Genomic DNA, 57671 nt, shown 5'->3' with positions numbered 1-57671 from the left:
GCGGATATCAGAATATATTCAGATCCATACAGAATGGATATCATGAATGAATTCCTGAAGTTGGGAAGACCCGCCACCGTCAAGGAAATTGCAGATATCATGGGTGAAGTTCCTGCCAAAGTATATTATCACGCCAAAAAGTTAATAAGTATTGGCCTACTTACTTTAGACCATACCCAACAAATCAACGGCATTACGGCGAAGTATTATCAAGCCTTTCAGGGAATGATCGCTGTCAAACGTAGTGAAATTGATGCTCCTATCGAGAATATTGTATCTGAAACGCAGAAATTACTTGTTGATATCTATGACAAAAGCAAACAGAAATTTATCAGCTTAGTGGATATCAATATCCCTTTCGGCAATATAACTAATCGTTCTATCTATTTAACTAAAGAGGAAGCTGAACAATTCCATATCTTGCTTAACGAATATTGTGATAAACATCAGAAACCGCAACCTCATCTCCAACAAGAGAAATATGAAATCTTCGGTTCAATCATCAAAGAATCTTCTGATGAGATGAACTCACCGTCCTAGTTCCCTACATAACCAATTTCCACATAAAAAAACACCGAGAACAGGATGTTATTATAACATCGGATTTCGGTGTTTTTTTTATTATGCTAGTTCGATTAACGATTCTCTTCTTAAACCTGTTTCAAAAATTCCACAATGGTAAGAAGTCCTTTATCAAAGTTATCCAAATTGAAATGTTCATTCGGTGCGTGTAGATTCTCATCAGGTAGCCCGAAGCCCATCAATACGACTGGAACGTTTAACAATCGTCCAAATGTTTCGACAATCGGAATCGAACCTCCGTCTTTGGTGAATACAGGACGAACCCCATACACTTGATTAAATGCATCCGCCGCTTTCTGAAGCATCGGTGAAGTTGTATCCATCGTAAATGGATTTCCCTTTTCACGTTGAACAACGGACACTTTAGCGCCAACAGGAACATTCGCATGAATATGACGTTCAATTTTATTCAATATATCTTGTGGATTCTGATGGCCTACAAGGCGGCAAGTAATCTTCGCATGTGCTTCTTTTGGAATCACAGTCTTCGACCCTTCTCCTTGAAATCCACCGTACACCCCGTTCAATTCAAGTGTTGGACGAGCTCCCGTTCTTTCAACAAAGGAATACCCTTCCTCTCCGTAAAGCGCATCCAGACCTAAATCATGCTGTAATTTGTTCTCATCGATCGCTTGCTTCACGAACTCCGCTCTCATTTCAGGAGAAAGTTCAGGTACATCCGCATAGAACCCTTCCACACTAACCTGACCTTTATCATCGTGAAGTGTAGATAGTAGAGAAACAATCGCATGAAGTGCGTTAGGAACTCCCCCACCAAAAGTACCCGAATGAAGATCAGTATTGGCTGTCGTGATCTGAACATCTAATGAACAAAGTCCACGCAATCCTACACAAATCGCTGGTTTACCTTTTTCAAGTAAAGACGTATCTGAGATTAACACCACATCTGCTGACAATGCCTCACGGTGTTCTTCTAAGAATGAAGGTAGGTTCGGGCTCGTTACTTCCTCTTCACCTTCGATACAGAATTTAATATTTACAGGAAGCTCCTTCTCTTGTTTGAGGAGCGCTTCAACCGCTTTAATATGTAGAAATACTTGTCCTTTATCATCCGTTGCTCCCCGAGCGTAGATCTTATCTTCACGAATTGTCGGTTCAAACGGAGGTGTCTCCCACAAATGAAGCGGGTCAACGGGCTGTACATCATAATGTCCATATACGAGTACAGTAGGCTTACCCGGTGCATGTAAATGATCTGCGCACACAATAGGATGGCCTTCGGTTTGATGAATGGTTACATTCTCTAGACCTGCTTTAGATAATGAATCCGCTAGCCAATCCGCTGCACGTATGACATCTGCCTTGTGTTCAGATAGGGCAGAGATACTCGGAATGGATAACCATTCTTTTAACTCGTTCAAATGTTGCTCTCTTAAGTTTTCAAAATAGACTTTGTAATCCATCTTGTTCCTCCTCTTCCATTCTCGTGTTCTATTGCTTATTGTTACGAAGTTCACGGAGATATTTCTTGTCTTGATCCGTAAGCTGTAACTTATCCAGTAGATCAGGGCGCCGTGTAAACGTACGTTTCAATGCTTGTTGTCTTCGCCATACTTCAATATTAGCATGATGACCACTCAATAACATATCTGGTACCTTCCAACCACGGAATTCAGCAGGTCGTGTATAATGCGGATACTCGAGTAGCCCCGTACTAAATGAATCTGTCACTGCTGACATCTGATTACCTAATACACCCGGCAATAACCTTACGACAGCATCAATGACTGTCATAGCCGGTATTTCGCCACCAGTAAGAACATAGTCCCCGACTGATAGTTCATCTGTGACAAGATGCTCACGAATTCGTTCATCATACCCTTCATAGTGTCCACATATAAAGATGATATGTTCCTCTTTAGATAATTCTTCTGCTTTTTTCTGTGTGAATGTTTCTCCCTGTGGACACATTAGAATTACACGTGGAGGATTAACACTAGAAGTCATGACATGTTCTACAGCAGCAAAAATAGGCTCCGGCTTCAACACCATACCACCGCCTCCACCGTAAGGCGTATCGTCGACAGTATGATGTTTACTAAGAGAGAAGTCTCTGAAATTGATCGCATTCAAAGACACAATTCCCTTCTCATTCGCCTTGCCTAAAATACTACTCTCGAACACCCCTGTGAACATCTCAGGAAATAAGGTAAGCACATCTACCTTCATATTTATAACAATCCTTCCATGAGGTAAACCTTAACCTTCTTGTTACTAACATCTACATCTAATACCACTTCATCGATCACCGGAATTAGAATATCCGAACCAGATGAAGGTTTAACGACCCATACGTCATTCGCCCCTGGGGAAATAATTTCAGTAATAATGCCCAACGGTTTATCTTCATTATCATCTGTAAACACCGTACATCCAATAATATCGTGATAATAATATTCGTTGTCTGGTAGGTCTATAAGATCATCCTGAGATACTTTGAGCATACTTCCTTTATATTTCTCCACTTGGTTGATATTCGTGAAGCCTTCGAGCTTAACAATGTAGGTATTCTTATGGAATCGTGCGGATTCTACAGTGATCCAAAATGACGGTGTTCCGTCGCCAGGAATCAAGAATAAACGTTTCCCTTTAGCGAAACGTTGTTCTGGAAAATCCGTTATCGCTAACACTTTAATTTCACCCTTAATACCGTGTGTATTTACCAATTTACCAACCGTTAATAATTGCTCAGGCATATTTCTCCTCCTACAAAAAAAAGCGCTCTTCCGCGCAGAATACTTACATTCATGCTCATCACTATGTCTTCAGCATGTACGAAAAAGGGTTAGGACATGCATCCTAACCCACTTTCGTAAATCTTTAAGATATAATATCCACGGTTACGCGTTTGTCCATTTTGACTGCTGCAGATGTGACAACCGTGCGTAATGCTTTTGCGATCCTGCCTTGCTTACCGATAACCTTGCCCACATCATCAGGATGAATGGACAATTCATAGACAACAAGATGATCCTTCTCCACCGTCTTCACGGTCACATCTTCAGGATGATCCACCAAAGCCTTAGCAATAACACTAACTAATTCTTCCATAGATACCCCTCACCATCAGTCATTATTTCTGTAACTTAAGTTCATGGAATTTCTTCATTACGCCTGCTTTACTAAGCAAGTTACGAACTGTATCGGATGCTTGTGCACCGTTTTGAAGCCATGCCAAAGCTTTATCTTCATCAATTTTAACTACTGCCGGTGATTCAATCGGATTGTAGTAACCAATTTCTTCGATAAAACGACCATCACGCGGGGAACGGGAATCCGAAACCACGATACGGTAGAACGGCGCTTTATGGGCACCAATGCGTTTAAGACGAATACGTACTGCCACAAAATTCACCTCCTTCAATAAATAATCTTAGTATTAGTATTTTAACGGAAAGGAAACTTCATGCCGCCTTTTCCTGCTAATCCTTTTAACTGTTTCATTGCTTTTCCTTTAGGACCTTTAGGTCCCATCATATCGGAGAATTGCTTCATCATCCGACGCATTTCATCAAACTGTTTGATGAGACGGTTCACTTCGGCAATATTTGTTCCACTGCCTGTTGCAATTCGTTTACGTCGTTTGTGATCAATCATCTCAGGGTGTTGCTTTTCTTGCTTCGTCATGGAGAACACGATCGCTTCAATCCGACCCATTTGCTTGTCGTCCACTTTAAGATCTTTCGCTTGCTTCATCTTACCCATACCAGGAATCATATCCATAATCTGATCAAGTGGTCCAAGCTTCTTCACTTGATCCATTTGTTCGAGGAAATCATCGAACGTAAACTCTGCATTACGCATCTTACGTTCCATTTCTTTCGCTTTCTCGACATCGATATTAGACTGAGCTTTCTCGATTAGAGAGAGCATATCGCCCATTCCTAGAATTCGTGAAGCCATCCGTTCTGGATGGAAAGGCTCCAAAGCATCGATCTTCTCACCAAGCGCAGCAAATTTAATCGGGCAACCCGTTACCGCTTTGACTGAAAGCGCGGCCCCACCTCGTGTGTCACCATCTAATTTCGTGAGCACTACACCAGTGAGTGTAAGCTGTGTATTGAAGTTGTCAGCAACATTGACTGCATCCTGCCCTGTCATAGCATCAACTACAAGCAATACTTCGTCTGGGCTAACTTCCGTATGAATCTGACGCAATTCCTCCATCAGCTCTTCATCAATATGAAGACGACCGGCGGTATCTACGATCAGATAATCATGTCCGTTATCCTTGGCATGTTGCAAACCTTGTTTAGCGATTTCAACCGGACTAACCTTATCCCCGAGTGAAAACACCGGAACTTTAATCTGTTCTCCCAACACTTCCAGCTGCTTAATCGCAGCAGGGCGATAAATATCTGCAGCTACAAGTAACGGACGGCTATTCTGCTTCTGAAGTAGCTTAGCTAATTTAGCAGAGGTTGTTGTCTTACCTGCACCTTGAAGACCGACCATCATAATCACGGTTGGACCTTTATTTGCCTTAGCAAGCTTAGCTTGACTTCCGCCCATAAGCTCAGTCAATTCCTTATTGACAATGTCAATAATAATCATACCTGGAGTGAAGCTGTCCATTACTTCTTTCCCAATAGACTTCTCTTTAACTTTGGCAACGAATTCCTTGACTACTTTGAAATTAACGTCCGCTTCCAATAGGGCAAGACGCACTTCACGCATCGCTTCGTTCACATCATCCTCAGATACTTTACCTTTGCCACGAAGCTTACTAAATACGTTCTGCAGCCTGCCTGTTAATCCTTCAAATGCCATTCGCTGCCACCCCCCCGCTACTATTCATATACCTGCAAACGATCTAATATTGAGATCAGCTTTTCCTTATCTTCTGTTGAAACATCTACAGTAGTAAGTACATGTCTTAATTGTTCTAATTCGTGGTTACGTTGTTCATACTTTTGTAGAAGACTTAATTTCTCTTCGTACATATCAAGAACTTGTTCCGCACGTTTAATGTGCTCATAGACAGCTTGCCGACTGATTTGAAATTCTGCAGCAATTTCCCCAAGGGAAAAATCATCATGAAAATAATATTTAAGGAATGTCTGCTGCTTCTCAGTTAGCAGGTGTTCATAGAAATCGAACAACCGATTAATCCGGTTTGTTTTCTCTAACCTATCATCCTGACTCATTAAGGGCACTCCCTTCGTCAAGGAAAAACACTTTACACTCAACACAACTTATATTACATAAAATAAAGAGAGATGTCAAGCAAATATCCTTGTCATCTCTCTCTTAGCTAATTTTCCTTGCTTCAAATTATCAATCGACGGTCATGAATTGGGTAGTAAATATAGAAATACAGAGAAGAAATGAAGTATACTTCCGGCTAATACGAATAGATGCCATATGGCGTGGTGGTATGGAAACCCTCTCCAGACATAGAATACCGTTCCAAGTGTGTACATGATTCCACCCAGAGCTAGAAGTATCATCCCTCCGGAAGGTACAGCAGCCGTTAATGGAACCCACGCAATCACAATCAACCAACCCATCACGATATAGAAGATCGTAGACATGAATAAGAATCTCTTAACAAAAAAAGCTTTGAAGAGGCAGCCTAGAATAGCAAAGCCCCAAACAATACCGAATAAAGTCCAACCAAGCGGTCCACGTATAGCAACAAGCATAAAGGGAGTATAAGACCCTGCTATATAAAGATAAATAGACGAATGGTCAAAGAATTCGAACAAGTCCTTTGTCTTGCCTTCCTTGAAGCTGTGAACCAATGTCGAATTCAAATATAAAATGAGCATTGTCGATCCATAAATCGTGAAGCTCACAATATGCCACGGAGTTCCTTTGATACTAGCAAACACAATGAGTAATACAAGTGCCGCTACACTGAGAACTGCTCCAATCCCATGAGTAATCGCATTAGCTACTTCCTCACGGCGGGTGTAGATGTGCGTATTCGCCATAGATATTAGTCCTTTCACTATAAAATCATATTCCAAATTATACACGTCTTAAACGTTATATTCCATTATGCCGATATCGACTCACAAAGAAACGGCTACACCTTCCCTTAAGAAGGGGTATTTCCTCACTTCGGAAATATAAGAAGTAGCGTATCCACCTTGCTTATATGATAAAAAGACATCTACAGAACTGAAACTCTGCAGATGCCACACCATAATATAAGGCTACTCCTCTGAAACTGTGGCCTCATCCTTATTCTCTTCTTCTTCTTGAATCAATCCTGCGAATAATGCATGAACGAACTGCTCTGAATCAAAAGGCTGTAAGTCTTCCACTTTCTCACCAAGACCTACCAATTTCACCGGAATGTTCATTTCTTGACGAATAGCTACAACGATTCCGCCTTTAGCTGTTCCATCCAGTTTAGTAAGAACAAGACCTGTCACACCACTCTTTTCTCCAAAGAGCTTAGCTTGACTTAAGGCATTCTGACCTGTTGTAGCATCAAGTACCATTAAGACCTCATGGGGTGCACCTGGAATTTCACGCTGAATGACACGGAATATCTTGTTCAGCTCTTCCATCAGATTGGATTTGTTCTGTAAACGTCCCGCTGTATCACAGATAAGCACATCCACTTGACGTTGTTTCGCGGCTTGAACAGCATCAAACATAACGGCTGCCGGATCTGAACCTGCCTGCTGTTTGATGACTTCAACTCCAGCACGTTGTCCCCACACTTCAAGTTGCTCGATTGCTCCAGCACGGAATGTATCTCCAGCTGCTAATAGCACCTTTTTACCTTCTTGTTTAAAGCGGTATGCCATTTTACCAATCGTAGTTGTTTTCCCTACGCCGTTCACGCCTACAAATAGAATGACGGTTATGCCATCTTTATTCATTTTCAGGGAATTATCATCATCCCCGCGTAGAAGTTCCATTAACTTTTGGGATAAAATCGGTTGTAGTTCCAAAGCATTCTCAATCTTCTGCTTCTTCACTTCAACGCGCAACTCTTCAATTAATGTCATGACCGTGTTAACCCCAACGTCAGCACCGATTAGGATTTCTTCAAGTTCTTCATAGAACTCTTCATCTATTTTCTTACGACGGGTCATAAGATCAGATACCTTCTCTACAAATCCCTTACGTGTTTTCTCTAGCCCATCACGAAATTGCTTCGTTACAGCTTCTGTTTTACTCGAAATACTTTCTTTCAACTTTTTAAAGAAACTCATATGTTTCCTCCATCTCTTTATCTATATAGATTGAACTTGTGAGAGCAAACTTTAGTTCAATCTATCTATCACTATGTTAGGCAATTTCAGCTTCCTCATTCTCTAACTTAACAGAGACGAGCTTGGATACGCCGCCCTCTTCCATCGTAACACCATAGAGCACATCTGCTTCTTCCATCGTCCCTTTACGGTGTGTAACAACAATGAATTGGGTCTGTTCAGAGAATTCGCGCAAATATTGAGCAAAACGAACGACATTAGCTTCATCAAGTGCAGCTTCCACTTCATCCAACACACAGAAGGGAACTGGCTTAACTTGAAGAATAGCAAACAAGAGCGCCATGGCGGTCAATGCACGTTCTCCTCCAGAAAGAAGTTGTAGGTTCTGTAGCTTTTTGCCTGGTGGCTGAGCAACGATATCAATTCCTGTATCCAACATATTATCAGGGTCAATGAGAACAAGATCTGCTCTGCCTCCCCCGAATAACTTCATAAATACAGTTCCAAACTCTCGGCGAATCGCATCAAATGTAGCTTTGAAACGCTTTGACATTTCATCATCCATTTCGCGGATCACTTCATAAAGTGTCGTCTTGGCACCAATTAAATCTTCCTTCTGCTCACTCAGGAATTGGTAGCGTTCATTGACACGTTGGTATTCTTCAATCGCTCCAAGGTTCACTTCACCCAGTGATGATATGCTACGTTTCAGTTCTCGAACCTCGTTCTGAACCGCTAGCACATCCTCTGGAATAGGATACCGCTGTTTAGCCAATTCGTAACTCAGCTCATAATCTTCACTTAGTTTCTTGAGGATATTGTCCAGTTCCACGTCCAGTCGATTCACACCAATCTCCGTCTGGCGAAGCTGTTCCTCAACTGTACGAAGCTGCGTACGTTGCTCCTTGGTTTCGTTCTCCTGTAGCTCCAGTTTTTTAGACAGTTGCATACGTGATGCTCTCTTGAAATCTAGTTGTTGAGAAGATTCTTCCTTCTTAAGCTTGTACTGGTTCAAATTCTCAATTTGCTTAAGCGCTTCATTAGCATTCGTAAGGAGATCTGCTTCAATAGAGGCTAACAAGTTCTTAGTCTGGCGTAAATCTCGATCCTGGGAATTGAAATCAGTCTGCAATCGACGGATTTGTTCTTCCAGAGAGAAACATTCCTGATCGAGCTTGCCTTCCCTTACTTTAAGCTGTGTCAACTGGTTTAAGAGTTCATCTTTCGCTGATTCACTCGCTTTACGAGTGAACTCCGCTGCTTGAAGAGCCTCATGAGAAGATTTCTCTTGTTCTTCTAGTTCAGCCAGTTTCTTCACAGCCTGCTCACGACTGTGCTCAAGACCTTTGTTCTCTTCTGTAAATCCACTCTTCTCTTGCCCAGTCACTTCGACCTGTTCCATAACATGTCGTAACTCGTGTTGAAGTTGCTTCAGATCGCCTGCTGCTTGTTGCTCTTCAATTCGTTTATCGTCACCCGCTTGTCGAAGCTCATCGAGCTTACTCTGAGTCTGAGTTAGTTGTGTCTTGAGCTGTTGAATACTCTCTTGAAGTTTTATTAATTGTTTCTCCGTATCCACAATCTCTTGATCCAAGGCATCCAACTGACGTTTACGGCTAAGTAAGCTGTTATTCTTCTTATGTTGACTACCACCGGTCATTGAACCGCCTGCATTAACGATGTCCCCTTCAAGTGTGACTACGCGATATCTGTATTGACACTTGGCAGCGATTTTATTAGCATCTTCTAACGATTCCGCAATGATGACATTACCCAATAGACTACCAATTACAGGAGCATATGTTGCATCATACTGAACCAAATCTGCTCCAATCCCTACAAATCCACCAGCGCCTTCGATGACCGAGCGATCACTTGCAGAAACATTTCTTGCCCGCATAACATCCAGAGGCAAAAAAGTTGCTCGTCCAAGTTGACGCTGCTTCAGGAAAGAAATCGCTTGACGGGACACGGATTCATTATCCATAACAATATGTTGTAGTGACGCACCCATTGCAGTCTCCATAGCTAGTTCTAACTTCTCTGGTACGGCTATAAGTTCTGCTACAGCACCGTGCACACCACTAAGTATAGATTTACGGGAAGCTTTGAGTACTTCTTTAACACCCAACATAAATCCATCAAAATCATCTTGCATTTCCTTCATCGTATCACGCCGAGAAGTTTGCGCTTCACGTTTCTGTTCCCACTTACGAAGTGCGCCTTGGCTTTCTTCTAACAGTTTCTGTACGGATTGATAACGTTCACTCTCCGTAATATATCCTCCACGCAATTCTCTGATTTCATTTGCAAAATTTTCTATGGAAGCATCCAAAGCGTGTTTACGTTTCAACAGATCTTCTTTTTGACTCTCCCATTTACCGGTCTCTTCTTCTGCACGGTTCATTCGACGAGACAGTGTTTCCTTCTGCTGGTCTGCATAACGGATTTCATTACGTGCCTGCGCCATTTCATTCATGAGTTCAAGCAATGAGCTCTTCAGGGTTTCTTCTTGTTGCTGGCTAATGCCACCCGTGACTCCAACCAACTTCGCTTCTTCCCCTGATAAATGAGACCTTAGTTCCTTAAGTTCTTCCTGTAATGCTTCAAGCTTATTCTTCGTAAGGGACAATTCGGTCTTTCGATCTTCGACCCTCTCATCCCCCGTATTCAACGTCTCAGCTAGTTGCTCTCGGTGACCTTCAAGATTTCGCTTCCGTTCCTTAAGCACTTCACCGTAACCTTCACTCTTCTCATAAGCTTCGCTATATTGTAGCAATTCATCCTGAAACAACTCGACTTCTTGCTCAAGCTTACGCAGAATGGATCGATCGCTTTCCAACATCGCATCATGAGCAGACACAACGGTAGATAGTTCAAGTTGTTGCTCCTGCAAGCCGGCAAGCTTGCGTGTAGATTCGGTCCAGTTCGTATGAATTTGTTCTATTTGATGAACATACATCGAAATTTCTTTGCTTTTCAACTGTTCACGAAGTTGCTTAAAGTGTACCGCTTTCTCAGATTGATCTTTTAATGGACCAATCTGATCCTCCAATTCGCTCACTAAATCATGAATACGCAACAAATTTTGTTCCGTATCATCTAGTTTACGCATGGCATCTTTTTTACGAGATTTATACTTTACGATCCCCGAAGCTTCTTCAAATATGCCCCTTCGATCTTCTGAACGTGTACTTAGAATTTCTTCAATTCGTCCTTGTCCGATAATCGAGTACGCTTCTTTACCTATCCCCGTATCCATAAATAATTCGGTAATGTCTTTCAGTCGACAAGATTGTTTGTTAATCAAATACTCACTATCCCCATTACGATGTACCCGGCGTGTAACCGTTACTTCGTTGAAGTCCAGTGGAAGTACGTGATCCTCATTATCCAAAGTCAGTGAGACCTCACCAAAATTAACAGCTTTACGCGCATCACTGCCGGCAAATATAATATCTTCCATCTTGCCTCCACGCAGTGATTTAGCACTTTGCTCTCCTAACACCCAACGTATACCGTCGGAAATATTACTCTTACCGCTGCCGTTAGGGCCGACTACAGCCGTTATCCCTTTAACGAATTCCATCTCCGTTTTGTCAGCAAAAGATTTGAAACCTGCTAATTCAATCCGTTTCAAAAACATATTCCCTAAATCACCTCTAAGCCCTATAATACCACATCTTCTTCAAGTAAAAATACTAATTAAAAGAGCAAAAAGCAGTCAATGGCTAATAACTCTGTCCATCTTGCGTGACTGCTCTTTGCTCTTAGGTTATGAATTGCGCTAGCTTACGAATCCTTAGGATTTGGCTAGCTTCAAATGACCGAGTGCAACTGATGCAGCTTGCTGCTCGGCTTCTTTCTTAGATCGACCAGTACCTCTTCCGATATTTTCATTTCCCATGTAAACCTCAGAAACAAATTCACGTTCGTGTGCTGGCCCTCGCTCTTCAACGATCCGATACTCTAACAGCCCCATATTATGGTGTTGTGTTAATTCTTGTAATTCAGTCTTATAGTCGCTCATTTGGAGCTTTCCATTCTCTGAAACCTGCGGAAATACATATCGTTCTAAGAATGAGCGAGCTGCCTCAATTCCCTGATCCAAATATAGAGCACCAATAAATGCTTCAAATACATCCGCAAGTAAAGCAGGACGAGTACGCCCCCCTGTTAATTCCTCGCCTTTACCTAACAATACATATTGTCCAAAGTTTAAGGCTTCCGCAAACTTAACAAGGGAAGGTTCACATACAATAGCTGCACGCAGTTTTGTAAGCTCCCCTTCAGGTTTAGTTGGAAAAAGATTGTACAAGAATTCAGATACCGTAAGTTCCAGCACAGCATCTCCTAAAAATTCAAGGCGTTCATTATCTTGATACTGGCTGAAACGATGTTCGTTGACATAAGAAGCGTGAGTAAAGGCCTGCTTCAAGAGAAGCTTATTGTGGAATTGGACATGAAGTTGCTGCTGTAAATGCTTCAGATCACCGCTCAACAAACTGTCCCCTTAAACATCAAATTTTTTCAAAATAATCGAAGCGTTGTGTCCACCAAAGCCAAAGGAATTGGTCATCACAACATTTAAATCTGCTTTACGAGCAATATTCGGAACATAATCAAGATCGCATTCTGCATCAGGCTCATCTAAATTAATCGTAGGAGGAATGGTCTGATTACGCAAAGAAAGTGCACATATAACCGCTTCCACGCCACCAGCAGCACCAAGTAAATGACCTGTCATGGATTTAGTAGAGCTAACCGCCACTTTATAGGCATGATCTCCTAAAGCCATCTTAATGGCTTTAGTCTCTGATTTGTCTCCTACACCTGTTGATGTCCCATGAGCATTAATGTAATCAATGTCTTCAGGGCTAATCCCTGCTGTTCTCATAGCCATCCTCATACAACGAGCAGGACCATCAGGATCCGGATCCGTCATATGGTAAGCATCTGCGCTCAGACCATATCCAATGACTTCAGCGATAATATTCGCACCGCGCTTCTGTGCATGTTCCAACGATTCCAAGACTAGCACGCCAGCCCCTTCTCCCATGACGAATCCATCACGATTTGTATCAAAAGGACGACTTGCCTTCTCAGGCTCATCATTACGTGTAGACATCGCACGCATAGCACAGAATCCCGCTACGCCTGTAGGGCGAATAGTTGCTTCCGCACCACCACAGATCATTACATCGGCTTCACCACTCTGGATCCATCTGAAAGAGTCACCAATAGCATGCGAACCAGAAGCACAGGCAGAGACAGAAGCCGAATTAGGGCCTTTAGCTCCTAAAAGAATAGATACGTGTCCTGAGGCCATGTTAGCGATCATCATCGGAATGAAGAATGGGCTTACCCGTTTGGGACCCTTCGCCAGTAGAATATTATGCTGATCTTCCCATGTTCCCAAACCACCAATACCAGAACCAATAATGACACCTACACGCTCCGGATCGGATTCTTTGGCAATATCGAGACCACTATTCTGCACAGCCATCATGCCAGCAGCTGCTGCAAATTGAACGAATCGATCCATCTTGCGCATTTCTTTGCGATCAATGTACTCTTCAGCATCGAAGTCTTTCACCGAAGCTGCAATTCTGGTGTTAAAGTCACTAACATCAAATGACTCGATCTGTGAAACACCAGACTTCCCAGCTACCAGGTTACTCCAGAGACTTTCTAAATCTTTGCCTAGGGAAGTCACAACGCCCATCCCGGTTATCACTACTCTATGATTCAACGCATTCACCTCTATAATAGACTGCATATGCATAAATTTTCGTAATTAACATTTAATCGACTCTCAACGAAGAGTTTGTCCCCAAATATATGGAGAAGTCCCGCCTATAAGCAGGATCGGGACTTACCAATTAAATATTTAGGTGTGAGATTGTATGTACTTAACAACTTCTCCCACGCTTGTAATTTTTTCTGCATCTTCATCAGAAATTTCAATATCAAACTCATCTTCCAATTCCATTACCAATTCAACAACGTCAAGAGAATCAGCACCAAGATCATCTTTAAAAGATGATTCTAATGTAACTTCCGCTTCGTCAGCACCTAAGCGATCAACGACGATGCGTTTTACACGTTCCAATACATCGGACATCCGGTTCACCTCCTCCTCATTGGTATTATACGAGAATTTTTTTCAAAATGCTACATCACCATTCCGCCATCCACATGTAATGTCTGGCCTGTCATATAGGACGCGCTATCAGAAGCCAAGAAAGCGACCACTTTAGCGATCTCTTCTGGCTGTCCAAGGCGTCCTAGTGGGATATCAGCTATAAGCTTGCTCCGCAAGTCTTCTGATAACTCCTTGGTCATATCCGTATCAATAAAACCAGGAGCTACACAGTTAACGGTAATCCCTCGCGAAGCAAGCTCACGAGCAGATGATTTGGTAAGACCAATCACACCTGCCTTTGCTGCAACATAATTGGCTTGACCTGCATTGCCAAGAACACCCACAACGGATGAAATATTAATGATCCGTCCATAACGTTGCTTCATCATGGGACGAGTTACTGCTTTTAAACAGTTAAACACACCTTTGAGGTTCGTTTCAATAACAGAATCGAATTCTTCCTCTTTCATACGCATAATTAGATTATCTCTAGTAATGCCAGCATTATTCACCAGAATGTCAATACGTCCCCAGGCGTTAATAGCTTCTTTAACCAAATTCTCAGCTTGTTCGCTACTTCCGACATTCGCTTTTAGAGCGATTGATTCTACTCCCAAAGCTTGAATCTCGGCAACAACTTCCTGTGCGGCTGTCTCATTTCCTGAATAATTGACAACCACATTTGCACCTAACCCGGCTAAGTTTAGAGCGATACTACGACCTATCCCACGTGAAGCCCCTGTTACAAGTGCAACTTGTCCGCTTAAAGGTTTGGACATTTCAAGTTCCTCCTTTCCTCGAATATCATATATATTCGTGTCAGCTTCTATAATGCCTTCTCAAGACTTTCTAGACTATTGATGTTGATTAGTTTCACTGTCTTATCAATCTTCTTAATTAGGCCTGTCAATACACTGCCTGGACCAATCTCCACAAATGTATCTACCCCTTGTCCAATAAGATAGTTAATACTATCTTCCCAAAGAACAGGTGAATATACTTGTTGAACAAGAAGTTTAGAAAGGGCTTCCCCAGAGGTAACCGACTGCGCAGTTACGTTAGCTACAACAGAAATCTTAGGCTCCTGAAAGGATACAGAATTCAATTCGACTTCAAGCTGTTCAGCTGCCACTTTCATCATAGAAGAATGAAAAGGACCACTAACCTCAAGCGAAATCGCTCTTTTGCCACCTGCTTCCTTCACACGCTCACTTACCGCAGCAACACCCAAGTAAGAGCCCGAAATGACAATTTGCCCAGGACAATTTATGTTCGCTAACTCAACGATATGTCCACTCTCGCTAACCTCAACACATAATTGTGACAAGGCTTCACGGTCAGCCCCTAATACCGCTGCCATGGCCCCTTGCCCACCAGGAACCGCCTTCTCCATAAAGTTACCCCGTGCTCTAACAATAGATACGGCGTCTGCGAATGAAAGAGCTCCAGCAGCTACTAGTGCACTATATTCACCCAAACTGTGCCCGGCAACGTAGTCTGCTTGTATCCCTTTAACACGCAATGCTTCTAAATAAGCAATACTTGTAGTTAATAAAGCTGGTTGTGTATTAAAAGTCTGTTTCAACTCTGCATCCGGACCTTCAAAAATCATAGTAGATAAGTCAAAACCTAATACTTTATCGGCTGTTTCAAAGATCTCTCGAGAAGAAGGAACGGCATCATAGATATCCTTCCCCATGCCTACCGCCTGAGCTCCTTGTCCCGGAAACACAAATGCAACTTTCCCCATGGTCCATCTCCTTAAACGACAAACTTCTTAGAATATTTATTTATAATATCAATGCTAATCCATTATCAGAACATTTTTTTACCAAACAAGTACACAAGCTCCCCATGTCAATCCGCCACCGAATCCAACCATCAAGACGGTATCGCCTTCTTTCATTCGGTTCTGCTCAGCCGCTTCTACAAGAGCTAGCGGAATTGAAGCTGCTGATGTATTCGCGTATTTATCTACATTAATAACACATTTCTCTGGAGGTAAATCCAAACGATTCATCGCTGATTGAATAATCCGTATGTTCGCTTGATGAGGAACGAAAAGGTCGATCTCTTCCTTCGTCTTTCCAGCCTTGGTCAATACGGCTTCCGTAGCCGAACCCATGACACGTACTGCGAATTTGAACACTTCACGACCATTCATATAAATGAAATGCTTCTTATCTTCAATCGTTTGCGGTGATGAAGGTAAGCGTGAACCCCCACCAGCGAGGTTTAACAAAGGACCGCCTGATCCTTCTGCTCCAAGATCAAAGGACAGAAATCCGCGTCCTTCTGGCACTTCACCAATAACCACAGCACCAGCTCCATCGCCAAACAATACGCAGGTATTACGATCCGTATAATCGGTAATTCTAGATAAGCAATCCGCACCAATGATAAGTGCGTTATTATACATACCCGTCTTAATAAAGTTCGTAGCTGTTGCTAAGCTATATACAAATCCAGAGCATGCAGCTGACAAATCAAATGCAGCCGCTCTCTTAGCACCTAACTTCTCCTGAATAATACAAGCTGTGGATGGAAAGAACGTATCCGGCGTAACCGTAGCTACGATAATCAAATCAAGTTCTTCCGCTGTCATCCCAGCGGATTCCAAGGCCTTTATAGCTGCTTCATAGGCAAGATCTGATGTAGCTTGCTCTGGTGCTGCAATATGCCGTTCTTTAATTCCTGTCCGACTCACAATCCATTCATCATTAGTATCTACTATTTTCTCCAAATCGCTATTTGTCAAAATCTTCTCAGGAACATATTTACCAGTCCCTATTATACCTACTGCCCGTAACCCATTCATGACGTCACTCACTTCCCACTGATTTCCTTTGATATACTCGGTACCAATTCATTCTCAAGGGCAATTCTAGTCTGTTTCACTGCGTTCTTAATGGCATGACCATCAGAAGAACCATGGCTTTTCATAACTAGACTACTTAATCCTAACAGAGGCGCAGCTCCAGATTCAGAATAATCTAACTTCTTCTTCAATCCTTTTAACTGAGGCATTAATAAAGCTGCGCCCATCTTACTCTTAAATGTTTGACTGAACTGCTCTTTCAGCAAGCTGAACATCGCTCCAGCAGTACCTTCAATGCTCTTCAACAATATATTACCGGCAAAACCATCACATACAAGCACATCACAGTTGCCCGCCATGACATCACGCGCTTCCACATTACCCACAAAGTGAATTGGCATCTCCTGCAAAAGAGGAAAAGCATCCTTCGTCAGTTCATTACCCTTACCTGGCTCAACGCCCACATTCAAAAGACCTACGCGAGGGTTCGCAATTCCCTGTACCTTCTGACGATACAAGCTACCCATCAAACCAAATTGAGCTAAGTGTTGTGGTTTAGAATCCATATTAGCTCCAAGATCTAGGGCAACCACTCCAACATCATCTAACGTAGGAATCATAGCGGCAAGCGCGGGTCTTTCTATTCCTTCTATTCGACCGACAACGAGTAATCCTGTAGTCATAAGAGCGCCAGTGTTTCCTGCGGAAATCATGGCATCGGCTCTACCTTCCTTCAGCATCCGTCCCGCAACTACCATCGAAGCATCTTTTTTACGACGGACAGCTTTAACCGGTTCATCCTCAGAATGGATCACTTCACTCGCATGCTGGATACTAAAGTTAGAAGGCACATCCCTGCCGCTTAACAGGGATTCTAATCGAGCTTGATCCCCCACGAGTATAATTTCTACATCTTTCCACTCTGCTGCAGCTGCCAGCGCCCCATCTATATTAGATTGAGGAGCATGGTCCCCACCCATAGCATCAATGGCGATCCTCATGCTGTATGCCTCCCTCGTTGTTCTCTTCACCAGTAGATCTGTAAATGAGGAAATTTCCTTGGAAGACCATTTCTTCACCCACATAGGTAAACACTTCAACTTTAGCTTTGCCCTTTTGGCTAGCCATTGTTCTAACATATGCCTTAGCTATACATTTCTCTCTCAAATGAACGGATCGAAGGAAGCGAATATCCGACGAAGCTGTCAGTGCAATTTCATCATTAATGACGGCAACTGCTAACGAATTTGCTTGTCCAAACACATAATGCCCACGAGCAATGTGTGTGCGTGAGAATACGTGTTCCTCTCGAATTTCAAATATAGAAATGCCGCTCTTGTCCAGTTGCAAATCCACAATTTCCCCGACCACTTCATTCAATGGTAACGAGCGAACTTGATCATGCGAATGTTCCGCCATCTGCTTCATCCGTTCGCGTAGTTCCGGTATGCCAAGCTCCATTCGATCTAAACGAATAGTCTGGATACTAACCTTCAATTCTCGTGTCAGTTCACGGTCCGTGACAAACGGATTCTGCTCGATCAACTCCATCAATTGCCGATGACGCATCTTCTTAGGTAATCGTTCGATGACGGTACACCTCCTTACATTATATGTACACCTTTATATTTTACATTTATTAGAAATGTGAAATTATAGTATATCTCATCATTCATCTTAGAACCTGGTACTAACATGTAGTATAAATCATGCGATCTTAAAAAGAAAGTCCTCACGAACACAATCGTTGCTAAAACGAATGTAATCCCGCTACAATATCAAAAAAAATAGTACCTCACCATAGTGAAGTACTACCCGTTTGTTCATTACTGAGAAATAATTTCTCTTGATTTGTACGTTCCACAAACTTTACATACGTGGTGAGCAAGCTTCAATTCTCCGCATTGTTCACATTTAACCATACCTGGCACTGTCAATTTAAAATGGGTACGACGTTTGTCACGACGTGTTTTGGACGTTCTTCTTTGAGGTACTGCCATGTTCATCCACCTCCTTATTTCAATCAACTCGTCACTAACGAGAAGAATGTTACATCACTATTCAAAAAAATCTTTCAGTGCCGCAAGCCGTGGATCGACTACTTTCGTGTCGCAGTTACAAGCACTTTCGTTCAAGTCTGACCCGCATTTCTGGCAAAGTCCTTTGCAGGAAGCCTTACAATACGAAATCTGGGGTAAATGCATTAGAAAAGCTTCTTCCACAAATGGGATAAGATCCACCATGTCATCATCCACGTAAATGGTATCGCTATCTTCATCCTGAATCTCTTCGGACTGCTTCTTCACCAACTTGAAGACTTCATGAAACGGAATGTACAATTGCTTAGGAACTTCTGTCAAACAGCGTGAACACGCCATGTCAACTTGTCCAGTAAGCTTGCCATGAACCTCTACCGTGTTATCGCCTACATAAGTTGCTTCCAAATCAGCATGAACCAATTCTGCTGCAACAATGTCTGCAAGACCTTTAATCACACGATCAACATTTACTTGTTCAAGAAAATGTTGGGGTCCGTCTAACTTTACAATTTTGCGAAATTCAAAATGCATTTTATCACTCCAAACAAACAAAAATTATTATACCGAGATATGCGTAGGTTTGTCAACTATAATCACATTACATACCGTTATTCTTTCTGAATCTAATGATAATTATGATATATTTTTAAAGAACCCTATAATCAAATAGAAATGGATTCGCCGTCATTCAAGTAGAAACGTCTATGCCGTCCTTTTTCAAAGACGGTACCCGTTTCAGCGGAAATATAAGGAATAGAGTATCAAGAATCAATTTCATAATTACGCAAATCGATTTAGATGCATCGGCGATTATGAAATTGATTCAAGTGAAACTTATACTTTCTTATATTTTTAAAAACACGATCAATAAATTAATCAAGGGAGTTGAGTTGTGAAATGGGTACTATTGTAGGCATTATTGTAGAATACAATCCCTTACATAACGGTCATGTTCATCATTATAACAGAGCAAAGGAAATTACGGGAGCAGAACATTCAATTGCTATCCTAAGTGGTCCTTTTTTACAACGTGGTGAACCAGCACTATTAAGTAAGTATGCACGTGCTGAGATGGCTCTTTCGATGGGTGTTGACCTTGTTATTGAGCTACCCATCCATTATGCCGCTCAACCTGCGGAATGGTTCGCATATGGAGCTATATCCTTACTAGAAGCTACAGGCATTGTCGATTACCTCTGTTTCGGTACAGAGAGTGGGTCTCTTGTTCAGCTACTACCACTAGCGAAGCAACTTGCTAACGAGAATAACAAGATGAAACAAGAACTTAGCCGATTATTAGACCAAGGTATAAGTTACCCAACCGCATACAGCGCTGCAGCTGGTATTCTCTCCACCAACCTTGAAGAAAAGGAGGATATTCGCCATCTTCTGCTGCAACCCAATCACACGCTTGCTCTTCATTATCTTATAGCCCTAGAACGTTTAGGTAGCTCTATTGTTCCATTAACCATCTCTAGAGAGAATGCTGGATACCATGACATAACGCCTTCTGAATCAGCCATAGCAAGTGCTACCGCTGTTCGAAAGCTTATCTTGGAAGAGAACATTGAAGCAGCAGCTCCTTATGTTCCGCCTTACACGCTTGACATTATGCGACGTGAATTCTCGGTTGGGCGTGGGCCTATTCATTGGGAGTCATTCAGACAGCCTCTGATGCATCTATTAATGACGCTAACGACATCACAGTTGTCTCAGTTCCATGAGGTTACAGAAGGCTTAGAATACCGCATAAAGAAACTTCTGCCGACTCTCTCCCATGTAACAGTATTAGAACTGCTACACAGCTTAAAAACCAAGCGCTACACCCATACTAAATTGCAACGTATGCTCACGCATATCTTACTCCACCATACAAAGGATGAGATGTCTCCCACACATTTATTAGAGGGACCCGGATATTTACGTATTCTTGGCTTTAACACTCATGGACAGCAACTTCTGAAGCGCATGAAAAAGACTGCTTCTTTACCAATTGTCGTGAAAGTTTCCGCACTCAATCATGATCAGCTTGAGCGAGATTTGCAGGCAGCTACTGCCTACGCTACTGCCTATAATCAACCGCAAACCCGAGAAATATTCCGAGATTATTATGAGCCACCGATCAGGATGTAGTCTGAATCTGCTCCATGTACTTCAAAGCATCTTTCAAAGTTGATACCGGAATAAGTTTTATTTGCGTTCCGATCTCATCGGCTTTGGCTTTAGCTTCTTTATAGTTGTTTTTAGGAACAAAAAACAACTGCGCCTTCTCCCGATCCGCTGCAACAATTTTGTGTTTGACACCGCCAATAGGACCCACTGTTCCATCTGCAGAAATGGTGCCTGTACCTGCAACGCGGTAGCCTTTCGTCAGATCACCTGGTGTCAATTGATTATAAATCTCCATCGTGAACATCAGTCCTGCGGAAGGTCCACCCACCTTCGTAGTTACAAATTCAACCTGCTTGTTAGGGTCTTTCGCAGTCACCTTCTGCATCGTTCCAATCATAATACCAAGTCCTGGTCGAGTGGTGTTCGTCTCACTATCTTTAATCGATACTAAGGGTACCTTTACTACTAGAACATGACCCGCTCTCTCTAACTTTACAGATACAATATCTCCCACTTTCTTATTCTTTAGAAGGGATGCCAGTTCCACAGTATCCGAGATCGGATCTGAATCCAGTTCCATCACTTTATCGCCTGGCTGAAAATACTGGCTATTACTAGCATCCTTAGGCGTAGAGAATACAAAGAGGTATTCCGTTAGTATTTGATAAGGGACATACGCTTCCTCATATGCTGCTTCTACAGCAGAAGATTGTGAGTCACTCATATAAAATAATTGTTCAGCCGCATATTCTTCTTTACTTTTATTACCTAGTCTAGATTCCTTTTTATCTACCTCAGCATTCGGATTAAAAGAAGATAGAGCTAGTAACGCGATATTAGCGTAACTTGCAGATACGGTCGTCATCATAAAGGTACCACGCTCCGTCTTATCCCCTTCTTTTACCGTAATCATAGGTTTCACTTCTTCTGCACTTCCTGGCTGATAAATAATATATGGTGTTGGCATATACACCACAACATAACAAAGAAGGGTGACCATAAAGATATACTTGAACACCCGTATTGCTTGCGATTTATTATTGGATAACTTCATGTTCTTCCCTTCCCCCTTTACATCTTCCAAGATCAAAAAGCTGGTCTTATGTCCCTCTGTTCAGCATAAATTGGGTTACATAGCTTGTTTCATGTTGAATCTGCTATGTTTACTAAAATGAGGTGATAGCCATGTTCAGTCGCAGTAAAAATCTATTCAGAGCCCCTACAATGACATTAATGTTAGGCATTCTTTCATTCCTACTCGTCATTGGCATCGTCAGCTCCCCTGAACAAACTTTTCAAGCGTCATTACAAGGACTGTCCATGTGGTGGCATATTGTATTCCCCTCACTGCTTCCCTTTCTCGTACTATCTGAGATCCTTGTGGCCTACGGATGGGCTCATGGGATTGGAGTCCTACTAGAACCACTTATGCGAAAAGTATTCGGCTTACCTGGCGTCAGCGGATGGGCATTAACGATGGGGATGACGACAGGTTTTCCAGGTGGAGCCCATTCCACATTACAATTGGTCGACCAAGGAGACCTCACACCTCGTGAAGCAGAACGGATAACATGGCTGTCTCACTTCTGCAATCCGATGACAATCATCATTTTCATTGGAATCGGTCTATTTGACAAACCCACAGCAGGTTACTGGTTACTCGGTATCCATTGGGTATCTGGCATTCTTGCCTTTCTAACCTACACATCTCTCAGTAAGTTAGTTAGAAAAAAAGGAACAGACCAACCTTTGCTCGACAGCGGTATCCAAAGCCCTCGCTTATCTCTCATGCGAAGAGTATGGATCGCTATCCACAAGGCCCATGTCCGAGATGGACGAAGCTTTGGTAAACTTCTTGGTGAATCCGTAAGTCACGCAGTTCAGACACTCATGGTCATTGGAGGATATATTATTATCATGGCTGTCATCATACATCTTGTTAACTATTATATTGTCCCCGGAGTACCTATCTATTACTTAGCAGGGATATTCGAACTCCATTTGGGAGCGAAGGCCATAAGCTCAGCTTCTGATCTTACACCCGCCATCCAGTGGTCCTTGTTATCCGCCCTACTAGGGTGGAGCGGTCTATGTGCAGTGATCCAGTCCATCTCACCACTAATGAAAACCGGTATTAGACGGTTGCCTTTTACTATGATTCGTTTGTTACATGGCGCTTATGCTTTTGGACTCACATTACTCATATGGAGACCACTGAATCTCTATGTCCTTGATGTTGAACCTGCATTCACTTATTTACCTAACGATGCAAACCAACTGTCGCCATTTGACAACATCTGGTCTCGCATACCTCTCATCCTGGAATGGCAAGGGTTAGTATTGATTAGTTTACTTCTATTCTCATTAGGAGTTGTCCTAGTTACTTCTCGTCGATCCCATTAAACTTTTGATGTAAAGCTTGTCCCACTTCAGGAGATACCCATTCCGTCAAATCCCCATTGAAATGAGCAATTTCTTTGACTAGACTGGAACTTAGATAGGAGTATTCAGGATTCGTCATCATGAAAATCGTCTCAGCATCGGGGTTTAACTTGTGATTCGTTGAAGCAAGTTGTAGCTCATATTCAAAATCCGTCACCGTTCGAATACCACGTACAATGACTTGCGCCCCTTTGTCTCTCACATAATTAACCAGAAGGTCACGAAAGCTATCCACCTGCACATTGGGTATGTCTGCTGTGACCTGTCTCAAAAGATCTTTACGTTCTTCAACCGAAAACAAGGCGTTCTTACTGAGATTATTCAACACAGCAACAATAAGAATATCAAATTGCTTAGAGGCCCGTAATATAATATCCATGTGCCCCAGCGTAACTGGATCAAAACTTCCGGGATATACACCTATGCGTGGTACATTAATCTGTTGTTTCATGATGATCCTCCTCGACCTGATGAACCTGTGTTTCAGGTTTGTCTAAGTGATACCGATAAATCGTAATTCCGCATTCCCCATATAAAGCTTTACGAATACAGCTAAAATGACCGAACTCATCTGGATACTCATATTTAGCATCATGTTCGATCACGATGGTTGCGAGATCTTGTAGTAAAGATCTTTCATGCATTTGCTGTAGTAAATCGTCAGCGTTCTTCATGCGGTATGGGGGATCTAGGAATACAGCGTCCATCTGAACATCACGTTTCGCAAGGACTTTAATTGCCCTTTCCGCCTCATTACGAAAAACTTCCGCTTGACTCTCCAATCGCGTTGCTTTAAGATTCGCACGAATCGTCTCTATGCTCTTAGGATCCATATCTATGAATATGGCATGTTCCATGCCACGGCTTAGAGCTTCAATGCCTAAACTGCCAGTTCCAGCAAACAAATCCAGTACGGTACCCCCGTCGAAATAAGGACCTATCATGCTAAATAGGGCCTCTTTAACTTTATCTGTCGTTGGTCTTGTCCCCGTTCCAGGAACACTCTTTAAGGGTCTCCCTTTCGCGCTTCCCGATACAACTCTCACTATCTCTATTCACCCATTCTATATCTAAAGTTCAATGCTTCATTTAGCATTTTTATGACGATATCGTACCACACAATAGCTCACTTTGAAAAATAAACGACTCTGAAGGGATCCGTTTATTTTGGATATTATGTATAAAAAATATCTCTCTGGGAATGCTTAGTTTATCGACATCAAGAAATTGTCGTAGACAACCGTAAAGAAGACTTACGTTTCCCCATAAGCTCTTCGTCCGGTTTCTCCTCTCCCATGAGGACGCCCTGCAAGGGGCGTCCAATTTTTTTTGAAATCAAACTTGTTTTATCAGCTATTTCTACAAAATATAACATCCTTTCCGTATGATGATTTCATTTCATATCGGGTTGATCAACAAGAATATATTGTAAGTAAGCACTCCTCAACATAACCGCAGCATCAGTTGCTATGTCTGAATTTATCGAACCAAATAGGTAATTGTTGTATTTTGTTATGGAACAATTTTTCTAGTTCTGATAGACTAGTAGAAGTTATATATTTACAATACTAGGGGGATATACGGAGATGAAATTTAAGTTTGTAATTTTAGTAGCTTCTGCAATGCTAATGTTATCAGCATGTAGTACTGAAGCAGCAATTGAGAAGGTTGAGCCTGCTTCAACTAAAGAGTCAACAGCACCAGTGAAAGAAGACAAAAAAGAAGAAGTAAAGAAGGAAGAAACAAAGCCTACTACTGAAGTATTTAAACCGGGAGATGCCGTGACGTTTAATGACCTGATCATCACCTTGAATTCTGCAAAAGATCACAAAGGTAACGATTTCCAGAAACCAGCAGATGGCAAGGTTTTCAAGGTAGTAGATGTGACCATTGAAAACAAAGGCACCAAAGAAGCTCCTATTTCATCTATTATTAATACAAGCATGGTAGATAGTGACGGCTACAAGTACACGATTGCACTCGCTACATTTGTTGAAAATCAATTAGACGGATCAGTGCCTGCTGGACGTAAATTAAGAGGTCAAGTTGCTTTTGAAATACCTAAAGACGCACCTGGACTTGAATTTATTTTCTCGGATCCATTTACAAAGGGTCAAGCGATTTGGAATTTGCAATAATAAACTTCATATGTAGAAAATCAAAAATGACCCCAGATCTCTGAGGTCATTTTTGTATATGTACTTAATATATCCTTGATCTGACTAGACGGCACTTCCAATCTTTTTCTTTTTGGACAATATACCCATAAACCCAGCAACAATGAAGAGTACACCAGAAAGTATATAGAACAATGAAATACTTATAAACCCTGCGATTCCACTAATAAGCATAATCCATCCAGATAACTTCGGTTTACTTTTTGCAAATGCAGATCCCACAATACCTAAAATACTAAATAATAATGCCGCTATTGCAAGTCCCGTTATCTGAGAAGTGCCGCTATCAGAAAAAGCAGCGTCTACCCCCCCAATAAACATTGCAAGTATTGAAGCGATAATTCCAAAAATCCCAGCAATCAAACCCATTGCAAACATCTTTTAACCCCCTATTTTTAATCGGTACTATAGAACTATTCTACACAATCCAACATATCCCTTTTTCTGCTTAATTTTTTTAAAATAATGACAAACAACTCAAATATGCTGTTTCATTAATCAAAATCGCTCCTAAAGCTAAATTCAACGTTATTAATCGACAATCTCCACACTTCACTTCCGGTTCTTTAGCACTACAAAAGCAGTAGTTGCTTGAAAATAATCTCCGCTATCTATACGCTAACGGAGATTATTTTAATTAAGATATATCTCCTAGTAACAGTTCTATCTATTCTCCCTCCTGCTCAATCACCTGCAACCGTTTCTCCAGATCAGCAATCTGAGTTGTGTTGCCAGCAATTAACTTAAGGAAGTTCTTTCTTAGCTTATTAACAACGATTGCGGTTTCTTCCCGAGTGATGGGTGCACCGGGCCGCGTTCCATCAAAATAACCATTCACTTTCGCTTCTGTCCAATTGTCAGCAGCCCACGCACTTACAACATTGATATCTCTCTCTGTCACCGGTTCCTCTTCCTCTCCACTAGCTTTTTTATATGCTGCCTTTAATTCTGCCAACGTTCCATTGTATTCATTTAGATCAACCGGTCCTACGATACCAGCAACGGTTCGGCTACCACTAGAACGTGTACCACCTGTGGAACCATCACTGTACTGCCATATCGTCCATATGCTCCATGCCGTAACGTCCCACGGAACAGCTGTTCCATATCGAGCAATCCATACGAAATATTTCCCTACTTCGAGATCGAACTTTTCAGCAAAACTATTTCCGGTATAGATGATCGGTGTCACTCCAGTGAGTCTCTTAATCTCTGAAAGAAAGGCTTTCGCAATAATATTGACTTGAGCTGCTGTGATGCTACCTATTTCTTCATAGTCAAGCGTCGGAGGGAGGTCAAACACCTTAACTCCGCCAGCTTCCTTGATCGCTGTGTTAAAGTCGGTTGCTGCGGCCTTTGCAAGCGCTACTGTCGTTACAGATTTGTCCAAATAATGATACGCCCCTACCAAAACACCTGCAGCTTTTGCATCTGCGACATTCTTCAGAAACATGTTGTCCATTTGATTTTGAGTCGCCTTAATGTATACGAAGTCAATCCCGTCAGCTGCTACCTTAGCCCAGTTAATCTTCCCCTGATGATGAGAAACGTCGATCCCCTGCACATTTTTACTACTACGCGCTTGCATATAACTCACTCCTCCCTCTCTCTTGATATAGTAGATTCTTTGAATATATGAACTGCTTGTGTCTTCGTCTGTAAGTTGCCCTATTATCTGATAAAATAATATTGAAATACGCTAGCATAACACTATAAGAACAAGAATCGGAGGTTATAACCATTGACTACTCAAATATATTTCGCTTCTAATAAATTGGGTATTATCACTAATGATCAATTACAGTTAATGCTTAACCGATTTAATCTTGGAACATTGATTTCTTCAGAAAAAACTTCACTAGGTGTCATGGGACAAACCATGTTCGTATCGTCATCCACAGGTGATTATATTCTAAAAGGGAATCCTCTTTTTCATGGACAGTTCTTAGAGGAGAAGTTCTTTATAGACCATTTAAATCAACATACATCACTCCATGTCCCATCACCCTATCTCATCGATGAATCCGAAGATATCTTCGGATGGAGTTATTCCATCATGCCACGTCTCCCCGGTAGTCATATGAATGCAGTTGATATCCAATCCATTCTCACCACTACAGAAGATAAAGAAAGCTTGGTATTATTAGCTGCTCACACCTTAGCTGAATTACATAATTGGAAAGTTGAACAATACGGAGAGTTTGATCCACAGCTTCATACGGTACGCCCTTTTGAAGGATCATACAGAACATGGCTGTATACCACCATTCGATATTGGATAAATGATGCTACCAAATACTCAACAATTACCACACAAGACTTAACCTGGGTTGAGCAAATACTAGAGGGTTCGCAGGATATTTTTGATGATCTAAATTCACCAACGTACGTCATGGGCGATTTCAAACCTGAGAACTTTCTTATAGACAAACATAACAATGAATGGAGCATTAGTGGCGTGTTCGACTTTACTACATCCTATTTCGGAGATGGCATCGCAGACTTACCCAAAATGACTACTATGTATTTAGAAAATGGGGATGACGAACTAGCAAGAATGTTCCTCTCCAGCTATTTGAAATCAACGAAGCAACAAGCCTTCAGGGAGCGTTTTAGAGTCCACATGCTTCATCATTGCGCATTAGTATGGGGATGTGCCAAAGCAACCCAACATGTTACATGGGATGATGAGCTCTCTTTTACCCAATGGGCGCAAAGATTTACCGAATTCTCAATTTATAAATAAACACAAAATGACCTGGAAGCATTCCGCTCCCAGGTCATTTGAATTATATAATAATTAACATAAGCCTAGGCCAAGTGTAATGATGACCAATAGAATAAAGAGTACAAGAATTGCTCCTGTCGAACCGAAAGGTCCACATCCAACGCCTCCAACGCCTCCAACACATCCGCTCATGAATTTTCCTCCTTTCGAAAGAAAGTCTATTTTCCACATTCAATACAGTATTGGAGACAGGCAATGATATTCTATCTTCCTGTCTATCTTGATGTTGGGGGGGATCAGGTTTACTTACAGAATAAACGCGCGAGTAATAATAACCAGCAAGATGAAGAGCACCAAAATCGCACCTGTTGATGTGAAAGGACTCCGGCCAATACCATAACCAGCTTCGCTCATTCCAATTCCTCCCTTCCCTCTAACATATTGTAGGATATGTCAGAGGGGTTTCATTGGTCTGGACATTTCCCCAATTGAATTCATATTTCAAGCCCAACTTAACTAAAAGAGAGACCCCTATTCAGAGCCTCCCCATGTTAATCTTCTATTCAACAACCTAAACTTCACAATTCTTTTGCCGCATGTACTCGTTTTCTCTGATCCACGAGACCTGCATCCCCTTCCGCTCGATATTTCCTCATCCACACTTTAAGTCGTCCAATATCAGCAATTCCAAGTTCAGTTGCTACTTCTTTCTTGGTCATGCCTTGGAGACGCATATTTACAGCTTTTTTCTTCGTATCGAAACTGTAAGAACTGAAAACTTGCCCTTTCTTAGCCAAAATAATCACCTCAAGATATTTATCGGACACAAGGGTATTTTATGTAACCGTTTTCTCGTTCTTCTCCAAAAGTTATTTCACCACAGATTGAAAAGGAACCGTTGATTGGCCTTTCACTCCTGTTTTGACACGAAAAAGATTCCCCGACAATGGTTGTGCTTGCAAAAGCTCATCTTTCATTCCGGTACATGCTGTTGTGATATAGAGGTAATCCAATTCTCTACCACCAAATACACAAGAAGTCACATGACCGGAAGGAACAGAAATACGATCTAACAGATGTCCCGTGAGTGGATTCCAGCGTGCAACCCTTCCTCCATTCCACTCTGCAATCCAAAGCATACCTTCCGCGTCTACAGTCATTCCATCCGGATAACCTGCATCATCCGGCATCTTGAAAGCCATTCGACGGTTACTTATCGTTCCCATATCCTGATCATAATCAAATGCATCTACTTGTCTAGACGGCGTATCAATGTAATACATCGTACTACCATCAACGCTCCACCCTATTCCATTTGATATAGAAACATCATCCAAAACCTTACGAACAGATAAATCATGATCGAGACAATAAAGTGACCCGCAGTTCGGTTGACCTTCGAGGCTCATCGTTCCTGCCCACAATCGCCCAACTGGATCACATTTACCATCATTAAATCGATTGTTTGGAAGATGTTGTTCTGGATTAGCGATGAACGTCAAAGTCCCTGTGGACAATTGGTATTTATGGAATCCTTCATATAATACAAGGATGACCTCATCTTCATGATAAGGAACAACCGCACCAATCGATTGCCCTATTTCATAGGTAACATCTTCGCCCGAATCAAGATAATAGATGTGTAATAGATGCAATTCAATATCTACCCATAACAATCTATTACCCACTGCATCCCAACTCGGTCCTTCACCTAACAATGCATTTGCATGAACGACGACTTCCAATGCTTCCATCAGATATACATATGCCTCCTTCTACATACCCAAATTTATGTAATCACTTACATTCTAATATGGGATGTTGTCTCAGTCGATAGCTAACTCATTCTTTCAAACTAATTCTTATATTTAGCTTTATACCCCTGTGATATAATAGAACTAACTATAATTTGTAAACAACGTGGTTGTATAAATGGTAGGTCAATCGATGAGAAACGTCGGTGTTTTTGCACATGTAGATGCAGGAAAAGCGACTACAACAGAACATAGACGAAAATTCATTGATTTAGGCCAGACATCCTCAGGAGACATCGCTGTAAGTCAAAGTAAGATTGGCGATGTTCTAGGGAGTTCTGTGGGTGTACCTCCTTCTCCCGGAATAGCTATTCTTTACTTACCGTTCAAGTACATATACAAAATCTCAATGTAAACTAAAGGAGGCAATTATGATTAAGTTTATTAGTTTTATGTTCTTGTGGAGGTTAGTAGGGAATCCTTTTATCGCTCTGATCATTATTCTAGCTGTCGTCTATTTCCTTGATCGGCGTTATGTAGGCGTATTTCCCAGCTTTACAAAGCCTTACAAAAGAATGAAGAGAATCTCCACACTACGAAGAGAAATCTTGATGAATCGTAATGATGTCACTTCCAAACATGAACTTGCTCGTCTACTCATCGAACGTAAGAAATACCTAGAAGCACTTGAACTCCTTGATTCTATACAGGTACAATTCGATCATTCAGCAGAATACTGGGACGATCTAGGTACCGTCAATCTAAGATTAGGTCACGTCCAAAAGGGTGAAGAATTCATCCTTAAAGCACTCGGCATTAATCCTCGTGTGAAATACGGCCAACCCTACCTACGGTTAGCAGGAATATATCAACACACAGATCAAAAGAAGGCAGAGCAATATGTCCGAGCGTTCCAAGACATTCATTCATCTTCAAGCGAAGCCTCCTATCTCTTAGGGATGATGTATAAAGAAATGAGTCGTAAACAGGAAGCAAACGAAGCCTTCCGTGAGTCCATTGACATTTATCGGTCTCTCCCTAAATACAAAAAACGCCAAGAACGGAAATGGGCCGTTCGTAGCATTTTACGGAAAATGAGTTAAATCATTTAAATCAACGAACCATATCCTAATCGATTTAATTGCTCTGCAATGATGCGGTAACCATGTCCATTCGGGTGAACGTGGTCAAGTGAGAGTAATGCTCTCTCCCTACCTCGGAAAGAAACATAAATATTAGCAACAGCCAATGTACTGTTCACATAGCTTTCTAAATACTGATTGTATTGTTGAACATAGTAGGAAGCCTCTTCTATTTGGGGAAAAGGATTGTATAGTCCGACTACTCGGATAATGTATGGACGTTTCGAATTCTTCTTCAACTGGTAAATCGTTTTGATAATTCGAGAGAAATTGGTTTTACAATTCGAGAGTGCTTCATTGAAGTCACGACCTGATAACTTACCTGCAGACGATTTGGCCGCACGTATCAAATCGTTACCCCCAATGGAAATCGATATGATATCGGCTTGGCTGACGAATTGTCTAAAGGAATAATTACTGCTTAGGTAATCGTACAATCCTTGCGACGTTAATCCGTTAACCCCCAAATTGTCATAGGCAACAAAAGTACGTAAATGATTCTCTGCTAATCTTCTGTATACTGGGACAAATCCGTTACCCGGCAAAGCCCCAAAGCCAACTGTCAATGAATCTCCTACCGCAGTGTATTTGAATGTCACATTATTCAACCTCCTGAATATCACTCTATTCGAACTATCGGATACCATAGTTTATGAATATTGGATCACCTCTGCTACGGGAGAATGCCCCTTCGATTAGCTTATTAATAGCTGCATTGAAGGGGCATTCTTTAGTCATTATATTTACTTTTTAAATACGAAATATTTCTGTGCAAAGTAGTTTAACAGCGTATAAATCCCCGCTCCTACAAGAGCTGTTAGATTGGTAAGGATGCCATCATTGTAAATGAGTTCTCCGACGATGAATTTGAATAGAATATAACTAAATGCGTAAGAGACAAGATAACATAATAATATGACACTTGCGAATTTCCACATAGCCTTTCTATTCGAGACGTCGCTTCTAAAGGTAAAGTTTTTATTGAGGAAATAACTTACCACGGCCCCAATCGAATTACCTATAAAAGTTGAAGTCCAATAGTTACAACCCATCCAATTCAAAAAGAGAAAGGTGATTGATAACCCAACCATTGTATTCAATACACCAACACAGAGAAACTTTATAAAATCTCTATTAATCATTGTGCCTGATCTACCTTTAATACCAAGGCATCAAGCTTGATTTCCTCAGTATATTTAGGTCTACCCTTGACTTCTTTGTATATTTTCCCGATATACTCTCCAATCAACCCTAGACTAATCAGTTGAACGCCACCAATAAACCAAATTGAGATCATAAGCGAAGGCCATCCGGATACCGCATTACCATTAAATTTACTAACTAACACATATACAGCAGTAATGAGACTTAATAGGAAGAACGAAATACCTATCATCGTAATAAATCGAATAGGTGAAATGCTGAACGAAGTGACCCCATCCAAAGCAAAAGAGATCATCTTCTTTAAAGGATATTTAGATTCCCCAGCAAATCTCTTATTTCGTTCGTAGTACACTTCTGTAGACTTATATCCAATGAGTGGAACGATTCCTCTAAGAAATAAATTAACCTCTCGATATCGTTCTAACCCATTCAGTGCTCTCTTACTCATCAATCGATAATCCGCATGATTGAATACAAGATTCACTCCAAACCAGCTTAATACTTTATAAAATGCAATGGCACTTTTACGTTTAAACAAGGTATCTGTGCTTCGATCACTTCGAACACCGTATACAATGTCATTTCCCTCTTTGAATTTACTTATAAATTCAGGAATGACTTCCACGTCATCTTGAAGATCAGAATCAATAGAAATAACACAATCAGCCGTTTCCTTCGCATGCAACAGACCTGCTAATAATGCATTCTGGTGCCCAACATTTCTTGCAAGCTTTAATCCACTAATTTCAGGATATTTCAAATTAAATTCCGAAATATATTCCCATGTGCGATCATTACTCCCATCATCTACATACAAAACGGTACTTAAAGAGGAAATTTGTTTATTCGCAACTAACCCTCTTAACATCGTAGACAATCTTAAAGTTGTTTCAACAAGAACCTCTTCTTCATTATAACAAGGAACTACGACTGTAAGTATGGGGCAACCATTACTGTGTGCCATCATAAACCTTCTTTCTGGTCATCTACTAATCATTCGTAACTATCAAGAAATCCACAATGATTACATATCACACGTCATACTCCAGTTCTTTCTTGGCCTCTATGATGAAATCGAGTGGTGTTGAAATAGCTTCTGAATGATATTCTACGGATCCAACCCTGAGGCTCAGTTCTATCTTATACTTATCAGCATTATCACCGGTGTTTAAATTGATTACTTTCTCCCTCAATCGTTCAATGACTATATTAGCGCCTTGTCGATCCGTAAAGAGCATCATTCCCCATGTCGGGTTCTCTTTATCAAAAATATAAAGAGAGTCATTCGTCCGTATACTGGTCTGACTTAACATGGAAACATCATACAAGGCTGCTGTCATGTCTTCTTCGCTTGTCATCCGTCGTATTTCGTCCCAGTATTTAACGTTTATAACCAACAGCGTCAGAGGTATATCATATCGTGTTGAAAGAGCCATAAATACAGTAGCGTCTCGTTGAAATGACAAACTATTTTTTAAATTCGTATTCTCATCCATTGTAGCTAGTGAAATATTACTCTTTTGCAATTGATCCTTCTCATCCTGCAACTGCTTATTAGCACGGGTTAATAACCATGTAACATAGGTTATCGTTGGAGCTAGTATCAACCAAAAGTAACTATCATTTCCAACCGTAGATCCCTGAACAACACTTTGATAGAGAGTAAAGGTACCACTACCAAATATAAAAATAATGCTTAAGATTAGGCCTACAGTCAGGCTCGTAAAATATGTCACAATTGCAATCATAAAAGTTATATTCAAAAATATAATATTCTGAATATATTGATCAGGTTTACCTGCAATGAACACAATACATATAAAACAAATTACGAACAGCAGTAGGAAGGCAACATCTGAGACTAGATTGCTTTGATTTCGTTTCATCGTCTTCCACCCCTGCTCTTATATTTACGAATGATCAGAATCAGAGAAACCAATACAAGCAATAGAACCAATATAGAAGCTACCATATACCCAAGGATATCCCCTCGTTGAACCACATTATCTAAAAATGTGGATTGTTCAGGGCTCACTTCCTTCTTGAAGCGGTAGGAATGAATATTACTATCCTTGTCTGTCGTTACACCATCTCCATATATTTTCCAAATCCCCCCTTGAATCGCAACGAGTTTAGAAGCTAAATAATAATACTCCGAACTCGCACCTGTCACTGCCATAAACCCATGACCTGATTCATAAGGCGATTGTAGCAACTGTAACGTACCCATCCGCTTGCCGTAATCGACATCAATGCTTACTTTCTCATTGGACTTAAACCCAGTACCATCTGCTCCATATTGAAAATAAAGGCTATTATTATGTTCTCGAATCACCTTATTGTTCTGATAGGTTCCGATTGCAATTATATTTCGATCTGACAAATCACTTTCTCCAACCTTATCTTCGTAAAAGTGAAGTTCGCCCGTATTCCCTTCCACATATCGACCTAACAAATTAAACAAATTGGAAAGTGATTGATATGTGTAATTATCACGTTCTGATGGCATTACGACCGCAACTCGATTAAAACTACCATCACGAATAAAAGGATAGGGATAGTTATTAAATAGTAAGTCCATGTTTTCTGTCGTGTTTAATTTGAGTATCGTATCCTTAGTAATAAAAGCCCATGGCATTTGATTGTCTTTCCGATAACAACCATCATTAACCATCTCTAGATCAAAAGCCACCGTCAGAGAAAAGTTACCTGATACATTCAGATTTTTAGGAATAGGTAACGTAAGTGTATCTCCATCTGCTAATTCTGTCGTTAGTTTTTTACTCCCAATCGGCGTATCATTTACAAGTATCGTTACCATCGAACGATCAAAATCAAGGTTCTTCGCATAGCGAAAATCCATACTGATTTTACTAGCACCCGCAATGGAGCGATTAGATGGAAGTGTAATGAAATAGCTTTTCTCTTGATGTCTCCATCCTTTTAGTTGATCCCCATTGTCCGTTAATGTCACGGTTTTGTTCACACTAGTAATTGGCTTCTCTACATCAGTGTCACTAGTAACTACTTTAGTCTCACTGTCTAATTGCCCCATTAAGGCTTGATTGGCAATCAATCGTCCAGCCTTCACTAATAAATCTGCATTTTTAGATGTAACGACTAAAGTTGGTTGTTGATCCGTATTCACTAATTGAATTAATGCCGCATTGTTTAAATCTTGTTGGATAAGAAGTCCCTTGAGTTGATCTGGTAAATGATCATGTAAGGAAACCATCACAACAGCCTTCTTACTTTTTAGTGATGCTGTCCCATAAGTCAGTATCGGGATCACCTTATCATCTAAGCTATTGGTTTTGGTGAATCCCGTCAACGCATAGATGGCCGTCTCCAATTCAGACGAATCACTCTCTTCCGGTACTACAATCGCACTTTGGTTAGCTCTGACGACGTCGATACCAGTAAAGTACTCATTGAAACCACTGATACTCCCGTCTAATGCCATATTCGTATGACCGATAGCAATACTCGAGGTACTAAAGATTTGTAGCCAATTTTCTTGCTCATCATCATTAATACACACATCATCGTTTATATCCGTAGTCTGAATATCCCCTTCAATCGACAAGGCGTTCGAACCATTAATGATGAGTGCTTTAGGTATAGTTACAGTTAATCGTTGTTGTACATCATTAGTGATAGAAGGCCTGAAAGAATGTAGATAAGTCCCATTGATCTTTAGTGTCACACTGGAGCGGTCATTCATTGTTAAAGGAGATACCTTATAATCCATATTAAATTTCACATTATTAACATCCCAATAGTCAGGCACCTGAAATAATAACTCTTTAGACGCCCTCCCCCCCGACAATGATATGTTCGTATTACTTAAGGACATTTCATAAGTCTGTGGTGAATTCAGTTCAACCCCTGCCGCCGATACTTGTCCAAACTGTACGAAACTGATTAATAATACCATATACACAACTACAAATTTTTTAATCATGTAATTCCCTCCTATCTAATAACGTTCCGTTTTGTACCATTTTGCTTCTCGTTTGAATACTAAATCTTTCAGATAGGTATATAAGCCATACGCAGCAACAACCATCCACAATTGGGAGTATGAAATATACATAAGTATAATAATCCAAAGGTTAGATAAACTCATTTCACCTTTTTCAGTTATCAAAGTGATATACGTTCCTACGATAAACATGATGATCGCCAAAATCCATAGAAATGAACTGAAGCCAGCAATCGTAGTATGAACATAACCTAAGGCATGAAGAACAAGTAGTGCATCAGACATGATCAATGAAGTCAGTAACAAAAAGTAGATGGACAGAAAATAAAATATATCGAACCGAATGTTCTTTGCTGAAGGATCAAATAGCAATCTGCTATTCTTCACAATAACGTAGATGTTTCCCTTAGCCCACCTTGTTCTCTGCTTGAACCATACTTTAAGCGTCTGGGGCTCCTGTTCCCACGTAACAGCTTTCGGCTGAAATTTGATTCGGTAGCCCATCATATAGATCCTAAAGCTGATCTCTGTATCTTCCGCAATCGCCTTCACATCCCAACCACCAATCTCCTCGACGATATGACGTCGCATAATGAAGTTAGTCCCTGGGATCGTACATAACTTAAACAGTTTCCATCGACCGGCTTGTGCCATCCACTGAAACGACAAAGTCTCAATATTGATAAACCGTGTTAATAAGCTGGCATCACGATTACGAGTTCGAAATTTACCAACAACCGCTCCTAAGCTTGGGTCATTCATGATCTCAGCCACTAGGAAACGTAAAGCTGTTTTCTCTGGTGTATTATCCGCATCATAAATTGCTATCAATTCGCCTTTACTTTGCGCAAATCCAATATTAAGTGCGTTTGATTTCCCTTTGCCTCCTGTAACCGAATCCGTATTAATGATGATTAAATTTCTCCCCAGATGCTTGGAATGCAAATTTTTTAACAAGACACTACTATTATCCGAAGAATTGTCATTGATGATAATGATTTCATATCGATCCTGAGGGTAATCTAAGCCAAGTAGCGCTTCTACGGTCTTCACAATCACTTTCCCTTCATTATGAGCGGGCACCATGATGGAGACAAAAGGCGTCTCTCCTCCCAATTCCGGTGCAGCCTCACCTTCACATTGAACATAGTAAAGGTAACCAGCTATAATAAGAACCACGTTTACAAGTAGAAGAGACCATATACAGATCACGGAGAATAGCATTAGAATATCTGCGATTGTCATCATTTTCTCCTTTGATTGAGATATTTACGTATATATAGTCGATAACCGATGATGAATAAAAACCCGAAGATTAGAAGTGTTACAACGATCAGAACAATAAAAACATTATTCTGAATATTAAATAGTTTGGCAAAACTTTTTTCCTGCTCTACCGTATAAGCATATTCAGAACCAATATTCTTGTAGGCATCATTCAGATCCACGTCCTGTCCATTCAAGGTTAACAGTCCATTGTCAGATACGATCCTATTGGCTTGTGTATGAACGGTATGCTGTCCGTATCTATAGTCTGCGAATGTTATCCAACTATCGTTCAGTGTTTGTACTATCTTACTCATGTCCACCTCATTATCAGAGAAATCATAGGTTATCGCTGAATCCATTGGGAGGTCTTGTAAGATTGTATCGTTATGGTCAAATTGCTGCAGAAAGTCTAATTGCATACTATAAAGGGAAGACGCAAAAGGCTGAGACGAATCCGTTCTCGACCAATACCTCATATCTTTATTCGGAAACAGGATCGATGAATCGAAGAAGTTCATACCATATTCAGCATATTGTTGATCATATGACCAATACATTTCCGCACCTATTCCCAAAGGAGCGATTCCATAATCGGCCAGTACATCCACAAAAGATTCCATTTGTGTTTGAAGAGTCAATCCATCCTGACTAGCGGTCGATGATACAACAGGTGCATTAACTAGTACGCTTCCACTTCGAGACTGTACATACTTCAAAGTTTCCAAATAGCGATGCATTGCGGGATAGTCTACGTTCATGAACACCGGTCTTACACTGACCATAAATGGAATTCCCGCATCATAGAGCTTATCGGCCAATTTCTCCAATAGTTTTAAATCCGAGAATGGATAGACCTCTTTAAAAATAAGGTATGTCTGTCCCTGTCGAGTGATATCCAGCCAGTCTTTTAACACATAGGACATGGCTAGTTCACTGAGGTTACCCTGTTCATAATAGGGGACATATGCAAAGTGATCATTACGAACACCATAAGGAGATCTTACATCTCCATTACCTGACATAATACTTCCATAGAAAGTACCCTCAGCTTGTACAATATAAGACATATTCTTCACATGAATTCTTGACTCTGAGAATTGATCCATCGAGATCTTAACGAATTGATCCCTTAACATATTCGTGACCATGTTAAGCTCCACCTGAACCGCAGAAGGAATCGATGTTCCGATGTGTAGGTAATCACCTTTGTATATCTTCAAATCATTTATGAAATCTTCATTGGTTATGCTTAGCTCATCCAAGTTCTGAATTCCAATGACCTTGTTATACTCTGCCAACCCACCCTTTTTATAATTATCAAAGGTTGATTGAGTTACTTTAATACCATATGATGCAAGCAATCTTTGCATCGTCTCAACATTACCTTCTCTTGATGACCCTTTTGCCAAACCATCATAAAGAAGCAAGGCATGAATTGGCTCTTGTTCCGATGCATATATGTTAGAAAAGGGTATTCCTATAAGGAGTAAAAGGATCATAACTGTCACTTTAAGTTTTATTTTGACGTACATATTAAACTCCACCTTCTTGATCCCCACGCAACAAACACCTCCGGATGATATCGGATATGAATACGAAGGTCACTAGGTCAAAAGCTATTGTAAATAGAAATACGTGCTTGGCTAAATCAGCATCTCCAGCCCCGATAATCGAAACCAATATGCCTGATAATCCAAATAAAATAAACGTAACAACAAGTGGTAAACGGATGGCCTGTCGTATATTTTTAGCTCTCAAGGCAGCAATAAAACTAGGTATATAGAGACCGACGACCACGGCCATCCAAATGACAATAAAGCCAAAGGTTCTCGGGGTAAGAGCCTTTTTCATTAGACTGTATCCAGAGAAAAATGTCGTCTGTTCCCCAGCAGGATGTCCGACAGTTTTCTCGTAATTCCCCATCGCTGGAGGACGGATAATAAAGGCACTTTTCGCTGCCAGATCGAACAATTTACCCGCTTGGCCTGTATTGGTAAAGTAATACTTCAGAATAGAACCGAACCCGTATTGACTATAAAAATTCTTCTCTAGTATTTCCGAATTGACATCAACAGTGGAGTTAAGCGCATAATAAATACTTTTATCCAAAATGGCGTATTGCTTGTCTATACCGAAGGCACTTAGCGCAACTTCCGGGTCCTTAGATTCCATAAGGATACCTCGAGTCATGGCATGATACTTATTGATATTCACAAATTCTTTTGGAATCAAAGCGTATGTACTTATCCCCGCTAGAAGTAAGATGAGAAGCGAGGAAGACATTAATATACGAAAGGTCTTTTGCTTTCGGATAAAGATCAGAATGATGCATATAAATGCAATAATGACACCTACTGGCGCATTTTGTTGTTTACTTGTCGTCAGTAGAAATCCACTAAGGGTAAATATCGCCAATAATACGTAATCGTTATACCTATTCCTATACAACAACAACCCAGATGCCAACATGAACACCATCATAATGATTACGACGCTTTCGCCGTAAAAGGAATTGAAGTAAGCCGTATATCCCGTATCTCCAAACATTAAAACAGCTAGAATGGCAATAGGATAACCATATTTCTTAGGTATTTTCCAAGTTAGACTTTCAACCAATAAATAAATCGCAATCGTATACAACAATGTATACATCGCCGCTTGAAATCGAATATCAAATACCTGCTGATCATAGAAGATCTTATTCATCCAAACGGAGAAATGAATAAATAACGATTGCGAAGAAATGACATCAGAACTATTTTCATTAAAATATTGAAAAATCCCAAAGTGCTTTATAAAGTATCCAAAGTATTGACTGTCGTAATCAGGAGTATTGAAATACAACCCATTACCGTAAAGAATACGGAAATAGTCTCCGTTATCCGCCATGCCAATATATGGGGGAATAAACAATGCCATTATCGTAATAAACAATACGCATGTTGCTGCCAATAGCGCTGGAGAAACAAATCGACTAACTAAAACAAATCTGTTCATGATGTACAATTTAACTTTACTTACGGACATGTTGTATGCCTTCCTCCTTAATGAACCTTTTAGTAAGCAAAAGCCAACAATGCCATCAGATTGTCGAAAGAGTAAACTGTCTGTGTCGATACATCTCCAAAACTACCATACAGTTGACTATTTGTATCATGAATCTGGTACTGGCTCATTCTCCTTATACTATCCTCATAAAGTTCTTTATCTCCAAGTTGAGAACCAATCATCGCTGCGATCGCATAAATAGCCGTAGATTGAATATCAGTTGTTGGTCTTCCTTCTCGATTATATTGACCATATAAAGTTCCGCTTTTAACATGTTCTTTAAGATAGCGAATACTTAATGGATTCTGTTGCTTCACTTCGGTTAGGGAGAGAACGGTAAGTAGTGATTCAACCATATTAATATTCTCGGAGCTATAGGAGTTCGTCTCATATTGATATCGAGTCTCGTAGAAGGGGAACTTATCAGTCAAATATCCATCCTGCATAATTGTTAGCATATTTGAGGTTAGTTGTTGAAGCTGATCAGAATTAATCGGGAGCTCCTGCAATGTTCTTAGATCTATATAACACAAGGTGATGAAGGCATTGGTAACATTGTATATCTCATCGTAAAAGTCATACACGTAACCATCTTTCACGCTATACTCAAAAAATCGTTTGCCGTAGAGATCAGCTTCTTCCGTATAACGAGCATCTTCGAACACACTCCCAGCTTCATGAAGTGCACGAATGATACGTAGATCATCCACTGTTGCATTCAGCGTATAGCGCTTGTTAAGCTTAGGGCTATACCGGTAACTGAATCCTGACGTAAGATTGAGGGTTTGTTTGACCCGAGCCCACTCCTTATCAAAGCTACTCTGCTGTTTAGTCATAGCGAAATAACGCATCATTAAACCCGCCGATTCACTTAGTACCTCATGCCCAGTAGCTACATTCAGTGTTTGGTCACTATCCCGATAATTCGTAAATACACCGTAACTTCCGGAAAGTTCCTTTACAATGAATTCATACAATACTTTTCGATTTTCTTCCATTTGCAAGCTATCCCCGAAGTGATCTTGCAACGTGACAGACTCCACCGAATTGTTCTTGTTCTTAGGTGTCTCGATACGCTCGTGATATATAAACAAAACAACTAATATAACTATAGATATCGGAAGAATAGCCTTTACTTTCATTTTCAAATAACTCCTTATGCAATAATACTAGTGAAAATAACGACAAAAATCATCAAAATATTCTCTTCCAATCATTGTATCTTCTACAACTCTACAAATTCTTAACAGATCGATTCTTCATAACTATTGTGAAGGTGATACCTCATTTCAACACTCATCACGAGACAGCCTACTTCCTAAAACCTAATAGCATTTTCAGAGCACCAATAATGATACATTACTACTCTCTTAAATAACATGCTTTTCTAATAATATCATTTAAAAGACATTCACTTATATTAAATCTTCTAATATTTCTAATTTTTTCTTCCATACCCTTTAGTCCATTCGAGACAAAGAGAAGGATTTCTTCCGCACCACGTTCTTTCACATCTTGGAGTAGCTCTTTCCACACGTAAGCCGACTTCGTAGGCGCAATAGCGTAAGTTAAGACTTCTTTCGAACCATCTTCTTTAATACTATGGCAAGATAAATAGCTTCTTTAGAACACTGTTTCACGCTTTACAGCAATGTAAGTAGCATCTAAATAAACGCAGATATAACGCTGAGATAGCTTACGTTTCATGAAGGCGTCGACGTGCCGGACCATCACTTTTGTCATAGTGGAAACCGTTTGAGGCGTGTAATGATGACCATACATTTTTTCATTTAAGTCAGCAATTCCCGTCATCGTCACACCCTTTTGGAACATATGAATGACGAAGGATGCCGGACTTTTATATAAGAGTACAGTCAATTCTAACCGATGTTTGCTGTTGTTCCCTTGCCCATGTCTCAACGCTATTTAATAGCTCCGTTCCAATTCTCTTACCCTTAAACTAGCCCACAAAATGATTTTCCAAATAGTTGACTGTCTTGTTCCTGTTCTTTTATGTGCCGAATCCAAAAAGGATGACCCCCTGTTCAATTCAGGGATCATCTCCTTAGCGTAGCCTAGTCTTTTTTAAAATGTCCTTTACAAAGGGTACCGTTTAAATTCTCCATCAGGTTCTTTGTCTTATACAACAAATTTATTCTTCTTCATCCTCTACTTCATATATACATTGGAATCGTTCCACCCCTGGATAGATTTCACCCAGACTGATGACAACAAACCCAATATTGCGATAAAAGTCTACCGCGTCTTCATCCGTCTCAGTCATAATTCGAGATGGTTTCTGTGCTTCAATTAACTCAAAGAATATTCCCCGTCCATACCCCTTAAGTCGATTTTCCGGCAAAATAGCCAAATGATTAACTGTAAGAATTCTCTCTTCGTCAATCTCAAAACCAATTAACCCGACTAACAACTTCTCGTCCTCAAATCCATACAACTGCAAGGACTCCTTCCCCTCATAAAGCTGTATAGCCGCGTTTAAAGACTTATCATCTGGAAAAACAGCGTAAGAGAGTAGTTCTGTCACTTCAGGTTTGCGAATATATGATTTTACGTTAACTAACATGTGTATGTATACCCCCAGCAATTTTGTTCAAGTAAATAACTTCACTACGTTACTTTAAAGGGTTTGATGAAGAATATCAAATCGGATTTACCCTTTGAGTCTAATTAAAACGCAAGAATAACTATAACATGTCACTTATTGTGAATCATCGTTTCAACCATAGTAAGCTTCGGCCAGCGTGTTAGCCATTGCTTACCTGACACTCTTGACATGAAATAGGCTGTATCCGTATATTTTGGGGATTGTCTCACCTTCAACTGAAACAAATCATCTAGACCATGAGGAGCGATGATTCGTGTATGATCTAACTCATCTAGATATACACCCACCGCCGTTGCTGTTTCTGGCCAGCGACTCATGGCGTCATCAATTGATTCATAAGGGGCCACTTGATTTCGCAGGTGCATACGAGCTTGATTCTTTACTGACCAGCAATCTTTCTTATCCGCAGAATTCAACAATTTGGTAAGAAGCTTATCTCTCTCTTCGGTAATATCTGTAGGATCATAATAGATCACATCAATGTCATTAAGTGGTGTCTCATAATCATAGCCATGAAGCACATCCCATACACGATTCCGCACATATCCTGCAGTGATACAACTCTCTGGAAGATTGAGTTCCCGAACGAGCTCCAGGTCCTTACGAACCTCATCACAATCCATTATGTTCTCTAATTGAAGTATATAATTCATGTATGATGTTCCTCACTCTGATATATAATAATATCCCAATAATTGGTGTCCGTAAGATTCGCAATTCGCAATATAAAGAGAGGGAAAATACTCCCCCTCATTTTACCAATATCCCATGAACTTGCCTACTTCAATGCGGTTGGAATGCTAAAGCCCATGAGTTTACCCTCTACTTGAATAATCGCCATCTGCCCCGTTTTTAACGTAGGACCATAGTTACGAGAACCGGTTATGATGCTAAATACAGGCTTTGTGGTCGATAAATTATAAGCATAGAATACCCCATCTGTCTGTCCCCTGTATATCCCGTTGCCATAGACATCGATCTGTGCAGCTGGATTGTCACCATTCCAACTAACCTTTTGACTGTCCTTAAGCTTCATTCCGAACATCTCTGAAGAACTTTGGAAGAACATTCTACCTTGATGAATCTTAAATAATGGCCAAAAAACTTCATAATCATCATATGGCATAATCCATTTCTGAACGGGCTTGCCCTCTAGCTTATAATTTGCGAAATCATATTTCCCAATGATATTCCCTTGAAATATATATAAGTCATTATCATTAAGAAACATCGAACCATTGATACGACTGATCAAATTTGGTTCGCCAATGTTCGTCGGGAGTTTCCATTTATAAATACGTTCAGACTTCTTCTCACCTGTCTTAACATTAAACACATTCACCGTTTTCTGATGTCCATTTAGAGAATCTGGGATCGGTTCACGCATAAAATCATTATAAATAGAATATACAAGTCCATCTTTAACAGCCAATGGGAATTCCTGATGAGAAATATCCCATAGCTTCTTCCCCGTTTGTTTATCGAAACCATCTGTTTGGATGTAAGACATGGCTCCCTGTACCACAAATGAACGAATCACTACCCCATCTGATTCTATAATATCCGTTCCTGATCCTCCCTCAGAGGATGGTTCATTAGCAGTCCAGAGAAGTTTTCCGCTCCGCAAATCAATGGAATGTGTTTTACTATCCTGAAGAACATATAATGTATCATTTCGAGGGACAAGGGTTACCTCTCCAGTTACTTTAACGGAAGATAACCATTCCTTCTGTCCAGACTTCGCGTTGAGCGCATAGATTTGACTATCTTGAGTCATACCGATCACGAGGCCTTGATGATAGACAACCACAGGTTGTAAGTTGGTACCGTACGACCAGATCTTTTTACCACTCACCGCATTAATCGCAGTCAACTGCTTGTTGGTAAAAGCGAAGACTTTGCCATCTTCAGCTGCAGCCTGTGATTGAGTTAAACCTGAGTTCGTAATCGTTTTGTCCACTGCAAAAGTCCAAGCTGCCTTTACCACGGGTACCTCTAATTTATTTGTTCCATTCTTCACGGATATGACAGCCTTCTCAGCTGATACCGTACCTGAAATAGAAAACAAACCAAGGGTAACCGTTAATGCAGCCATAATCGCTATTCTTGATTTCCACCCTCTATTCCATAATAACATCCTAGACACCCACCTTTTCTAATATTGATATCTCTCTTTAGACGCATGAATACCCATAAAGTTACAATTCCATTTTAAACAAGAATCTTTCATTCAACCGATGTATAATAAGTACTAATAACCAGATAGGGATGATTAGCAGATATGGCTTTTGGCATTAATAGAGAAGAATTATCGCAATGGAAAGCGGCCGTGAACAGAGGCGAGATTGCTTACCTCACTCATTACTGGTTCGATCCACGATTTCCTAATTTCAATACCGTTACAAAGGTCGGATGTTCTGATATGCAACGTTTGTCTGAATGGTGTATCGCTAACGATTTGCCACCTAAATATATTCACAACCGTAATCCTTTCCCTCACTTCGATCTAATCGGTCCCAAACAGAAGGAAATATTGCAGCAAGAACAATTGTGGTCACAGTTGAAACGCTTCGGAATGATGAAATAGATCCTTCCTAAAAGAAACGCAATAAAGGCAGCAAAGAACTTGAAAACCAAGTTCTTTGCTGCCTTTATGTAATCACAGGTCGGTAATTCATTATTCCTTATGAAGCTTATTTCTGAATAATATGCTGTACACGTCCAACCTGCCCACTGGTTAAACGAACTTTAATCCCATGAGGATGTTTCGGTGAATTAGTGAGAATATCCTTGACGATTCCGCGTGTTAGCTTACCCGTAGGCTGATCTTGCTTCAGTACGATATCTACTTCAAGTCCTGCAGATATGGTTGATCGTAGTTGTCCATTCATTGTTATTCACTTCCCATATGTCATTTATTCATTTCATCATAAGGAAACGATACAGGAACTGCCATCTTTATGCAAATGACGCTCCAAATAAACACTAGTGTTTATTCTCTGCTGAAAGCCCTAATTTCTTCAACAGTTCAATCGCTTGTGTCTTCTCTTCCTCATCTAGTCCCCCAACTGAATCTACGATTGTAGTCTGATGTTGAGGAAATACCTCTTCAATAAACGCCCTTCCTTCATCCGTAAGATCAGCAAATATGACACGTCTATCATCTGGAGAAGCAATTCTAACTAATAAATTTTTATTCTGCAGCTTATCCACGACATACGTAATATTTCCACTTGATATAAGGACTTTCTCACCGATCTTTTGCAGAGGTTGAGGACCCTTATGATACAACAAATCTAACACACCAAATTCCGTTGAGTTTAACCCAAAACTCTGGACACTACGAATGGAGTGTGACATGACTGAATTATAGGCACGTGCCAACACAATAAATAGATCGAGCGAAAGCTCATTATTATTCTTCGAGTTATTCTTACTTTCTTCCATCATTAAAACCTCCGAATGCATTATCTTAATGTAAAGATAATGCATTCGGAGGCCTGTTGTCAATCTTAATATGTCTTTTTCTGCATTTGAGTCAGACTTTTAAATTCATATCCCTGTTTCCTAGCATCATCGATCATCTGTGCCATCGCTTCGGTATTGTCTTTAGAAACGGAATGCAGCAATATAACGGCACCTGGATGGAGTTGATTCATAACTTGCGTGTAAGCATACTGTGAACCTCTTTGGGTAGCAGGATCCCAATCTTTATAGGCAACAGACCAGAACACATTCGTATACCCTTCTGTACGGCTAGAGGCAAGCATAGACTCATTAAAAATGCCCCGAGGAGCGCGGAGGAAAGTCATTTCCTTTTGACTTGTTAAATCGGCTACAGCCGTCTTCACCTTCACCAATTCGTTCTTCAATTGGTCGTTAGAAATCTGAGTTACATCGGGATGACTCCACGAATGATTTCCCACAATATGACCTTCAGAGACCATCCTTTGGACCAATTCTGGCTGATCTTTCACATAGTGTCCCGTCACGAAAAAGATGGAAGGAACTTTTCTTTCTTTTAGAATATCTAGAATTTTTGCTGTATAACCATTCTCATACCCATTGTCGAAGGTCAAATAGATATCTTTTTGATTCGTATCCCCAAGAAAGATGGCTCCATGCTTTTCAAGAATGCTCTTAAACCCTTCCTCATTAATCGAAGGAAGTTGTCCATTTTTACTTTTCTTGAACCCAAAGTGGTAAGCGCGTTGATCGGGGTTAGCTTCTGCTGTTGCTATGGGTTGAACGATTTCGCAAATCAATAAAAGACAACCCAAAACAAGAAAGATACGACGTTTCATTAGAGACCGGTCACCTCTGTACAAGATTTCATGGTAAATTACCAAGTTAGAGGTAATATTCCACATCTACTCATAAGATATGTACCGTTTGAATAATAGACGTAACATGCTGTAGCCTATCCATACTCCAATGACATTGAGTATCACGTCATCAACATCACAACTTCCGACTCGCAACAACATCTGAGATAGCTCTATAACGATTACGATAAGCACGAAACAAACCGTCAACATCCGATAAGACCTCAGCCTTTTGAAAAGAATTGGAAGTACCATTCCAAACGGAACAAAAACTCCGATATTACCGAATAAATTAATGATCCCAGCAGCATTTGGTTCTTTATGAATACTCCGTAAAAAGAGTCCAATGGTTTCAAAAGGAATAACATTGTACACAAGGGGTCCTCCAGCATGTCTTGAACGGCCAAAACCAATAAACATCCAATATATGAGGCACGAACTATAGAAGATAATCAGAATCCCAAGGATTCGATTACGCGTAGCCTTCGTACTAGTCAAACATACAACCCCCTACTTACGTTTCAAGACTTCTACGATGCCGTCATAATGAGCAATCACCACTAGATCTGCTCGTCCAATAAATAAACCGTTATCTACAACACCTGGAATACCTAGAATTTCATTATGAAGTTTAAATGGTAACTCAATAGATCCGAAGTTGCAATCTACAATGTAATTTCCATTGTCCGTAACGAATAACTGTTCTTCATCTGTACGCAACTGGGTTCGACAATCAAGTCTTTGAAGTGCGTTGAGTGTCCATTCTAATGCGAATGGAACGATTTCAACCGGGAGAGGGAATTGCCCTAACGTTTGGACCAACTTGCGCTCATCCGCAACTATAATCAGTCTTTTGCTGTGATGGGCAACAATCTTCTCTCTAAGAAGCGCACCACCACCACCTTTTATCAAGTCCAGATCCGAATTGACTTCGTCAGCGCCATCAATCGTTACGTCCAGACTATCTAATTCCCTAAAGGGGATAATGGGAATCCCAAGTTCTATCGCCTGTCTCTCCGATACTTTGGAGGTTGCAACTGCCTGTATAGATAGACCCTCCTTAACACGTTCCCCAATCCGTTGGATCGCCCAATATGCTGTAGAACCTGTTCCTAGCCCTACTTTCATACCATCTTCAATGTATTGCACAGCATATTCTGCTGCGATTCTCTTCATATTCACAAGATTCACACTCCTACTGAATAATGACGTTTCATAAATACAAAAGGCTGAACTTATCGAACCCCATTCCATAGAATGACTGTATGTCTTTGTTGGAATGGTTCGTACAAGCTCAGCCATAAGTTAAATTATAATCATTAAGATTTAAATACGAGGACGACAGAATCTGATCTAGGTTCATAACCAACCTTCATATAAATATGGTTAGAGATAGGATTGCTCAGATCCGTATATAAACTGGCGAATTCATAGGGACCACGTAGCATATTTCGCGTTAGTGTTGACACACATGAACCAGCATATCCTTTATTTCGGTGTTGAAATGGCGTGTATACCATATTAATGACAGCTCCGTGTAACGTGGGCCTCGTCTGTTGGGCCATGGATACGGGTTCACCATCATCCCATAAATAGATGGCAGATTGTTCTGTCCCACGCTGAGCCATGTCAATCGCATGTTTCATAGATATCGCTTCCGTAGCTTCCGTAGCGAAATCATAAATCCACTGACTCAGCAAGGGAACATCACGTAATTCTGCAGCTCTAAAGATACCTGGGCTCAACTTCACTTCTTGCACTTTCGTGCAGGCATAAATCCGCTGATCCATCTGAATCTCGTAGGATTTCCCTGTTACTTCTTTCCACTTATCCGCGAACAAACGAGCTGTCTCATGATATGCAATAATACTGGGAACATGAATGACTTCTTGATGAAGGATATGATCGATCGCTACAGAGATAGCATTAGACCGCAAGTAAACACTTTCCACCTTGTCGCTAATGTACACAATTAGATGTGCACTCGTCTTCAGTAGAACAAGTACATCTTGTTCCTCATCACTGACGATTGCCATGAATGGTAACGGACCCTCATGATGGGCATCTTTAGCCGTATGCTTAATTGATTGGACTAATCGGTATGCAATACCAAGTGGAAGATTATTAAGCACCTCATTCTCCATTAACAGTGGTTCAGCGCGATCTAAGAAATCAGACGGATCAACATAACTATGAATATGCATGATTCAATCTCCCTTCATCAGCCCATTTTTTCTACCATAACATACTAATGAGAAAAGAAAAGATGAATTGTCGCATTTAACCATTTTCGGGATTCAATAGTACCTGTTCTAATCGGTTCAACACTTCCTTTTCTTCCTCGTGAATCACTGATTCAGGTATAGCTACTCCGAATAATAACTTACCTTTCTGTTTGGCGTGCCTAATATTATGAAGCATCACATTCTCAGCTTCATATAATTTCAGTTCACCACCCTTGCCGGTTAATCGACATAGATAAGCGTGTAGATCTTGCTCCCCTACCACATATGAGGTGTGAAACAACGCTACGAGTGTTAATGAATCCTGGTCTTGCCACTGGTTTGTAATATGTACAGTATATTGTAGTGAAGTAGCACTCGCTCCATTACTCGTTGACTTCTCAGCAATAATCTGCGAATTTTTCCATGCTAGTATCCCAGCTGCACCCAGCAGTATGATCCCAACTACTAATGCAACATAAATCACTTTTGTATTCTCCTTTGTATCGTACTTAATGACCTAGTAAAGTTTGAAGGAGCTCTTGTCTCAGTTGTTCTCGATCATACTGAGAGTTATCAATCATTGTCCGAGGAAGCGACAACTCATTCATAATTCTTTGTTCCAATTGTTTTCTAGCATAAAGGACTTGTAGTGTCCCGTCCATTCCAGAATAGCCACGGACTTGCCCATAGCCTTGTTGCGTATAATAATCCATGAACCCACTTGACCACTCTGTTGGTCGTTCTTCCACAGCTTTCTTGAAAGTAATATCATATTCCTTCTGATCCATGTAGATTAGCATCGGATTTAGGGAACTAATGGCTTCCTCCAATTGCCGAACATACTGAATAGATTCTTCTTCATTCCTGTTATGTTTGACCATACTTACCGTGACGGGATTCTGGATGAAACAACATTCAAACACATATATCTTTTTTTGAGCTGCAGCTGCTTCTCCGAACCTCTTCCATTTGGAAGCAATAAGCTCCATATTCCGTTCATAAGATATTTCATAAATATCCTGTTTAAAAATATCGTCATAAACAGAATTAGGTAGACGAGATTGATCATCTTGTTGCATCTTTCGATAGGACAAGAAGTAGTTACCCTCTTCGTAAAATGCCGTGCGATTGATCAATGTTTGATGACTCTTGTGTCTATCACACAATGCCTCCCACTCCTGTGGTGTGAAGATTGCAACACCTTCGTAGTCTGCTGGATGATCCACATCTCCCTCTAATACTAAATGAACGTCCTTACCTTGTTCTTTAAGAATGTCATACACCATTCGAGCACCCGTGGATTTTCCTGATCCTGGAAGACCTTCGACTAATATTAGCTTCGTATTCATGTTCAAGTCCTCACCTCTATACCATTTTAAGAAATTTCTCTTGATATAGCAAAGGGAGGGACTGATGTCATCGTTGACCTCTTTTATATTAGAATAATGACACCTTATTTAGCATAAAAAACACTCTCTATTCGAGGGTGCTCATTTAAATGTCTGTCTACTTAACTGGAACAAGCATCCTGCTGATTTCAATCGGACCAGGTACAAACCCTAAGCTATAATATACAGATTCCACTGGGTTCCCTTGCATAACATGGACCCTTAAATATGGATATAGATCTGTCAACATCGTTAACGATCTCTTAATCATGTGAGAACCCATCCCCCGTCTCCTATAATTCGGAAGAACCCCAAGTTGCTGTATCCTCGGAACCTCCTGATGCATGGACAGCAAACAAGCACCGATCAGAGCATTGTTCCTTTTATCATAGACTAAAGTAGAGGCTCTCAGTAGATGTTCACTAGCATCCTTCACCATAGATTGGGTTTCCGTTATATATTGACTAATGGACTTAGGTTTACTATTCATTCCACGTATACTATCTGTGTAACATCTATAGAAAAGGTGTCCGATTTCCTTATCATTCGTCAATGCACGTGTGCAAGGATCATCTTGAGTTATAGATTGGACAATTGTCATCGCCCCATCCCACTCACACTCTAAATTTTCTGTAGGTCGCTGCATCCAACGAAATCGATGCTCATCTGGCCAGAATCCCGCTCTTGCAAATAAATCCACCTGATCTTGCAGTACTTCATATACATGAATAGGTAAAGTTATATCAGACCATTTCAGCAAAACATTCTTCAGTAAATGGACAATCGTACTTTGTTCATGAAATGGTGGAATGAAATATAAAAGGCTCATTAGGTTCGCGGAGATTACCACGCCTCCGATCTTCGTCCTTCCTTTATAAATCCAGAATGGATCAATATTTCTCAGAATGGGAAGAGTCATCTCCTTGAAAATACGGACATATTCTGCGTTATAGTACACAGAGAAGAATAGTCCCCACTCCCTCTGGTCAGCCTTCTGCAAGTAAAATTGATCTGACAGCTCATAACGATCAAACGGAGTTGACCCGTTAGTAAATCCCACCGTTTCACACTCCTTTACGTATAACCTTTGCTTCAATTATAGATATCAACCATTAAACACAAATAGAACCCTCGCCAATAGGTGTGTAAACCCTCAAATTGTAGTCTTATTGAAGGATTCACCGTAGCTCAGTAGGGTTCCAACTATTAATCATATCGCTTAAATAAGTTCATATTTCTTCTTCGCTACATATTGAAGATTAATCCGCTAAATACAAACAGTATGTTCATAATGAAATGAAGAATCATTACAGGGAGCAATCCCTTAGATCGAATCGTAATTCCTCCCAATAACATGCCAAATACAGAGAACAATGCACACACACTCCAAGGAAATCCGATCGAATAATGGTACATTCCAAAACCTATACTGACTACGACTAGTCCCCACTTCTCACCTAACTCATCGACAAATCGGCTTAGAATGAGCCCTCGCCATAATATTTCCTCCAAGACGGAATTAATCAACGCAAACAAAATACCAACCCACAAAAGTGGAACTATATTGTCCTGACTAAAATCAATGACAAAACTAAATGAAACGATCACCGTACCTGATGCAATCAGTAGAAATCTCCATATTGGATCCTTCACTCCATGCCATATCAATGGAAAATAAATCGTTTCTGTAAAGTTTCCCATCTTCATATAATTTATTGTCATCTTATTAATTCTCGTAAAAAATAGGAATGGTATAATATATCCAATCAGACTCAAGCGTGAACATGAAATGATTAATTCTCTTTGCAGACCTAGCTGGTTAAGATACTCCTTTATAAATAAATTCAAACACACGAACAACCAATATCCCAATAGATATAGAACACTCAACAAGGAAACATCACGAACACCATGAGATACAGGTTTTAACAAATGAATCATGCATAGAATGAGCGCCAAACCTAAACTCATATAAACCGTTGTTAGTTGAACTGCTATTACTGTTCCCACAAAAATCACAAACATAGCCATTAAAGAAATATTCGATATTCTCTCTCTATGTATAGACATCTACGTTCTCCCCACTCTAACTATATTAAGGACATCACTATCAAATTATATATTATATACAAAAGCGATAGTTTCACATCACTATTTTCCTGATTATGGTTCAACTAGAACCCCCCATGTCTCTCTGCAAGCTTACTAGTAAAGAGATTAGTTGGCTGTTCCTCTGAATAGCAAAGAAACGGATTCTCCACTTTTCACTTAAAGTGCTCCTCCGTTTCCTTTATCATATAGATTATTCAGGTCATACGTAACTTCTACAACTTCGCTTGTAATTTTGCTTGATTTCCTTTTAATCCCCAAATTTCAGAAGCATATTTACTAATCGTACAATCACTTGAGAATTTACCAGAATGACCGATATTTAAGATGGATTTCCTTTGCCATTCCTTCGAATTACGATATGAAAGATCAATCTGCAGATGAGCATCAACATAGCTAGCAAAATCCTTGAGTACAAAATACTCGTCATTTGTACTCATAATAGAATTAAATATGTCACCAAATTCAAGTTCATTTATACCAAAGTAGCCCGGCGTAACTAATTGATCCATAACTTCTCTTACACGTGCATCTTTATGATACACATCCTTCACTACGTAACCGCCATGCTGATAATAATCAAGTACTTGCGCGGATTGTAATCCAAAGAGAAACATATTGTCGTCCCCTATCATTTCATGCATCTCCACATTAGCTCCATCCATCGTCCCCAATGTTAATGCACCGTTCATCATAAATTTCATATTCCCCGTACCAGATGCTTCCTTACTAGCCGTCGAAATCTGTTCACTGACATCTGATGCTGGAATAATCTTCTCTGCTAGCGATACGGAGTAGTTCTCTAAGAAGATAACTTTCATCTTCTGATTCACTTCTCGGTCTCGATTAACTTGATTAGCTACTACATTGATAAGTTTAATAATTCTTTTGGCGAACGAATAGCTCGGCGCTGCTTTGGCACCAAAAATAAATGTACGTGGAATCCTCTCAATAGTTGAGTTTTGTTTCATTTGAATGTACAAATACATGATGTGTAGGATGTTCATCAACTGTCGCTTGTAGCCATGCAATCTCTTCACGTGTACATCAAAGATAGAGTATGGATCAACAATGATCCCTTGTTTCTCGTGAATATAAGACGCTAATTTCATTTTGTTATGCTGTTTAATTGCTCGAGTTCGATCTTGTAAGCCGATATCCTCACTGTATTTCAATAATCCTACCATTTCTTGTGGCTCATTCATCCAACGTGTACCAATGGTATTACTAATTAAATCTGCCAACGCAGGGTTAGCATGCATCAGCCAACGACGGTGAGTAATACCATTCGTCTTATTATTAAAACGAGTTGGATACAGATCATAGAATAGCTTCATTTCCCGTTTCTTCAAAATATCCGTATGAAGAGCCGCCACGCCATTCACGCTGTAGCTACCTACGATTGCCAAGTTCGCCATTTTCAATTGCTCACCATCAATAATCGACATCTGTGGTATGATTTCAGGATGTTCTGGGTATTTCTTCATCAACATGCCACAAAATTGCTTATTGATCTCCTCAATAATCATATAAATCCTCGGAAGTAGTTCCTTCACCATGGAAATAGGCCATTTCTCAAGTGCCTCGCTTAAAGTAGTATGATTGGTATAAGATACCGTTCTTGAGGTTATATCCCACGCTTCTGCCCAACCTAAGCCCTTCACATCAATTAAAATCCTCATCAATTCAGGGATGACTAGTGTAGGATGCGTATCATTAATATGGATAGCTACCTTTTCTGGAAGATGATCTATCGTAAGTCCAAGCCTCTCAAATGTACCCAAAATACTTTGTAGACCTGCTGAACACAAGAAATATTGTTGTTTGAGTCTGAGTAGCTTTCCTTCGTACTGAGAATCATCAGGATATAAGAAATCAGAAATAGATTCAACAGAACGGTTATAATGGATGAATTTATAATAATTATTAGGACCCGACATTTCCGTATGGTCCATTGTAGACTCCGCACTCCATATCCTCAACGTATTGACATGTTCCCCACCATATCCAATAACAGGTACATCATATGGCATGGCAGTGACCGCTTCATAATTATGTGTCTCAAATACTAGTTCTTCATCTTCCTCATGAATCTCTACATTTCCCCAGAAACGAACCTCAACTTTTTTATCCGCTCTTCGAACTTCCCATTCATTCCCCTTCTGAAGCCAATAATCAGGTAGTTCTACCTGGTTACCTTCAACAATTTTCTGTTCAAATAAACCATATCTATAACGGATACCACAGCCATGTCCTGCGTACTTCAAGGAAGCTAGAGAGTCCAAGAAGCAAGCAGCAAGTCTTCCTAGCCCTCCATTACCAAGACCCGCATCTGACTCTTCTTCTTCAAGCTCCTCCAGATCCCACCCTAGTTCCTTAAGACCCTCTCGAACACACTCAAGCACACCTAGATTGAGCAGATTGTTGCCGAGAAGACGCCCTATGAGAAACTCCATTGAGAAGTAGTATACTTGTTTTTTCTGATGAAATTGGAAATTCTGATTCGTATCTGCCCAATTTTTGCCTACATATTCACGAATCATACTACTCAGAATTGTGTAGATATCCGCTTTCTGAGCTTCCTTCAATGGCTTTCCCAATTTACTGACTAGATTCTCCTGAAAAAGTAGCTTAAACGCTTCTTTGTTGTTAAACATATTCGCATACCTCCTGAGGCGATCTATTCGTTGATCTTCATTTTTTTCAAGCACGGATTAACTACAATGATAATTCAAGCATAATTCCACTCTTTAAACATTTGTAAGTGTCTTATATATAATTTTGTTATGCACAGACTTTCTTCTGACTCGCATATCAAAAAAGAAATAATCCTCCCTGTGGACAATGCTGATGATGATGAGTCTACGGTTTAACTGTTTCTCCATTATAAAGACTTCTACAATATACGTTTGAAAGGTCCATTTCGTGATGAATATCCATCACCTTTCCATTCTCATAATTTAAGGCGTAAACATAACTAATCCTCAGGATCAAAACGATCTACTTGGATTTCTGTAAGTAATAGAACCTCTGGGGGAACAAGCATGTAGGAATCACAGTACTAACCACATCAATCCTCATTAGAGACATAAAAAATGACTCCCAACGAATAATAGGAGTCAACGATTAGCACATTTTTCTATCGACAGATGGTCTCACAGTAAAGAACTCAGAATTCATGCACCTACCATACTGGACCTTTTGCTCCATTAGTATATAACCCGAGAGCTATTGTAATAGAGACTTGAATACTTCTTATTTGAATAACTAATTTATCCTTACAACAAGGTTCTATATTCACAAGAACAAACACTAATAATTCCGCCAACAATTGTTGCAGATTTGTTCCAACACCTATAACTGAGAATGGAGTTATCTCAGTTGAGACTATAGTTAATTCCAATATAGATTGAATCTCAACTCTATCCGGAATTCATTATTTTGTAGCTATATAATTATGCGTCCAGTATGCAATAAGGACTATATTCTATGGTTAGATGCAGATCAAAATAAGATAACATTCATTTAAAGGCTTTACAAAAAAACACTGTAGCCTTTAATTGTATGACTAACAGAAAAAAGACACCCTAATAGGTGTCTTAGTATAAATATATGAACTTTTTATTATTCAAGGGTGAAGCCAGCACTAATATATCCAGTGGTTGTAGTAACAACGTTAAGCCCTGTCGCCGTGGCTGAGACTACCATTAGTAAACGTGTCTGAGGGGTTACAGGAATATTCAAACCTGTTGTAATTGCATTTCCAAAATCCCCCAAGTTAACAGTTCCCGTTAGAGCTGGAAGTGTTACTGTTGCGCCTGGTATTAAAGTGAATGAGTTAGTTGGTCCTGGTCCAGCTGACTCAAACAATTGCACGACAGCCGTTACCGTAGTTCCAATAAGAGCTATTGATATGGTATTACTGAAGTAAGCAGCAATCGATGTTATCGTTCCTGCACGAGGCACGGAAAACGCAAAGTTAATAAGAGGTCCCACAGCAGTGCCCGTCAAATCAATAACGCCGCCTACAATTGAGATCCCATCGACAGAACTTCCAAATCCAACAAGACCTGCTGTTCCGACTAATCCTAGCGCAACCGTGGTCAAAGTAACGGGTCCTCCAGATGCCAGTGGTATGATCGCACCTGCACCTGTTGCACCAGTTGCTCCAGTAACTCCTGTTGCTCCTGTTGCTCCAGTAACTCCCGTTGCTCCAGTCTCTCCTGTTGCTCCAGTAACTCCTGTTGCTCCAGTAACTCCCGTTGCTCCAGTCTCTCCTGTTGCTCCAGTCTCTCCTGTTGCTCCAGTTACTCCTGTTGCCCCAGTCTCTCCCGTTGCTCCAGTCTCTCCTGTTGCTCCAGTTCCTCCTGTTGCTCCAGTACCTCCCGTTTCTCCAG

At 40.5% G+C, this 57671-nt stretch carries 62 protein-coding genes and 1 pseudogene (1 of these 63 running past the window's edge); 8 read left to right on the top strand and 55 right to left on the bottom strand.

Annotation, left to right across the window (positions count from 1 at the left end; genetic code table 11):
• On the top strand, positions 1-540 hold the 3' portion of the coding sequence (locus tag PGLA_RS09120) for a winged helix-turn-helix domain-containing protein (protein ID WP_068531816.1). Its footprint begins 27 nt before the window's first position; only the last 540 of its 567 coding nucleotides appear in the window; its start codon lies off the left edge, out of view; the stop codon is at positions 538-540.
• A gap of 110 nt (positions 541-650) precedes the next feature.
• On the opposite strand, the gene PGLA_RS09115 is transcribed toward PGLA_RS09120, so the two are convergent.
• The 20 genes from PGLA_RS09115 to PGLA_RS09020 all read right to left on the bottom strand — a co-directional run bounded on the left by PGLA_RS09115 (position 651) and on the right by PGLA_RS09020 (position 19311).
• Positions 651-2006: a dipeptidase gene (locus PGLA_RS09115; RefSeq protein ID WP_068531813.1), complete on the bottom strand. Its 1356-nt coding sequence runs from the start codon at positions 2004-2006 to the stop codon at positions 651-653.
• Between the two features lie 28 nt (positions 2007-2034).
• Entirely contained in the window at positions 2035-2772 is a 738-nt protein-coding gene (trmD, locus tag PGLA_RS09110) for a tRNA (guanosine(37)-N1)-methyltransferase TrmD (protein WP_068531812.1), read from the bottom strand.
• Positions 2773-2774: 2 nt separating this feature from the next.
• Positions 2775-3299, bottom strand: coding sequence for a ribosome maturation factor RimM (gene rimM, locus PGLA_RS09105; protein ID WP_068531808.1), 525 nt, complete (start codon positions 3297-3299; stop codon positions 2775-2777).
• Positions 3300-3423: 124 nt separating this feature from the next.
• Complete coding sequence (locus PGLA_RS09100; RefSeq protein WP_068531806.1) at positions 3424-3654, bottom strand: KH domain-containing protein; 231 nt, start codon at positions 3652-3654, stop codon at positions 3424-3426.
• Positions 3655-3676: 22 nt separating this feature from the next.
• Entirely contained in the window at positions 3677-3949 is a 273-nt protein-coding gene (gene rpsP, locus PGLA_RS09095) for a 30S ribosomal protein S16 (protein WP_068531804.1), read from the bottom strand.
• Positions 3950-3990: 41 nt separating this feature from the next.
• Positions 3991-5373 (bottom strand): signal recognition particle protein, encoded by a 1383-nt coding sequence (ffh, locus tag PGLA_RS09090; RefSeq protein ID WP_068531802.1) that lies wholly within the window; start codon positions 5371-5373, stop codon positions 3991-3993.
• A 20-nt stretch (positions 5374-5393) separates the two neighbouring features.
• Complete coding sequence (locus tag PGLA_RS09085) at positions 5394-5750, bottom strand: putative DNA-binding protein (protein ID WP_068531801.1); 357 nt, start codon at positions 5748-5750, stop codon at positions 5394-5396.
• Between the two features lie 141 nt (positions 5751-5891).
• Positions 5892-6539, bottom strand: a complete 648-nt coding sequence (gene trhA, locus PGLA_RS09080) for a PAQR family membrane homeostasis protein TrhA (RefSeq protein ID WP_068531799.1) — start codon at positions 6537-6539, stop codon at positions 5892-5894.
• A gap of 225 nt (positions 6540-6764) precedes the next feature.
• Positions 6765-7778 carry a signal recognition particle-docking protein FtsY gene (gene ftsY, locus PGLA_RS09075; protein WP_068531797.1) on the bottom strand — a complete coding sequence of 338 codons (1014 nt, stop codon included), beginning with the start codon at positions 7776-7778 and terminating at the stop codon, positions 6765-6767.
• A gap of 76 nt (positions 7779-7854) precedes the next feature.
• Positions 7855-11424 carry a chromosome segregation protein SMC gene (smc, locus tag PGLA_RS09070; RefSeq protein ID WP_068531795.1) on the bottom strand — a complete coding sequence of 1190 codons (3570 nt, stop codon included), beginning with the start codon at positions 11422-11424 and terminating at the stop codon, positions 7855-7857.
• Between the two features lie 156 nt (positions 11425-11580).
• Positions 11581-12279, bottom strand: coding sequence for a ribonuclease III (gene rnc / locus PGLA_RS09065; RefSeq protein ID WP_068531793.1), 699 nt, complete (start codon positions 12277-12279; stop codon positions 11581-11583).
• 12 nt (positions 12280-12291) lie between these two features.
• On the bottom strand, positions 12292-13530 hold the full coding sequence (gene fabF, locus PGLA_RS09060; RefSeq protein ID WP_145939522.1) for a beta-ketoacyl-ACP synthase II: 1239 nt from the start codon (positions 13528-13530) through the stop codon (positions 12292-12294).
• A gap of 138 nt (positions 13531-13668) precedes the next feature.
• Entirely contained in the window at positions 13669-13902 is a 234-nt protein-coding gene (acpP, locus tag PGLA_RS09055; protein WP_068531791.1) for an acyl carrier protein, read from the bottom strand.
• Between the two features lie 50 nt (positions 13903-13952).
• Complete coding sequence (gene fabG, locus PGLA_RS09050; protein WP_068531789.1) at positions 13953-14702, bottom strand: 3-oxoacyl-[acyl-carrier-protein] reductase; 750 nt, start codon at positions 14700-14702, stop codon at positions 13953-13955.
• 47 nt (positions 14703-14749) lie between these two features.
• A complete protein-coding gene (gene fabD / locus PGLA_RS09045) occupies positions 14750-15673 on the bottom strand; it encodes an ACP S-malonyltransferase (protein ID WP_068531787.1) in 924 nt (307 codons plus the stop codon).
• A 78-nt stretch (positions 15674-15751) separates the two neighbouring features.
• Positions 15752-16741, bottom strand: a complete 990-nt coding sequence (locus tag PGLA_RS09040) for a beta-ketoacyl-ACP synthase III (protein ID WP_068531839.1) — start codon at positions 16739-16741, stop codon at positions 15752-15754.
• A gap of 8 nt (positions 16742-16749) precedes the next feature.
• Positions 16750-17742 (bottom strand): phosphate acyltransferase PlsX, encoded by a 993-nt coding sequence (plsX, locus tag PGLA_RS09035; RefSeq protein ID WP_068531784.1) that lies wholly within the window; start codon positions 17740-17742, stop codon positions 16750-16752.
• Complete coding sequence (gene fapR, locus PGLA_RS09030) at positions 17726-18331, bottom strand: transcription factor FapR (RefSeq protein WP_084410889.1); 606 nt, start codon at positions 18329-18331, stop codon at positions 17726-17728. Before fapR ends, plsX begins: the two co-directional genes overlap by 17 nt.
• Positions 18332-18567: 236 nt before the next feature.
• A complete protein-coding gene (gene rpmF, locus PGLA_RS09025) occupies positions 18568-18741 on the bottom strand; it encodes a 50S ribosomal protein L32 (RefSeq protein WP_068531780.1) in 174 nt (57 codons plus the stop codon).
• A 57-nt stretch (positions 18742-18798) separates the two neighbouring features.
• On the bottom strand, positions 18799-19311 hold the full coding sequence (locus PGLA_RS09020; RefSeq protein WP_068531775.1) for a YceD family protein: 513 nt from the start codon (positions 19309-19311) through the stop codon (positions 18799-18801).
• Positions 19312-19677: 366 nt separating this feature from the next.
• Here PGLA_RS09020 and PGLA_RS09010 point away from each other — a divergent pair, with 366 nt between their 5' ends.
• Positions 19678-20913 (top strand): nucleotidyltransferase, encoded by a 1236-nt coding sequence (locus PGLA_RS09010; RefSeq protein WP_068531771.1) that lies wholly within the window; start codon positions 19678-19680, stop codon positions 20911-20913.
• Here PGLA_RS09010 and PGLA_RS09005 read toward each other — a convergent pair.
• On the bottom strand, positions 20903-21946 hold the full coding sequence (locus PGLA_RS09005; protein WP_068531769.1) for a SepM family pheromone-processing serine protease: 1044 nt from the start codon (positions 21944-21946) through the stop codon (positions 20903-20905). The genes PGLA_RS09010 and PGLA_RS09005 overlap by 11 nt on opposite strands.
• 131 nt (positions 21947-22077) lie before the next feature.
• Between PGLA_RS09005 and PGLA_RS09000 the strand changes: the two genes are divergently transcribed.
• Positions 22078-23295, top strand: coding sequence for a nucleoside recognition domain-containing protein (locus tag PGLA_RS09000; RefSeq protein ID WP_068531767.1), 1218 nt, complete (start codon positions 22078-22080; stop codon positions 23293-23295).
• Here PGLA_RS09000 and coaD read toward each other — a convergent pair.
• Positions 23273-23785 carry a pantetheine-phosphate adenylyltransferase gene (gene coaD, locus PGLA_RS08995; protein WP_068531765.1) on the bottom strand — a complete coding sequence of 171 codons (513 nt, stop codon included), beginning with the start codon at positions 23783-23785 and terminating at the stop codon, positions 23273-23275. The two genes, PGLA_RS09000 and coaD, sit on opposite strands and share 23 nt — an antisense overlap.
• Positions 23769-24380, bottom strand: a complete 612-nt coding sequence (gene rsmD, locus PGLA_RS08990; RefSeq protein ID WP_068531764.1) for a 16S rRNA (guanine(966)-N(2))-methyltransferase RsmD — start codon at positions 24378-24380, stop codon at positions 23769-23771. Before rsmD ends, coaD begins: the two co-directional genes overlap by 17 nt.
• A 540-nt stretch (positions 24381-24920) precedes the next feature.
• Here rsmD and PGLA_RS08985 point away from each other — a divergent pair.
• A complete protein-coding gene (locus PGLA_RS08985; RefSeq protein ID WP_068531762.1) occupies positions 24921-25472 on the top strand; it encodes a DUF4352 domain-containing protein in 552 nt (183 codons plus the stop codon).
• Between the two features lie 84 nt (positions 25473-25556).
• Here the strand turns inward: PGLA_RS08985 and PGLA_RS08980 are convergent, their stop codons facing one another.
• Together PGLA_RS08980 and PGLA_RS08975 are read right to left on the bottom strand one after the other, a co-directional pair.
• Positions 25557-25889: a DUF4064 domain-containing protein gene (locus PGLA_RS08980; RefSeq protein ID WP_068531760.1), complete on the bottom strand. Its 333-nt coding sequence runs from the start codon at positions 25887-25889 to the stop codon at positions 25557-25559.
• Between the two features lie 289 nt (positions 25890-26178).
• Positions 26179-27099: a glycoside hydrolase family 25 protein gene (locus PGLA_RS08975; RefSeq protein ID WP_068531758.1), complete on the bottom strand. Its 921-nt coding sequence runs from the start codon at positions 27097-27099 to the stop codon at positions 26179-26181.
• 153 nt (positions 27100-27252) lie between these two features.
• On the opposite strand from PGLA_RS08975, the gene PGLA_RS08970 reads away from it, so the two are divergent.
• Positions 27253-28257 carry an aminoglycoside phosphotransferase family protein gene (locus tag PGLA_RS08970; protein WP_068531756.1) on the top strand — a complete coding sequence of 335 codons (1005 nt, stop codon included), beginning with the start codon at positions 27253-27255 and terminating at the stop codon, positions 28255-28257.
• 54 nt (positions 28258-28311) lie between these two features.
• Here the strand turns inward: PGLA_RS08970 and PGLA_RS27375 are convergent, their stop codons facing one another.
• The 4 genes from PGLA_RS27375 to PGLA_RS08960 form a co-directional block, all read right to left on the bottom strand.
• Positions 28312-28431: a sporulation protein YjcZ gene (locus tag PGLA_RS27375; protein ID WP_145939520.1), complete on the bottom strand. Its 120-nt coding sequence runs from the start codon at positions 28429-28431 to the stop codon at positions 28312-28314.
• Between the two features lie 114 nt (positions 28432-28545).
• Positions 28546-28653: a YjcZ family sporulation protein gene (locus PGLA_RS28540; protein ID WP_211269519.1), complete on the bottom strand. Its 108-nt coding sequence runs from the start codon at positions 28651-28653 to the stop codon at positions 28546-28548.
• 164 nt (positions 28654-28817) lie between these two features.
• On the bottom strand, positions 28818-29066 hold the full coding sequence (locus PGLA_RS08965) for a helix-turn-helix domain-containing protein (protein WP_245699778.1): 249 nt from the start codon (positions 29064-29066) through the stop codon (positions 28818-28820).
• A gap of 42 nt (positions 29067-29108) precedes the next feature.
• A complete protein-coding gene (locus tag PGLA_RS08960; protein ID WP_068531753.1) occupies positions 29109-29993 on the bottom strand; it encodes an SMP-30/gluconolactonase/LRE family protein in 885 nt (294 codons plus the stop codon).
• Positions 29994-30186: 193 nt separating this feature from the next.
• On the opposite strand from PGLA_RS08960, the gene PGLA_RS08955 reads away from it, so the two are divergent.
• Together PGLA_RS08955 and PGLA_RS08950 are read left to right on the top strand one after the other, a co-directional pair.
• A complete protein-coding gene (locus tag PGLA_RS08955; protein ID WP_145939519.1) occupies positions 30187-30408 on the top strand; it encodes a hypothetical protein in 222 nt (73 codons plus the stop codon).
• 16 nt (positions 30409-30424) lie between these two features.
• Positions 30425-31096 (top strand): tetratricopeptide repeat protein, encoded by a 672-nt coding sequence (locus PGLA_RS08950; protein WP_068531748.1) that lies wholly within the window; start codon positions 30425-30427, stop codon positions 31094-31096.
• A 5-nt stretch (positions 31097-31101) separates the two neighbouring features.
• On the opposite strand, the gene PGLA_RS08945 is transcribed toward PGLA_RS08950, so the two are convergent.
• The 13 genes and pseudogenes from PGLA_RS08945 to PGLA_RS08885 form a co-directional block, all read right to left on the bottom strand.
• Entirely contained in the window at positions 31102-31734 is a 633-nt protein-coding gene (locus PGLA_RS08945; protein ID WP_068531746.1) for a GDSL-type esterase/lipase family protein, read from the bottom strand.
• 144 nt (positions 31735-31878) lie between these two features.
• A complete protein-coding gene (locus tag PGLA_RS08940) occupies positions 31879-32277 on the bottom strand; it encodes a GtrA family protein (RefSeq protein ID WP_068531744.1) in 399 nt (132 codons plus the stop codon).
• A complete protein-coding gene (locus PGLA_RS08935) occupies positions 32274-33266 on the bottom strand; it encodes a glycosyltransferase family 2 protein (protein WP_068531742.1) in 993 nt (330 codons plus the stop codon). Before PGLA_RS08935 ends, PGLA_RS08940 begins: the two co-directional genes overlap by 4 nt.
• A gap of 64 nt (positions 33267-33330) precedes the next feature.
• Positions 33331-34185 carry a GGDEF domain-containing protein gene (locus PGLA_RS08930; RefSeq protein WP_068531740.1) on the bottom strand — a complete coding sequence of 285 codons (855 nt, stop codon included), beginning with the start codon at positions 34183-34185 and terminating at the stop codon, positions 33331-33333.
• The gene (locus tag PGLA_RS08925) at positions 34182-36263 is read right to left on the bottom strand and encodes a cellulose biosynthesis cyclic di-GMP-binding regulatory protein BcsB (protein ID WP_084410887.1); all 2082 of its coding nucleotides are present in this window, start codon (positions 36261-36263) and stop codon (positions 34182-34184) included. Before PGLA_RS08925 ends, PGLA_RS08930 begins: the two co-directional genes overlap by 4 nt.
• A 15-nt stretch (positions 36264-36278) precedes the next feature.
• Positions 36279-37529, bottom strand: coding sequence for a glycosyltransferase family 2 protein (locus PGLA_RS08920; protein WP_068531738.1), 1251 nt, complete (start codon positions 37527-37529; stop codon positions 36279-36281).
• Positions 37529-39112, bottom strand: coding sequence for a hypothetical protein (locus tag PGLA_RS08915; RefSeq protein WP_145939518.1), 1584 nt, complete (start codon positions 39110-39112; stop codon positions 37529-37531). Before PGLA_RS08915 ends, PGLA_RS08920 begins: the two co-directional genes overlap by 1 nt.
• Positions 39087-40580, bottom strand: a complete 1494-nt coding sequence (gene wsfD, locus PGLA_RS08910; protein ID WP_211269518.1) for a glycan biosynthesis hexose transferase WsfD — start codon at positions 40578-40580, stop codon at positions 39087-39089. Before wsfD ends, PGLA_RS08915 begins: the two co-directional genes overlap by 26 nt.
• A gap of 29 nt (positions 40581-40609) precedes the next feature.
• Positions 40610-41743, bottom strand: coding sequence for a glycosyl hydrolase family 8 (locus PGLA_RS08905; RefSeq protein WP_068531734.1), 1134 nt, complete (start codon positions 41741-41743; stop codon positions 40610-40612).
• 220 nt (positions 41744-41963) lie between these two features.
• A pseudogene (locus PGLA_RS28855) lies at positions 41964-42479 on the bottom strand (transposase).
• 274 nt (positions 42480-42753) lie between these two features.
• Complete coding sequence (locus tag PGLA_RS08895; RefSeq protein WP_068531730.1) at positions 42754-43185, bottom strand: GNAT family N-acetyltransferase; 432 nt, start codon at positions 43183-43185, stop codon at positions 42754-42756.
• A gap of 131 nt (positions 43186-43316) precedes the next feature.
• Positions 43317-43880: a nucleotidyltransferase family protein gene (locus PGLA_RS08890; protein WP_068531728.1), complete on the bottom strand. Its 564-nt coding sequence runs from the start codon at positions 43878-43880 to the stop codon at positions 43317-43319.
• Positions 43881-44005: 125 nt separating this feature from the next.
• Positions 44006-45364 carry an outer membrane protein assembly factor BamB family protein gene (locus PGLA_RS08885; RefSeq protein WP_068531725.1) on the bottom strand — a complete coding sequence of 453 codons (1359 nt, stop codon included), beginning with the start codon at positions 45362-45364 and terminating at the stop codon, positions 44006-44008.
• A gap of 144 nt (positions 45365-45508) precedes the next feature.
• Between PGLA_RS08885 and PGLA_RS08880 the strand changes: the two genes are divergently transcribed.
• Positions 45509-45814, top strand: coding sequence for a hypothetical protein (locus tag PGLA_RS08880; RefSeq protein WP_068531723.1), 306 nt, complete (start codon positions 45509-45511; stop codon positions 45812-45814).
• 106 nt (positions 45815-45920) lie between these two features.
• Here PGLA_RS08880 and PGLA_RS08875 read toward each other — a convergent pair whose 3' ends face one another.
• From PGLA_RS08875 to PGLA_RS08820, 13 genes are all read right to left on the bottom strand, one after another.
• Entirely contained in the window at positions 45921-46118 is a 198-nt protein-coding gene (locus PGLA_RS08875) for a YwbE family protein (RefSeq protein ID WP_068531721.1), read from the bottom strand.
• Between the two features lie 94 nt (positions 46119-46212).
• Positions 46213-46677, bottom strand: coding sequence for a MarR family winged helix-turn-helix transcriptional regulator (locus PGLA_RS08870; protein ID WP_084410883.1), 465 nt, complete (start codon positions 46675-46677; stop codon positions 46213-46215).
• Between the two features lie 62 nt (positions 46678-46739).
• Complete coding sequence (gene pdaA, locus PGLA_RS08865; protein ID WP_068531716.1) at positions 46740-47531, bottom strand: delta-lactam-biosynthetic de-N-acetylase; 792 nt, start codon at positions 47529-47531, stop codon at positions 46740-46742.
• 66 nt (positions 47532-47597) lie between these two features.
• Positions 47598-48050 (bottom strand): VanZ family protein, encoded by a 453-nt coding sequence (locus tag PGLA_RS08860; RefSeq protein ID WP_068531714.1) that lies wholly within the window; start codon positions 48048-48050, stop codon positions 47598-47600.
• 12 nt (positions 48051-48062) lie between these two features.
• Entirely contained in the window at positions 48063-48734 is a 672-nt protein-coding gene (gene rpiA / locus PGLA_RS08855; RefSeq protein ID WP_068531712.1) for a ribose-5-phosphate isomerase RpiA, read from the bottom strand.
• Positions 48735-48871: 137 nt separating this feature from the next.
• Positions 48872-49756, bottom strand: a complete 885-nt coding sequence (locus PGLA_RS08850) for a GNAT family N-acetyltransferase (protein ID WP_068531710.1) — start codon at positions 49754-49756, stop codon at positions 48872-48874.
• Between the two features lie 76 nt (positions 49757-49832).
• Positions 49833-50261: a hypothetical protein gene (locus PGLA_RS08845; protein WP_068531708.1), complete on the bottom strand. Its 429-nt coding sequence runs from the start codon at positions 50259-50261 to the stop codon at positions 49833-49835.
• 25 nt (positions 50262-50286) lie between these two features.
• On the bottom strand, positions 50287-51126 hold the full coding sequence (locus PGLA_RS08840) for a P-loop NTPase family protein (RefSeq protein WP_068531706.1): 840 nt from the start codon (positions 51124-51126) through the stop codon (positions 50287-50289).
• Positions 51127-51283: 157 nt separating this feature from the next.
• A complete protein-coding gene (locus PGLA_RS08835) occupies positions 51284-52225 on the bottom strand; it encodes a GNAT family N-acetyltransferase (RefSeq protein ID WP_068531704.1) in 942 nt (313 codons plus the stop codon).
• A 185-nt stretch (positions 52226-52410) separates the two neighbouring features.
• Complete coding sequence (locus tag PGLA_RS08830; RefSeq protein ID WP_084410881.1) at positions 52411-53235, bottom strand: CPBP family intramembrane glutamic endopeptidase; 825 nt, start codon at positions 53233-53235, stop codon at positions 52411-52413.
• A 254-nt stretch (positions 53236-53489) separates the two neighbouring features.
• Positions 53490-55931: a glycogen/starch/alpha-glucan phosphorylase gene (locus PGLA_RS08825; protein ID WP_068531703.1), complete on the bottom strand. Its 2442-nt coding sequence runs from the start codon at positions 55929-55931 to the stop codon at positions 53490-53492.
• 527 nt (positions 55932-56458) lie between these two features.
• Entirely contained in the window at positions 56459-56689 is a 231-nt protein-coding gene (locus PGLA_RS29705; RefSeq protein WP_425415367.1) for a collagen-like repeat preface domain-containing protein, read from the bottom strand.
• A gap of 209 nt (positions 56690-56898) precedes the next feature.
• Positions 56899-57671 (bottom strand): exosporium glycoprotein BclB-related protein (locus tag PGLA_RS08820; RefSeq protein ID WP_281197280.1); only part of this gene is annotated, 773 nt, incomplete at its 5' end.

The organism is Paenibacillus glacialis (genome assembly GCF_001637205.1).
Classification (GTDB): domain Bacteria; phylum Bacillota; class Bacilli; order Paenibacillales; family Paenibacillaceae; genus Paenibacillus_AQ; species Paenibacillus_AQ glacialis.
Note: the sequence above shows the minus strand (reverse complement) of the source record. Positions and strands in the feature narration are given on the sequence as shown.

What these genes read in the sequence shown, in the direction of transcription:
- PGLA_RS09115 (WP_068531813.1), bottom strand. Translation starts at nt 2,006, where the DNA reads ATGGATTACAAAGTCTATTTTGAAAACTTAAGAGAGCAACATTTGAAC.
- PGLA_RS08890 (WP_068531728.1), bottom strand. Translation starts at nt 43,880, where the DNA reads ATGAATTATATACTTCAATTAGAGAACATAATGGATTGTGATGAGGTT.
- PGLA_RS08975 (WP_068531758.1), bottom strand. Translation starts at nt 27,099, where the DNA reads ATGCAAGCGCGTAGTAGTAAAAATGTGCAGGGGATCGACGTTTCTCAT.
- PGLA_RS28540 (WP_211269519.1), bottom strand. Translation starts at nt 28,653, where the DNA reads ATGAGCGAAGCTGGTTATGGTATTGGCCGGAGTCCTTTCACATCAACA.
- smc (WP_068531795.1), bottom strand. Translation starts at nt 11,424, where the DNA reads ATGTTTTTGAAACGGATTGAATTAGCAGGTTTCAAATCTTTTGCTGAC.
- PGLA_RS08985 (WP_068531762.1), top strand. Translation starts at nt 24,921, where the DNA reads ATGAAATTTAAGTTTGTAATTTTAGTAGCTTCTGCAATGCTAATGTTA.
- rimM (WP_068531808.1), bottom strand. Translation starts at nt 3,299, where the DNA reads ATGCCTGAGCAATTATTAACGGTTGGTAAATTGGTAAATACACACGGT.
- coaD (WP_068531765.1), bottom strand. Translation starts at nt 23,785, where the DNA reads ATGAAACAACAGATTAATGTACCACGCATAGGTGTATATCCCGGAAGT.
- PGLA_RS08920 (WP_068531738.1), bottom strand. Translation starts at nt 37,529, where the DNA reads ATGACAATCGCAGATATTCTAATGCTATTCTCCGTGATCTGTATATGG.
- fabD (WP_068531787.1), bottom strand. Translation starts at nt 15,673, where the DNA reads ATGGGGAAAGTTGCATTTGTGTTTCCGGGACAAGGAGCTCAGGCGGTA.
- PGLA_RS08830 (WP_084410881.1), bottom strand. Translation starts at nt 53,235, where the DNA reads ATGTCTATACATAGAGAGAGAATATCGAATATTTCTTTAATGGCTATG.
- PGLA_RS08930 (WP_068531740.1), bottom strand. Translation starts at nt 34,185, where the DNA reads ATGAAACGAAATCAAAGCAATCTAGTCTCAGATGTTGCCTTCCTACTG.
- PGLA_RS27375 (WP_145939520.1), bottom strand. Translation starts at nt 28,431, where the DNA reads ATGAGCGGATGTGTTGGAGGCGTTGGAGGCGTTGGATGTGGACCTTTC.
- plsX (WP_068531784.1), bottom strand. Translation starts at nt 17,742, where the DNA reads ATGAGGATCGCCATTGATGCTATGGGTGGGGACCATGCTCCTCAATCT.
- ftsY (WP_068531797.1), bottom strand. Translation starts at nt 7,778, where the DNA reads ATGAGTTTCTTTAAAAAGTTGAAAGAAAGTATTTCGAGTAAAACAGAA.
- PGLA_RS08875 (WP_068531721.1), bottom strand. Translation starts at nt 46,118, where the DNA reads ATGAATGGACAACTACGATCAACCATATCTGCAGGACTTGAAGTAGAT.
- PGLA_RS08850 (WP_068531710.1), bottom strand. Translation starts at nt 49,756, where the DNA reads ATGCATATTCATAGTTATGTTGATCCGTCTGATTTCTTAGATCGCGCT.
- pdaA (WP_068531716.1), bottom strand. Translation starts at nt 47,531, where the DNA reads ATGAAACGTCGTATCTTTCTTGTTTTGGGTTGTCTTTTATTGATTTGC.
- PGLA_RS08955 (WP_145939519.1), top strand. Translation starts at nt 30,187, where the DNA reads ATGAGAAACGTCGGTGTTTTTGCACATGTAGATGCAGGAAAAGCGACT.
- trmD (WP_068531812.1), bottom strand. Translation starts at nt 2,772, where the DNA reads ATGAAGGTAGATGTGCTTACCTTATTTCCTGAGATGTTCACAGGGGTG.
- PGLA_RS08935 (WP_068531742.1), bottom strand. Translation starts at nt 33,266, where the DNA reads ATGATGGCACACAGTAATGGTTGCCCCATACTTACAGTCGTAGTTCCT.
- PGLA_RS08905 (WP_068531734.1), bottom strand. Translation starts at nt 41,743, where the DNA reads ATGAAAGTAAAGGCTATTCTTCCGATATCTATAGTTATATTAGTTGTT.
- PGLA_RS09100 (WP_068531806.1), bottom strand. Translation starts at nt 3,654, where the DNA reads ATGGAAGAATTAGTTAGTGTTATTGCTAAGGCTTTGGTGGATCATCCT.
- PGLA_RS09020 (WP_068531775.1), bottom strand. Translation starts at nt 19,311, where the DNA reads ATGCATTTTGAATTTCGCAAAATTGTAAAGTTAGACGGACCCCAACAT.
- rpmF (WP_068531780.1), bottom strand. Translation starts at nt 18,741, where the DNA reads ATGGCAGTACCTCAAAGAAGAACGTCCAAAACACGTCGTGACAAACGT.
- PGLA_RS08960 (WP_068531753.1), bottom strand. Translation starts at nt 29,993, where the DNA reads ATGGAAGCATTGGAAGTCGTCGTTCATGCAAATGCATTGTTAGGTGAA.
- PGLA_RS08840 (WP_068531706.1), bottom strand. Translation starts at nt 51,126, where the DNA reads ATGAATACGAAGCTAATATTAGTCGAAGGTCTTCCAGGATCAGGAAAA.
- wsfD (WP_211269518.1), bottom strand. Translation starts at nt 40,580, where the DNA reads ATGTCCGTAAGTAAAGTTAAATTGTACATCATGAACAGATTTGTTTTA.
- PGLA_RS09040 (WP_068531839.1), bottom strand. Translation starts at nt 16,741, where the DNA reads ATGAATGGGTTACGGGCAGTAGGTATAATAGGGACTGGTAAATATGTT.
- PGLA_RS08895 (WP_068531730.1), bottom strand. Translation starts at nt 43,185, where the DNA reads ATGTTAGTTAACGTAAAATCATATATTCGCAAACCTGAAGTGACAGAA.
- PGLA_RS08980 (WP_068531760.1), bottom strand. Translation starts at nt 25,889, where the DNA reads ATGTTTGCAATGGGTTTGATTGCTGGGATTTTTGGAATTATCGCTTCA.
- PGLA_RS09010 (WP_068531771.1), top strand. Translation starts at nt 19,678, where the DNA reads ATGGGTACTATTGTAGGCATTATTGTAGAATACAATCCCTTACATAAC.
- PGLA_RS08825 (WP_068531703.1), bottom strand. Translation starts at nt 55,931, where the DNA reads ATGTTTAACAACAAAGAAGCGTTTAAGCTACTTTTTCAGGAGAATCTA.
- PGLA_RS08940 (WP_068531744.1), bottom strand. Translation starts at nt 32,277, where the DNA reads ATGATTAATAGAGATTTTATAAAGTTTCTCTGTGTTGGTGTATTGAAT.
- ffh (WP_068531802.1), bottom strand. Translation starts at nt 5,373, where the DNA reads ATGGCATTTGAAGGATTAACAGGCAGGCTGCAGAACGTATTTAGTAAG.
- trhA (WP_068531799.1), bottom strand. Translation starts at nt 6,539, where the DNA reads ATGGCGAATACGCACATCTACACCCGCCGTGAGGAAGTAGCTAATGCG.
- PGLA_RS08885 (WP_068531725.1), bottom strand. Translation starts at nt 45,364, where the DNA reads ATGTTATTATGGAATAGAGGGTGGAAATCAAGAATAGCGATTATGGCT.
- acpP (WP_068531791.1), bottom strand. Translation starts at nt 13,902, where the DNA reads ATGTCCGATGTATTGGAACGTGTAAAACGCATCGTCGTTGATCGCTTA.
- fabG (WP_068531789.1), bottom strand. Translation starts at nt 14,702, where the DNA reads ATGTCCAAACCTTTAAGCGGACAAGTTGCACTTGTAACAGGGGCTTCA.
- PGLA_RS08870 (WP_084410883.1), bottom strand. Translation starts at nt 46,677, where the DNA reads ATGATGGAAGAAAGTAAGAATAACTCGAAGAATAATAATGAGCTTTCG.
- PGLA_RS09085 (WP_068531801.1), bottom strand. Translation starts at nt 5,750, where the DNA reads ATGAGTCAGGATGATAGGTTAGAGAAAACAAACCGGATTAATCGGTTG.
- PGLA_RS09005 (WP_068531769.1), bottom strand. Translation starts at nt 21,946, where the DNA reads ATGAAGTTATCCAATAATAAATCGCAAGCAATACGGGTGTTCAAGTAT.
- PGLA_RS08925 (WP_084410887.1), bottom strand. Translation starts at nt 36,263, where the DNA reads ATGATTAAAAAATTTGTAGTTGTGTATATGGTATTATTAATCAGTTTC.
- PGLA_RS08880 (WP_068531723.1), top strand. Translation starts at nt 45,509, where the DNA reads ATGGCTTTTGGCATTAATAGAGAAGAATTATCGCAATGGAAAGCGGCC.
- PGLA_RS09000 (WP_068531767.1), top strand. Translation starts at nt 22,078, where the DNA reads ATGTTCAGTCGCAGTAAAAATCTATTCAGAGCCCCTACAATGACATTA.
- PGLA_RS08950 (WP_068531748.1), top strand. Translation starts at nt 30,425, where the DNA reads ATGATTAAGTTTATTAGTTTTATGTTCTTGTGGAGGTTAGTAGGGAAT.